Origin of the sequence: Streptomyces sp. NPDC046909 (assembly GCF_040644695.1) — a bacterium.
Lineage (GTDB): Bacteria > Actinomycetota > Actinomycetes > Streptomycetales > Streptomycetaceae > Streptomyces.
In genome coordinates this window covers 225,798-268,408 of the sequence record NZ_JBEYXC010000016.1, presented here as the reverse complement: position 1 = coordinate 268,408, position 42,611 = coordinate 225,798, and the positions used below count along the sequence as shown (strand labels likewise).

Here is a 42,611-nt window from a genome sequence, read left to right as displayed (position 1 = left end):
GCGGCATTGTTGAGGCGATAGCCCAGCTCCTCGGCCGCCGCGAGAACACGCCGCCGCGCCTCATCGGAAACATACGGCTCATTGTTCAGAACCCGCGAGACCGTCTTACGCGACACCCCCGCCACCCGGGCGACATCCACACCGCGCGGCGTCGGAGAGCCCAAGCGACGCTCAGCTCCAGATGTCATGAAATCTCCCAGATGAACGAATGTCTGCGTCGAGCGAGGTCATCGGTATGGCCGCGCTGTCTGATCGCGCGGTCATATCTACGCATCAGGCAGCGGTACGTCAAGAGTTCTCGCAAGGTCACCTCTGTCGCGCGGCGGAGGTCGCGGCGGTGTCGGCGGGTTGGTGCAGGCGGCTCCACGAGATTGACGGTGGCGTCCGTCGCCGGGTCAGTGCAGGTCAGATACTGGATTTCGGAAGTCGGGTGGTGTGTGCGGCAACTCCGTCGAGCGAGGTTGGGGGGCCTTGTGGTGGCATCCGAGAGGCTCCGGCCGCTAGAAGGTGCTGAACGCGAGCCCTTGACAGAGCGTCCCCTGAACGTTCACGCTTCCTCGCGTTCGCGGATCGGATTTGTTCGATCGCGTTGGTTTCTGGTCGCATAAGTGACCCGCCTTCTCTCATCCCTCGTCGGGTCGACGTGTCAGCCTGGATACGACGGCCCTCTCAGGAGCCGTTCATGCGTGATCTCTCGTCCTCCCTTCCTGCCCCCAGCCGTCGAGGTGTGCTCAAAGGCGTGGGTGGCGCCGCTCTCCTCAGTGCCGGGATCCCCCTGCTGAGCGCCTGCGGCAGCAGCGGCAGCTCGTCCGACCCGAAGACCGTCACCCTGGGTTCGAACCAGTCCGACGCCGTGCCGAAGAAGGCCTACGGCGAGATCTACACGGCGTTCACCAAGCAGTCCGGGATCACCGTCAAGGTCAACACGAAGGACCACAACACCTTCCAGGAGCAGATCAACTCGTATCTGCAGGGCACGCCGGACGACGTGTTCAACTGGTTCGCCGGGTACCGCATGCAGTTTTTCGCGCAGAAGGGCCTCGCGTCCCCGATCGACGACGTGTGGGAGAAGATCGGGGGCAACTTCCCCGACGCGATGAAGAAGCTCAGCAAGGGCGCGGACGGCAAGTACTACTTCGTGCCGCTGACCACGTACCCCTGGGCGGTCTTCTACCGCAAGAGCGTCTTCCAGCAGTACGGCTACGAAGTCCCTACCACCTGGGACGAGTTGGTCGCGCTGTGCAAGCAGATGAAGAAGGACGGCCTGGTCCCGATCGCCTTCGGCGACAAGGACGCCTGGCCCGCGATGGGCACCTTCGACCAGCTCAACTTCCGCCTCAACGGCTACGACTTCCACGTCGAGCTGATGGCCGGCAAGGCCGCCTGGACCGACGCCAAGGTCAAGGCCGTCTTCGACCACTGGGCCGAGCTGCTCCCCTACCACCAGGACGGCTTCATGGGCCGTACCTGGCAGGACGCCGCGCAGACCCTGGTCTCGAAGAAGGCCGGCATGTACCTCCTGGGCACCTTCGTGGCCCAGCAGTTCACCAACAAGGCCGACCTGGACGACCTCGACTTCTTCGCCTTCCCGGAGATCAACTCCGCGTACGGGCAGGACACGGTCGAGGCGCCCACCGACGGCTTCATGGTGAGCAAGTCGCCGAACAACAAGGACGGCGTCGCCAAGCTCATGGAGTACCTGGGCACCCCCGAGGCCGAGCAGATCTACCTCAAGGCCGACACCAGCGTGGTGGCCGCCTCCACCAAGGCCGACACCTCCTCGTACACCGTCCTGCAGAAGAAGGCGTACGAGATGATCTCGGGCGCCAAGAGCCTCACCCAGTTCATGGACCGCGACTCCCGCCCGGACTTCACCTCCACGGTGATGCAGCCCGGACTGCAGAAGTTCCTCCAGAACCCCAAGGACGTCGACAGTCTGCTGTCCTCGATCGAGCGCCAGAAGAAGACGATCTTCGCGTCCTCCTGAACTGAGCGGCTAAATGACTACCGAGACCCCCACGAAGAGCCCGGAGGCGGCCGCAGTGCCGCCTCCGGGCCCCGCGCCTGTCGTCAACCGGGTCCCGCAGGGCCACCAGCGCCTGCTGACCCGCCGTGACCGCGTCACGCTCGCCTTCATGGCGGGCGTGCCCACCATCCTGCACGTCGCCCTGGTCTGGCTCACCGCGATCGCCTCGATCGCGCTGGCCTTCACCACCTGGGACGGCATCGGCTTCGACTCCATCAAGTGGGTCGGCCTGGACAACTTCCGCCAGTTGTTCACCGACAACCCGCAGTTCTGGCCGGCCGTACAGCACAACATCATCTGGTTCGTCGTCCTGATCCTGATCCCCACGCCGATGGGCCTGTTCCTGGCCCTGCAGCTGGACAAGAACATCCGGTTCAGCCGCGTCTACCAGACCGCCTACTTCCTGCCGGTCGTGGTCTCCCTCGCGGTCACCGGCTTCGTCTGGCAGTTGGTCTACAACCCCGACACCGGCCTGATCAACAGCATCATCGGGGCCAACAAGCCCGGCCACTACATCGACTGGATCGGCGATCCCAAGCTCAACCTGTGGGCCGTGCTGATCGCCGCGTCCTGGCGGCACACCGGCTACATGATGATCCTCTACCTGGCCGGCCTGAAGGGCGTCGACCCGTCGCTGCGGGAGGCCTCCGCGCTGGACGGCGCGAACGAGTGGCAGACGTTCAAGAACGTCATCTTCCCCACCCTGCGCCCGACCAACACGGTCGTCCTGGTGGTCACCATCATCGAGGCGCTGCGCGCCTTCGACCTGGTCTTCGTCTTCAACAAGGGCGCCCAGGGCACCGAGTTGCTGTCGATCCTGATCACCAACAACATCATCGGCGAGTCCAGCCGGATCGGTTACGGCTCCGCGATCGCCGTCGTCCTTCTGGTGATCTCCCTCGCGGTCATCATCCCGTACCTGATCGCGACCTTCCGGAAGGAGCGGCGCGCATGAGCACCACCGTCGCCACCAGCGCGCCCGCGGGGCAGCGCACGCCCGTCCGTCCGGCCCGGATCCTGTTGCACGTGTTCCTGGTCGTCACCTCGCTGGCCTGGCTCGCCCCGCTGCTGTGGGCCATCTTCGCGGCGCTGCGGCCGTACTCGGAGACCAGCAACAAGGGTTACGTGTCCTGGCCGGACAAGCTGACCTTCGACAACTTCAAGAACGCGTTCGAGCAGTCGGACATGCTGCACTACTTTGGCAACACGCTGATCATCGCGGTGCCGGCCGTACTGCTGACCCTGTTCCTCTCGTCGATGGTTGCGTTCTACGTCAGCCGCTTCGACTTCCGGCTGAACATCGCCCTGCTGCTCGTCTTCACCGCGGGCAACCTGCTCCCGCAGCAGGTCATCATCACCCCGCTGTACCGCATGTACCTGCTCATCGACCTGCCCGGCATCACCGCCAGCGGCAAGCTGTACGGCTCCGCACTCGGCCTGGTCCTGATCCACGTGGCGTTCCAGTCCGGCTTCTGCGCCTTCGTACTGTCGAACTACATGCGGATGCTGCCGCACGAGCTGACCGAGGCCGCGCTGGTCGACGGCGCCTCGGTGTGGCGGATGTACTGGCAGATCGTGCTGCCGCTGTGCAAGCCGGCGATGGCCGCCCTGGCGACGTTGCTGTCCATCTGGATCTACAACGACTTCTTCTGGGCGATCGTGCTGATCTCGACCGGCGAGAACATGCCGATCACCTCGGCCCTGAACAACCTCTCCGGCCAGTACTTCACCGACCCCAACCTGGTCGCCGCGGGCGCGCTGCTGACCGCGATTCCGACGCTGATCGTGTACTTCGTGCTGCAACGGCAGTTCGTGAGCGGTCTGACGCTCGGCGCCAACAAGGGCTGACAGTCCATCAAGTCACCTGATTCCTGCTATGTCCCGGAGTAACCACCAGTGAGCACAGAACGCCGTCTTCGCCTGCCCGGCATCGCCTACGGCGGCGACTACAACCCCGAGCAGTGGCCCGAGGAGGTCTGGGCCGAGGACGTCCGCCTCATGCGCGAGGCCGGCGTCAACATGGTCAGCGTCAACATCTTCTCCTGGGCTCTACTGGAGCCGCGCGAGGGCGAGTTCGACTTCTCGCGCCTCGACCGGATCCTCGCCCTGCTCCACGACAACGGCATCGCCGCCGACCTCGCGACCCCGACGGCGGCTCCGCCGGCCTGGTTCTTCCGCGCGCACCCGGAGGCGCTGCCGGTCGGCAGGGACGGCAGGGGACTGTCGTACGGCAGCCGCCAGACGTTCTGCCCGTCCAGCCCGGCGTATCGCGAGGCGGCCCTGCGGATCGCGGGGGAGCTGGGTCGGCGCTACGCGGACCACCCGGCCGTCGTGATGTGGCACATCCACAACGAGTACGGCTGCCACAACGCGGAGTGCTTCTGCGACGTGAGCGCGTGTGCCTTCCGGCGCTGGCTGCGGTCGCGGTACGGCGACCTCGCGGCCCTCAACGACGCCTGGGGCACCACCTTCTGGAGCCAGTGGTACTACGACTGGGACGAGATCATCCCGCCCCGTACCACCGGCGCCGATCCCAACCCGACCCACCGGCTGGACTGGCGGCGCTTCTGCTCCGACGAACTGCGTTCCTTGTACAACGCCGAACGGGATGTGCTCCGTCATGCCGCGCCCGGCGTCCCGGCCACCACCAACTTCATGGTGAACTTCAGCATCGAGGCACTGGACTACTGGCGCTGGGCACCGGAGCTGGACATCGTCTCCAACGACCACTATCTGCGCTCGACCGACCCCGAGTCGCAGATCGACATCGCCCTCTGCGGTGATCTGGTGCGTTCGATGGCAGGTGCCCCCTGGTTGCTGATGGAGCACTCCACGGGTGCCGTCAACTGGCAGCCGGTCAACAGGGCGAAGAATCCTGGTGAGTTGCGCCGCAACGCCCTGGCGCACGTCGCCCGCGGCGCCGACGGCATTCTCTTCTTCCAGTGGCGAGCGGCGAAGGCCGGCGCCGAGCAGTGGCACTCAGCGATGCTGCCCCACGCAGGCACGGACAGCCGCATCTGGCAGGACGTTGTACAACTCGGCGCCGACCTGCGCGCATTGGCCGAGGTGCGTGGCAGCAGCAACCCCGCGAAGGTAGCCATCGTCTGGGACTGGGATGCCCGTTGGGCCTTGGAACTACCCTCCCAGCCCAGCGGTGAACTGCGCTTCCTGGACCTGGTGAGGGACTGGTACACGCCGTTGTGGAGGGCGGGCGTCGCGGTCGACTTCGTGCGCCCTGACACCCCCGGCCTGGACCGCTATCAGCTCGTTCTCGCCCCCAGCCTGTACCTGGTCGACGACGCGGGCGCGGCCAACCTCACCGCGTTCGTCGAGGGGGGCGGCACCCTGGCCGTGGGCTTCCACAGCGGCGCGGTCGACCAGAACTGCCATGTGCGCCTGGGTGGCTATCCCGGCGCCTTCCGAGAGATCCTCGGGGTGCACGCGGACGAGCTCTTCCCGCTGCTGCCCGGTCAGTCGGTCGGCCTGGTCGGCCAGGTCCCGCAGGGCGCGACCGCCGACCTGTGGACCGAACGCCTCCGGCTCACCGGGGCGCAGGCCGTCGCGACGTACGCCGACGGATCGCTGGTCGGAGTGCCGGCGATCACTCGGCACGCCTACGGGAGTGGAACCGCCTGGTACGTCGCCACCCATCCGGACTCCGACACGCTGGCCGCCGTCCTGGAGCGCATCGGCCAGGAGGCGGGCGTACGGCCGGAGCACGAGGTACCGGTCGGCGTCGAGGTGGTGAGGCGGCGCGGCTCCGATGGCGACTACCTCTTTTTCATCGATCATGCCGGTCACGGCGCCGAAGTCCCCGCCGAAGGAGTCGAACTCCTCACGGGCAAGCCGGTCGTCGGCTCCGTCACCGTCCCCCGAGGAGGCGTCGCCGTGGTTCGTGGAGCGCGGCTTGATTGAGTGAGCACGGAATCGAGCGTCGGCCGACTCGGGGAACCTTGGTCCAACTCCATGGCTCAACATCGGAGGGCACGACCAGCCCCCGGGCCGGCTCAGTTGTCCGGGCCCCGTGGTCGCTGACAGCGCACTCCACGGGGCCGTCGCCACACCGCCCTCGCGTACGGCGCCGATGGCACCCTCTTGGGCAGGGGCAGGGGCAGGGGCTTCGGGTCTGAGACCTTCAGGCAAACGCGTCGACACCGGTCAGTTCCGACGAGATCGTCCACAGGTGTGCCGCCTGCTCAGGGTCGATGGCCCACTTGTTGACACCGACCCGGTCGGTGATGTCGGTGGCCTCGTCGTAGGCGGGGGCAGGGTCGGCGATGCGGCAGTCCTCCAGGTAGATGCCGCCCAGCCCAGCCAGCTGGGGCGACGTCGCTGCCCACACCTGAGTGGCTGCACCCTCTTCCGGGGTCTTGAATCCGTCCTGCGGGATCGGGTTACCGTCCTCGTCGTACCATCCGTTCGCGACCACTTCCTCCTTGGGAATGTGACGCAGGAGGGGAGTGAGGATGCCGCCGGGGTGGAGTGCGAAAGCCCGCACGCCCTGTTCGCGGCCGAGTCGGTCCAGGTGGACCGCGAACAGGACGTTTGCGGTCTTCGCCTGACCGTACGCCTGCCACTTGTCGTAGCCGTGCTGCCAGTGGAGGTCGTCCCAGCGGATTCCGGAGAAGTGGTGGCCTCGCGAGGACACCGAGACTACGCGGGCGCCCTCGCTTGCGATCGCCGGCCACAGCCGGTTGACCAGCGCGAAGTGGCCGAGGTGGTTGGTGGCGAACTGAGCCTCCCAACCGGGGCCGACCCTGGTCTCGGGGCAGGCCATGATCCCGGCGTTGTCGATCATGAAGTCGATCGGGCGGTCAGAGGCGAGGAAGCGCCCGGCGAAGGAACGTACGCTGTCCAGATCGGCGAGGTCCAGCTCGTCGACCTCGACGCCCTCGACATCCGACAGTGCCTCCTGTGCGACGGCGGGCCGACGGGCCGGAACCACGACCCGCGCGCCCGCCTTCGTGAGGGCGCGCGTCGTCTCCAGCCCGAGTCCCGAGTAGCCGCCGGTGACGACAGCGAGCTTTCCGGTCAGGTCCAGGTCGGTGAGAACATCGTCGGCGGTGCTGTGGGCGTCGAAGTCCGATCCGATCTCGTTCTGTGCAGTGATCATGTCAAGAGGCTAGAACTTTGAGTTCTCTCGAAGTCAAGCGGAAGCCGGTTTCTCGGTAAGTCAGTCGGTCTCGCTGTGGCCAACCTAAGGGGGGAGTCTTTTCTCCTACGCAGCCCGTACCCAGGCAAAATCCTTCCCCTCCTGGCGCGTGTAATTTCCTGGCACTGTTATCACGAGGCCAACCGCGCGCTGCGCCCTCGTGCCCTGCTGAGTACCTATGTGCGGCAGGGAAATCTCTGACGCGAGCGAGAGGCGTTCCTCTTCAACGGTTCGGCTTCTGCCGGTTCCTCAGCGCCGAGGCGTCCGACCCGCCTGCTCATCCGTCAGGAAAGAGAACACCCCCCCATGTCCGTGACTCAGTTCCGTCCCGGGACGTCACCTCTCGTTGCCCCCGAACCGCGCTGGAGCGCCCGTCTCTGGGCCGTCCTCGCCGTTCTGTGCCTGGTGCTGTTCCTCGACGGTCTCGACGTCTCCATGGTCGGCGTCGCCCTGCCCTCCATCGGCCACGACCTCGGCATGGCCACCGGCTCGCTCCAGTGGATCATCAACGGCTACGTCCTCGGCTACGGCGGACTCATGCTGCTCGGCGGCCGCACCGCCGACCTGCTCGGCCGTCGCCGCGTGTTCCTCGCCGCGCTGGCCGTGTTCGCCGCCGCGTCGCTGCTCGGCGGCCTCGTCGACAGCGGTTCGCTGCTGATCGCCACCCGCTTCGTCAAGGGTGTCGCCGCAGCGTTCACTGCACCCGCCGGTTTGTCGATCCTCACGACGACGTTCCCGGAGGGACCGCAGCGCAACAGGGCCCTGTCGGTCTTCAGCCTCTTCGGCGCCCTCGGCTACTCCTCGGGCCTGATCCTCGGCGGCCTGCTCACCGGGTTCGGCTGGCGCTGGACCTTCCTGATGCCGGTGCCGCTCGCCCTTCTCGCGCTGGTCGTCGGCCTGATCCTGATCCCGCGCGACCGCCGCACCGAGACTGGCGGCCAGGACCCGGCCGGAGCGGTCACCCTCACCGCGGGCATGCTGCTCGCCGTCTACGCCGTGGTTACCGCCCCTCAGACGGGCTGGACCTCCGCGGCGACGCTCGCCGCCTTCGGCGTCGCCGTCCTGCTGCTGCTCGCCTTCGTCCTGATCGAGCAGCGGGTCCGCCACCCGCTGGTCCGCTTCGGTATCCTGCGCAAGGCCACCACGGTGCGGGCCAACCTCAGCATCGTCGCGCTGATGGGCTCCTACCTCAGTTTCCAGTTCATGATGACGCTGTTCCTGCAGGACGGCCTTGGCTGGTCACCCCTGCGCATGGCGTTCGCGCTGCTGCCCGTCGGCCTGATCGTCGCCGTCGGCTCGCCCCTGACCGGCCGACTCGTCAACCGCTTCGGTACCGCACCGCTGATCATCGCCTCGATGACGTCGTCGACACTTGGTTACGTCTGGATTCTGGCCACGGCCGGCTCGTCCCCCGACTACCTGTTCGCGATACTCCCGTCAGTGATCCTTCTGGGTGGCGGTTTCGCGTTCGGCTACAGCGCCATCATGGCCCAGGCCACCGAGGGCATCGACGACTCCGAGCAGGGTCTTGCCTCCGGCCTGGTACAGACCTCCGGGCAGGTCGGCGCGGCCCTCGTCCTCGCCGTGCTCACCGCGGTGCTGGCCGGAGCGGGCGACAGCGGCGCCGACTTCACCGTCTACCGGCCCGGCCTGAACCTCGTCACCGGCGTCGCCGCGATCGGACTGTTGCTGAACCTGGTCCCCGCGCTGCGCCTACGGCGACGCTGAAAACCAGTCGGTACGAACGGCGAGGGCCCGGCAGCAGAGCTGCCGGGCCCTTTGGGAATGCGCAATCAGATGGTGGCCGTGTCGATCACGAACCGGTAGCGGACGTCACTCGCCAGCACCCGTTCGTACGCCTCGTTGATCTCGGACGCGGCGATCAGCTCGATCTCTGCGCCGAGCCCGTGCTCCGCGCAGAAGTCGAGCATCTCCTGGGTCTCGGCGATGCCGCCGATAGCGGAGCCGGCGATCGACCGGCGGCCCATGATCAGGGAGAAGACGTTGACCGAGATGGGCTCCTCGGGGGCGCCGACGTTGACCAGAGCGCCTTCGATCTTCAGCAGGTTCACGTAGGCGCTGAAGTCGAGCGGGGCCGAGACCGTGGAGACGATGAGGTCGAAGGTGCCGGCCAGCTCCTCGAAGGTCTTCGGGTCGCTGGTGGCGTAGTAGTGGTCGGCGCCCAGCTTCAGGCCGTCGTCCTTCTTGCGCAGCGACTGGGAGAGGACCGTGACCTCTGCGCCGAGCGCGTGCGCGATCTTGACGCCCATGTGGCCGAGGCCGCCCAGACCGACGATCGCGACCTTCTTGCCGGGGCCGGCGCCCCAGTGCCTCAGCGGGGAGTACAGGGTGATGCCGGCGCAGAGCAGCGGCGCGGCCTCGTCGAGGGAGAGGCCGTCGGGGACACGGACGACGTAGTTCTCGTCGACGACGATCTTCTCGGAGTAGCCGCCGTAGGTGGGCTCGCCGTCCTTGTCGAGGTAGTTGTACGTCTGGATCATGCCGGTGCCGGTGCAGTACTGTTCCCGGCCCGCCTCGCAGTTCTTGCACTCGCGGCAGGAGTCGACGAAGCAGCCGACGCCCACACGGTCACCGACCTTGTACTTCGTGACACCGGAGCCGACCTCGGAGACCACTCCGGCGATCTCGTGGCCGGGGACCATCGGGAAGATGGCGGTGCCCCAGCCTTCGCGGACCTGATGGATGTCGGAGTGACAGATGCCGGCGAACTTGATGTCGATCAGGACGTCGTGCTCGCGGACCGCACGGCGCTCGATGGTGGTGCGCTCCAGCGGAGCCTTCGCCGTGGGAGCGGCGTACGCGGCGACAGTGGTCATGGGTGGATATCTCCTAGCAGCGTTCTTGTGCCCGGCTGCCTTCTGTCCGGGCACCATTTCGAGCATGCCTCGTCGCCGCGCACTTACCAGGGGAGGAAATATTCCTACGTTTGGCGTGCCTGTCATTGGCAGGGGCAAGCTCATGGGCATAGCGACCGCGGGTCCAAGAACAACTGCTTCTGGGTGATATGAATCACCTTCGATAGAGGGGGGTTAATTTCTCCTCTTTTCGCGTCCATGTCCACGTGTCAAGGTCGAGTTCTGACATTTCTCGCCCATGGGCCACGGATTGGGAATTCATGTCCGTGGCCATTGAACCGCTGACGGGACGCAAGGAATCGATGAGCAAGGTCATCTTCATCACCGGCGCCGACCAAGAGTCGGAGGAGCGCCCATGACGACGTCGACGCTGGACCGGCCGGAGGCTCCCGCAGTCGTTCCGGAGCGGCTGTCGCCCGTCGAGCGATCCGGGAAGCGGAGGGTCCGCAGCGCGTTGTGGTGGGTGGCCTGCCTGGTCTGCGGCGGTCTTCTGGGCCTTGCCCTCGCCGTCGTCGGCACTCTGCGCGGACGGGCGCCGTCCCGTTTCCGGGTGGGGGTGATCACGGTCGGAGCGGCGATACAACTGGTGCTGGCCGGTTCCTTCGCGGTGGCCGGAGCCGTCGGCGGCGGTCCGTGGGAGGCCGCCCGTGCGGTGGTCAACGCACCGGTCTCCGGGGCGGCCCTGCTCTACGGTGTCGGCAAGGGCGGCGAGTTGCACCAGAACGACAACGGGACCACGGCGGTGGTCCTGGATCACGGGGTCGTCCGCGCCGGCACCATGTTCGGAACCGTCTTCCTGACCGACCAACGCGTGGAGGCGAACACACCGCGGACAGACCGGCTGTCGGAACACGAGGCCCGGCATGCCGACCAGTGGGCGGCCTTCTCGATTGGCGCCGGTCCGGCCACCTTCCCCACGTTGTACGCCCTTGACGAGATGTTCTTCCCGGGCGCCTTCAACCACTTCGAACGTCAGGCCGGTCTGCAGGACGGCGGCTACGACACTCCGTCGGACTGCCCGTCCATCGCGGGCCGACTCGCCGTTGTCTCCGTCGGCCTGGTGGCAGGCTCCGTCCTGGTCATTCGGCGCCAGATCCGCCCTGCGACTTCGTCCCGGTCGTGAGGGCTATTCCTCCGGGGCGTGCCCGGCCAGGCGCACCTCTTCGTTGTCGAGGGCTGCCTGGAGTCGGCGCAGGACCGTGTCGTCGATTCGGCGGTCATCGCGTAGGCGGACAACGGTGGCACGTTTGTGCGCGACGAGTGCGAGACGGAGCGCGGTGTCGTCCTGGTCGTGGCGCAGAGCCGGGTGATCGTCCGTGGCTCCGCTGCCACGGGCGTGTACGGCGGCCAGGTGCACCTCGTACTCCTGGCGCAGCCGCTCGACGACCTGCGGATCGGTCCCCAGCTCGTCCGCGAGGTCCGGCATGGCCTTGAAGGCCTCCTCCGCGGCGGTGGTCTCCGCGAGGACCAGCTCCTCCTCGACCGACGTGTCACGCGGGAACCGGGCCCAGCGCACCGCGCCCGGCAGCAGCAGTCCCTGCCCGACCAGCGTCACCACGATGACGCCCGAGGTCACGAAGACGATGAAGTCACGGTCGGGGAAGGCTTCCCCCGAGTCAAGCGTCTGCGGTACGGACAGCGCCACGGCGAGCGAGATTGCGCCCCGGAAGCCGGCGAACCCGCTGACCACGCGGGCCCGGTGACTGATGCGCAGCTCCTGTTGCTGCGGGCGGCGGTCGATCATACGGATCAGATAGGCAGACGCAAAGAGAAACGCGAATCGGACGGCGACGACGACGCCGGAGACGACGGCCACCGCGATGAGCGCATCGTGGAGGTCGGAACGGCCGAGGGCGCGGACCGCGTACTGGAGCTCCACCCCGACGAGAACGAACAGGGCGCCGTTGATGATGAACGTGGCCAGCGGCCAGAACGCCAGCGCCTGGCGACGGTGCTCGGCGCGGATCAGGCTGGGGGCGACCTGCGCCATGATCAGTCCGCACACGACGACCGCGAGAACCCCCGACGCCTCGACGAACTCGGCGACCAGGTACGCGGTGAACGGTGCCAGGATCATGACCAGGTTGCCCAGCAGAGGGTCGTCCAGACGCCGCCTCAGGTTCATGTTCACCCACGCGATCGCGACGCCCACCGCCGCTCCGCCGCCGTAGGCGAGCAGGAACAGCCCACCGACGTGCGGCAGGGTCAGGTGCTCTTCACCGACCGTGATGCCCACCGCGAGCCCGTAGACCACCAGGGCGGTGCCGTCGTTGACCAAGCTCTCCGCGCGCAGCACGGTGACCGCGCGACGCGGCAGAGCACGTGCCAGGACGCCGACCGCGGTCGCGTCCGTGGGCGCCACGGCCGCACCGAGTACCCACGCCGGCCCCCACGGCAGCCCGAGGGCGTGCCCCGCGGCCGCGACGGCCCACGCCGTGAGGATCACGAGGACGGTGCTCATCAGCACGATGCCCCGCAGGTTGGTGCGGATCTCCCGCGAGGATGTGGTGAGGCTCTCCCAGTAGAGCAGCACCGGCAGGAAGAGGAGCAGCACCACATCCGGTGGCAACTGGGCTTCGCGTACCTGTGGGATGAGTCCCAGGAGGAGACCCGCCCCGAGCAGCAGGACGGGTGGAGCGACACCGAAGCGACGCCCCACTGCGTGGCACACCAGCACGGCCACGCCCAGCAGTACGACGAGTTCGAGACCGAGCAAGGTGCATCTCCTGGCGGAGCGAAGGACGGGAGCTCAGGAGCCGAGGGCGTCGACCACATGCCGGACTCCGCGGTGAGAGTCTCATTGCGGCGGGGTGCGTTCCAGGGGAGGAAAAATGTCCCCCTTCGAACCGCGAACGCTTCGCCTGAGCTGTCCCTTCCTGTCAGTGGATGTGGCTGTCGAACCAATTGACGGCGACTTCGGGGTGCTCGCTGAAGTAGTTGTAGCCGTCGAAGCGGCGACTTGTGCCGTAGATCCAGTGCATCTCCTTGTCCGCGACGGGGATGGCGTCGTGGACGGCCTGCACGGCTTCGGGTGTCGTCATCACATCGTCGTGCACCTGGCCCACCAGTGTCGGCACGGTGATCGCGGAGGCGTACTTCGCGGGCGATTGCTCGTCAAGGCGGAAGCCGGTGCGCTCGAGGACGGCCTGGTCGAGACGGTCGTAACCGCCTTCGAAGCCGATGACCTTCGAGAACTGCTCGCCGATGGAGCGACCCTCCAGCGGTTGGTGCAGAACCATGGCCTGGATCTCGGCGAACTCCTCGGGATGCTTCGCCCAGGCGACCGCAGTCGAGTTGCCGCCCAGGCACACCGAGAGCAGGGCCTTCTTCATGCCCGCCGTGTCCGGGCGCGCGACGGCGTAGCGGAGGGAGCCGATGACGTCGCGGTACTCGGTGAGGCCGATGGTGCAGATGCCGCCGTTGCCGTAGCCGCTCATGCCGTGGTTGCGCAGGTCGTAGGTGAGGACGTTGTAGCCGGCGTCGTGCAGCCCCTTGTAGGCGGGCAGGAAGTTGACCTCGAAGCCGCCGAAGCGGTCCCAGCCCGGCAGATGGCCGGGGTAGCCGTAACGGTTTCCGGGGGAGAAGTGGTTGTGGATGATCAGCCGGTCGGAGTCGGCCGGAATGAACCAGCCTTCGAGCGGGACGCCGTCCATCGACGCAAACGTCACGTCCTCGTAGGCCAGGCCCAGTTCGGAGGGGCGGCGCAGCAACGGCGCGCGTCGTCCGTCGGTGGTGCCTTCCGTCCATTGCCCGACGAATCCGTGGAATGCCAGCTCGGCCATGTCGACTTCGGCCATGATGTGCTCCTCTCGAGCTGGATGCTATGAGCAGGGATGTTCGTTTTGCTGGTCTTCTCGGCTGAGGTGGCGAGAGCCGTTTTGAGGTGTACCTGCCGTTATCGGGCGACGTAGCCGCCGTCGACGGGTAGGGCTACACCGACGACGAAACTCGCACCGGGGCTGCACAGCCACAGGACGGCCTGGGCGATCTCCTCGGCTGTACCGAGGCGGTTGATGGGTTGATTGGCCTCGGCTTCGGCACGGTCGAGATCACCCTTGGTGATCATGTCGCGGACCATGGGGGTGTCGATGGTGCCGGGGCAGACGGCGTTGACGCGGATGCCGCGCGGGGCGTACTCCAGGGCCGCGCTCGTGGTGAGGCCGATAACGCCGTGCTTGGAGGCGTGATAGGAGGCCCGGCCGGGCAGGCCGACCAGGCCGCCGAGGGAGGAGCAGTTGACGATGGCTCCGCTGCCCTGGGCGCGCATGTGGCGCAGTTCGTGTTTCATGCAGGCCCACACGCCGCGCAGGTTGATGGCGTTGACACGGTCGAAGCGTTCGGCGGGTTCGTCGGCGGCGTCGCTGGCAGGGATCTGTATGCCGGCGTTGTTGTAGGCCATGTCGAGGCCACCGAAGGTCCGGGCCGTGCGGTCGACCGCGGCGGCGACCTGCCTTTCGTCACTGACGTCGCAGGTGAGAGTGAGGACTTGGTGACCCGCGTCGGTCAGATCCTTCGAGGCCGCGTTCAGAGCGGCTTCGTCGATGTCGGTGAGGGTGACGGCGGCTCCGGCCTCGGCGAAGGCACGGGCGGTCGCCAGTCCCATGCCGGAGCCCGCCCCGGTGACGAAGGCGACCTGGCCGGTGAAGTCGTAGGCGGGGTTCATGTGGTGTCTCCCGTTGGGCGTGGGCTGCGTCAGGAGGCGGCTTCGATGGTGACCTCGGTGGCGATGGCGAGGTGCTCGGTGTCGCCACCGTTCAGGTGACCGAGGATGATCAGGCCCTTATCGCTGGAGCCGCTACCGCGGTAGAAGAGGGCCAGGTTGCCCCAGGGCGCGTAGTACGCCAGGTCGCCGGGCCTGGCTTCGGCGGCGTCCGGGGCGCCGGAGGTGGACAGCCGACGGGGCAGGTCGGCGATCCGCTCCGTCTGGTGGAAGTCGCTCAGATTCAGAGTGAGCGGAAGCAGAGCGGCGAAGTCACGGGCGGCGGCGCTGGCGTTGAGGGTCGCGTCGATCTGATGGCCGTCGATGGTGAGCCGGATGTTCATGGACGGGTTTCGGTCGGAGGGCGTCGGGGGCGCCGTGGCTGTCACAGCCCGGTGGGGTGCGGCTCCGGGCGCGGAGGCCGGAGAACTGGGTCGCACGTCCTCGCTGCAGCCGGTCACGGCCAGAAGAAGGGCGCCGGCCGGGAGGGTGCGGGTGGTGAGGGCGCGAAGGGTGGCCGGGGACATGGGCAACTCCCAATGGTCGATACGAGATGGGTTTCGCGCGGCGGCGAGGCCGTCCCGTTCGTGTTGGTGTCCCGCAGCCGGTGACTCGGGTGCCGGCGGTACTGACCAGGGCCGTAGCGAGGGGGGTCCTCGTTACGTGAGAGGGCTCGGCTGGGGACCGGACATCCGCCGTCCGGCCCCCAGCCTTGTGCGGCCGCGATGATCAGGGCTTCAGCAGTGCCTTGATGGCGCGGCGTTCGTCCATCGCCTTGTAGCCCTCGGCGACCTGGTCCAGGGGCAGGGTGAGGTCGAAGACCTTGCCGGGGTTGATGTGGCCACTCAGGACGCGGTCGATCAGGTCGGGCAGGTAACGGCGTACGGGCGCGGGGCCGCCCCGCAGGCCGACCTGGGAGAAGAAGAGTTCCTGACCGTCGACGGCCACCTCGTGGGGGACACCGACGAAGCCGACGTTGCCGCCGGGCCGGGCCGAGTGAAGGGCCTGCTGCATGGACTGCGCCGTGCCGACACATTCCAGCACGCTGTCGGCGCCGATGCCGCCTGTGAGTTCCTTGACGCGGGCGATGCCTTCCTCGCCGCGCTCGGTGACGATCTCGGTCGCGCCGAACTCCAGGGCGAGCTTCTGACGGGATTCGTGACGGCTCATGGCGATGATGCGCTCGGCGCCGAGCTCCTTGGCGGCGATGACCCCGCACAGGCCGACCGCGCCGTCCCCGACGACCACCGCGGTGGACCCGGGCTTCACCTCGGCGGCGAGGGCCGCGTACCAGCCGGTGCCCATGACGTCGGAGACGGCGAGCAGGCTAGGGATGAGACCGGCGTCCGGGTGCTCGTCGGTGGCGACCAGGGTGCCGTGGGCGTTGGGGATGCGCACGTAGTCGGCCTGGCAGGTGCTCATGAACTCGCGGTTCAGGCAGGAGGACTGCCAGCCCTTCTGGCAGTTGGCGCAGGTGTTGTCGGAGGTGGCGAAAGAGCCGACCACGAACTGGCCCGGCTTGACGTTGTTCACGTCGCTGCCGACTTCCTCGACGATGCCGACGTACTCGTGGCCCATCGGGTGCGGGTCGCCGATGGGCTCCGCGCCGCGGTACGGCCACAGGTCCGAGCCGCACACGCAGGTGGCCACCGTGCGGATGATCGCGTCGGTGGGCCGGAGGATCTTCGGGTCGTCCAGGTTCTCGAAGCGCACGTCGCCGGGGGCGTGGATGACTGTGCCGCGCATGGTGGTTGTTCCTTACTGCGAGAGACTCGTGTCGTAGCTTGGGCCGAAGACGGCTGCTCTCTACCGAGCCTCACACGGGTGGGCAAGCGCGAAAAGCGGAGAAATCCATCCGGGGAGCGAGACAAACGGGGGACGGATTCCTCCCCCCTTTGGCGGGTGGGATCGGTGTCATCCTGGGAAGCATGACCGGCAGCGTTCCCCTCAACGAACTGGGAGAGTTCCTCAAGAAGCGCCGTTCGGAGCTGAGCCCACGCACAGTCGGCCTGCCCGAGAGCGGCAGGCCCCGTCGGGTGACCGGGCTACGCCGTGAGGAGGTCGCCCAGCTCGCTCACATCAGCACCGACTACTACACGCGACTTGAGCAGGGCCGTATACAGGTGTCCTCCTCCGTCCTTGAGACGCTCGCGCGGGTTCTGCACCTCGACGACGACGAGCGGGGCTATCTCTTCCAGCTCTCGGGCAAGACCACGACCCGCACCCGGCGACGTGGACGGCAGAAGGTGCAGCCGCAGCTGCAGCGGGTACTGGACGATCTCACGGCTACCCCGGCCATTGTGCAGGGGCGGCGTGGAGACATCCTCGCGTGGAACGCGCTGGCTGCCGCGCTGGTCACCGATTTCTCCCGGATCCCGGAGAAGCACCGCAACTATCCGCGGATCGTCTTCACAGACCCCGCGATGCGCAGTTTGTACGCCCACTGGGAGACTTCCGCGCACATGGCTGTCGCTCAGTTGCGGATGGAAGCGGCGCAGTACCCGGAAGATCCTCGTCTGATCGAGCTTGTCGGTGAACTGTCCATGCGCGATGAGCAGTTCGCCCAGTGGTGGGGTGATCGTCGCGTCGCTGCACGGACAGTGGGCAGGAAGACCCTCAACCACCCTGTGGTGGGCGAACTGGTCCTGGACTGGGACACGTTGACCACCAACACGGATCCCGATCAGCATCTGACAGTCTGGACAGCGGCTCCGAACTCGCCTACACACGAGAGACTACGCATCCTCGCGTCCTGGGCCGCGGACCAGAGCCTGCCCCCGTCGCAACCGGCAGCCTGAGGCACTCCAGCCGCACGGGCTCGGCCGGCCGGTTGGCTGTCTTCACCTGCTCCTGGCTGACGCTGCTCCCGGTTGCCGGAGCCCGTCCGCCGTGCCGGTTTCAGGCCCGGACCGCCGTCTGCGTGTCCCATGTCGAGGACGCGGCCCTCTCATCCACCAATAGCCGCTGGTCGGGCATCCTGCCTACAGCTTCCGGTGCGGGGGCCGTACGGGGAAACCCGGACACAGGGCTGCTCTTCTACGTACGGGTACACCGGCACCGTAGACGTGCGCTGCCTCGCCTCGAAACCGCGCGGTCCACGCACCCTTGCTTGCCGAGCATGCCTTCGACCTTGCTGTCCGGCGCAGGAGCCGGTGAAAGCGACAGTGTGAGGGTGACAGGCTCCGACCTCTTCCCTCGGTCCGGGGCACATGCTTTCATCAAGTGATCCGATCAGTTGATCGGAATTCTCCTCGTCGATCGCCCCGCGAAGGTACCCGCGAAAGGGAGCACAATGCGCGCAGCCGTCATGCAGTCGGGAAGGATCTTCACTGCCGACTTGCCGGAACCGCACCCAGCTGCCGGTCAGCTCCTGGTGGAGCCCATCGCCGCGGGCGTCTGCGGCAGCGATCTCTCGGCCTGGCAGCACACGGACGCCTTCCTGGTCGCCCACGAGGAGACGGGCGCCCTGGGCGAGGTGTTCGACCCGGCCCGCCCCCTGGTGATGGGCCACGAGTTCACCGCACGAGTGGCCGGTCTCGGTGACGGGGTGGAGGGCTACGACCTGGGAGACGAGCTGGTCGTCCTGCCCGGCGTGATGGCCCCCGACGGGCGAGTCCACACCGTCGGCTACGCCAACGACTTCCCGGGCGGACTCGCCGAGCGCTCCGTCGTCTGGGCCTACGGACACCTCAAGATCCCCGAAGGCGTCTCGCCGGTCCTGGCGGCGGTGACCGAGCCCCTGGCCACTGGCGTCAACGGCGTGCTCAGGTCGGCGGTCGAGCCCGGCGACGGAGCGCTTGTGACCGGCACCGGCCCGGTGGGCCTCGGAGCCGTCATCGAACTGGCCGCCCGAGGGGTCGCACCGATCGTGGTGTCCGACCCCTCCGCCAGACGCCGGGAGATCGCCCTTGCTTACGGGGCCCACATCGCGATCGACCCGCTCCGCGAGGATCCGGTGGAAGCATGGCGGAAGAACGCCCCCGCCGGCCGACGGCTGCACATCATCGAGGCATCCGGGGCCACCGGTCTCCTCGCCTCCCTCATGGCGACCGCCCCGGCCTATACCAGGATCTCCGTGATCGGCTCCGGCATGCGCCCCGAGGAGATCCGCCCGGTCATCGGAGTCCTGAAGAACACCACCCTGGAGTTCGTCGGCGGCCCCGGATTCGGTGAGACCGAGTACGTCGCCTTCGCGCGGGCCTTCGCACACCTGCGGGAGGGGCGCTTCGACCCGGCCCTGATGGTCACCGGATACGCCGGTCTGGACGCCGCAGCGGAGGTGTTCGCCACGCTCCGGCCGAGCAGCCCGAGCATGATCGAGCACGTCAAGATCCTCATCCGGCCCGACCTACCCGGGTCCGCCGTCCTGAGCCCTCAGGAAGCCCCCGCCCCGTGAGGCCGGTCATCGGCACCACCGTGACCCGTGACAGCCACCCTCACCGGTTCTGATCTTCCACCAGGAGTCCCCATGACCTACGCCCTCGATCCCGAGCTCGTCGAATGGGCTGCTGCCCTTCCTGAATTCTCCTTCACCGACTACGCCGAGCTTCGTGCCGCCGAGGAGGCGGCGCTGAGTCAGGCTCCGCCTCGCCAGCCGGCCGTCCCGTTGGACGTGCGTGATCTCACCGTTCCGGGCCCCTCTGGCGCGCCGGACGTTCCTGTGCGGGTGTACGCACCCTCCGGGCGCGATGGCCTGCTGCCGGGGCTGCTTTACATCCACGGGGGAGGGTTCGTCATGGGCAGCGTCGGTGGCTTCGACTCCGAAGCCACTCGCATCTCGGCCGAGGTAGGCGCCGTCGTCGTCTCGGTCGAGTATCGGCTCGCACCCGAGAGCCCGTTTCCGGCGGGGCTGGAGGACTGCTACGCGGCGCTGACCTGGGTCGCTGCCCATGCTGACGAGCTGGGCATCGACACGGGCCGACTCGGCGTCGGAGGCGAGAGCGCCGGTGGGGGCCTGTCGGCTGCGATCGCCCTGCTGGCCAGAGACCGGGGAGGCCCGAGTCTGTGCTTCCAGTACTTGGGCATCCCCGAGCTGGACGACCGGCTCGACACCTCTTCGATGCTCGCCTTCCATGACACCCCGGTTATTTCCCGGGCATACGTCGAGCTCAGCTGGGACTACTACCTGGGCGAGGGGAAACGCGGGGGCCCGGACGTCTCGCCTTACGCCGCCCCGGCTCGGGTCGCTGACCTCTCGGGACTTCCTCCTGCTTATGTGGCGGCCTGTGAGTTCGACCCGTTGCGAGATGAGGGCATCGCCTACGCGCAGCGGCTGCAACAGGCAGGTGTCCCCACGGAACTGCACCTTTATCCGGGCACCTTCCATGGTTCGACGCCGTTCGTCCCGGACGCGACGGTGAGCCGCCGCATGGTGGCGGACCAACTCGACGCGATACGCAGGGGCTTGGGCGCCGAACGCTCGCGGTGAGGTGAGGCCGCCGTAATGAGCCCGTGCACTGGCTCTGACGTCGTTAAACGGGGTCTGGCACAAGTTCCGTGATCCGGTTACGCCTTGTAGTTGTTGATCTTCTTGTGCTGTGTGCGGAAGGCGCCTTGAAATCGTTCCTCGTGTGGGTGGCATGGCCGACATTCGGTGGCCATGAACGAGGTGTTGTCCCGGCTCCAAGAGCTGTTGTCCCTGTTGGTCCCCGGTGTCGCCGTAGATGCGCGTGGCGAGGCGATACGTGTCGAGGCCCGGTGCACAACCGCCGGGGCCGCCTGCCCCGGGTGCGCCCGCTGAACGTCGGGGACGAGGTCCTCGCGATCCTCGACCGGCTCCTGCACCACTGCGAAGTGATCGCCATCAATGGTCCAAGCTACCGGATGAAGAACCGCCTCAAGACCATCGAGTGGGAGGCCGAAGTGGCCTGACAGCTGGGGACGTTCGTCTGTACGCAACTGGCGAGAGAAGTCCGTACGCCGACAGAAGGCATGACGGCTTCGCAGTCACTCACGTTCCCGTGAGCAGGTCATGGCTCTGGTCCGACCGAGCAGCACGCATGAGCCGCAGCTGGCCGATCTCTGCTGCGTTCTTCATCAACTCGGCGTTCACCCAGGCCACCGTGTCAGCGACAGTGCGCGCCGGATCGTCCTGCCATGGGAAACGAGCCGTGGCATCAAGATCAGCATCGGTGAAGGTTTCCAGCACAACCAGCCACGCCGACCGAAGCTCCCGCAGCCATGCGACGGCGCTCTGAGGATCACCGCTCCACGTCACCTCGGCCCGCGGGCGTGGATTGCGGCCGCCCGCGTGCTCGACAGCAGCATCCCACCACCAGCCGATATGCCAGCTGAGCCAACCGATGGTCGGAACAGGCACCGGATCAGGCTCCTCTTCCGCCCAGTCCGGGACCCAACTCCCATCATGTGATTGACGCACGGTCCAGCAGCGCGTGGCCGGCGGTTCCCACAAGTTGGCTCTGACGTCGTTAAACGGCCCCGGCATGTTGGCTTCCAGCGGCCCCAGTTGGTGGGTCGCACGGGCGCATTGAGGGGTGGTGACGGGGCGAAGTGGCCCCACCTCAGCTCTTGCGGTGAGACGGTTCCTGTGGTTTCCGGCAGGGGCGGTGCTGCGGATGTCTTTGTCCAAGCAGGAACTGTTCGACCGGATCCGGCGGGACAGCTGGCAGCGGGAGCTGTCGATCCGCGCTCTGTCGAAGAAGTACGGCGTTCACCGCCGCCTCGTACGGGAGGCACTCTCCTCGCCGGTGCCCACCCCGCGCCGCCGGGCGGTGAGGACGTCACCTCGGATGGAGCCGTACAAGAAGACGGTCGACGCCTGGCTACGGGCCGATCTGGAGGCTCCGCGCAAGCAGCGGCACACCGTGCGGCGGATCGTTGCGCGGATCGAGGAGGAGTTCGGCGAGGCGATCCCGTATCCGACGGTCCGGGATTTCGTCGCGGCCCGGCGCAAGGAAATCGCGGCCCAGGCGGGGGCTCCTGTTGAGGCGTTCGTGACCCGGCACAACGCGCTCGGTGCGGACGCCGAGGTCGACTTCGGGGACGTCTATGTGGACGTTGCAGGCCAGCGCACCCGCTGCTACCTGTTCGCCTTCCGCCTGGCCTACTCGGGCAAGGCCGTGCACCGCATCTCACGCTCCTGCGGTCAGCAGGCGTTCTTCGAAGGACACGTCCACGCGCTGACCACGCTGGGCGGTTATGTGGGTGACACTCTTCCGCGATCTCATGTTCCCGGTCAGGATGGTCGCTCCCGTCGAGGTGCTCGGATGGCCGGGCAGCCGCCGTTGGTACGACGCGTCGATGCTGCAGGGAATCCTGCAGCATCGCTCGGACATGCCCTGGTCGACGACTACTTGGAGTTCGTGGCGGCTCGCTGTCGGCCGAACACCATGCCGGCCGCCCATCCACGGGTGGTTGGCCGCGGCGCGCGGATCGTGGATGAAGGGCACTGGGACGGGTTGCACACCAGAGCTGGACGTCGCGTCACCACCGGCGACGCCATGTGCCGGCGGCGGCTGAATTTCAGGCGCCGCCGACAGCCATGCCCCCGCCCCGCCGCAATCAGCCTTTCGGGCCCGCGGTCGGCCTGCTGCAAGCCCTGTGGAGAGCTCCGGCGCCTCTGGCGTCAAGCACTTGCCGGGGAGGCAGTCAGTTGAAAGCGTCGGTCATGCAGTCCACCCGGCAGTCGGCAGCCTCATAGCGCTGGCGGAGGGCGGCAGCTGCTTCTTCGCGCTCCACAAAGAGGTACCCGTAGTGCTGGCGCCCCACCCTGGTCACGTCTCCGACCGTGACGTTGGCCGGTTCGCCGTGTGCGGCCCGCCGACGCGCTCCGGCGATTGCCATGTCCGCAGAGCGCAGCAGGTTTCTGGAACGATCCCGGATCACGGCTGCCTGGGCGCGTTTCTCCGAGAGGGGACGCAGGACACGTCCTCTCCAGACGTAGACAGCGGCGACAAGGATGAGACTGAGCTCTACGAACAGGAGTCCGCCTGGGCGTGAGGTCGCATCTATCCAGTCTTCACCACTCGCGTGGTGATCGTCATGCCCGCGTCGGCGGCCGATTGTCGGAGCGACTTGATGTCATCGAGTCCTTGCGCAACGCACGAGGCTCCCGTGCCGTTGAGAGAGGTGTTCGAAGTCTCAACCCGCTGGCACAGGAGCCGCGTTGGTTCCGTATCCTGCCTGTGAGCATGGAGAGTGCCATCTGCGGTGCGGACTGGCCCATATTCTGCCTGGCTCCGTTTGGGATGCCCTGAGTGCGATCTGCCGTCCGTGCCGGGATGGTGCAGCCACCGGGTGGGCTTGCGTGTCCGCATAGGGGCCTTGCCTCGGCACCGTCACAGGTCTGACCGTCTTACCGCCGGGTGTGTGGCCGGGTCGGCGACAGCCGGGCCGACTACTCCCACAAGCACCGCCGACATGCGGTGAACGTGCAGGAGGTGACCGACCCCTCCGGGCGGCTGCTGTGGATCACGCCGACGATGCCCGGCTGCGCGCACGATGACTGCGACCCGCGCCCACCGGATCATCCGGATCTGTGAACGCCAGGGCGTCTCGATCCTCGCCGAACACGCCTACATGGGAGCCGACCCATGGGTGACAACACCCCTCAGACCCCCGCCGGGCCGTGACCTCACGCCGACCCAGCAAGCCATCAGCCGAGCACTGGCCACCGCACGGGCACCGGTCGAACGCGGCGTCGCACCACTCAAGTCCTGGCGGATCTTCCGCAAGTCCCGGTGCAGTCCGAATCGAATGTCGTCAATCTCCGCGGCCGTGCTCACTCCGGAGCGGCAACACTGAAAGACCTCACTGACCCTTGGCGAGTCGGGGCATGAAGCGGAAGCGGGCGATGTGGTACTGGATCGCCGCCTTGCCCTTGCCGGTCCTGCATGAGGAGCCTGCCGCGGCGGCGCAGGTGGACGTCGGGCAGTCGTGCGATTCCACGTGTCCTGTCTGTGAGGCAGGGCTTGATCAAGTTCCCGGGGTTGGGGAGCTGGTCGGGTTTTTGACCGGTTGGGGTGCATAGCAGCGCAGGCATGTGCTTCGTGATCATTGGAGTGTCGAAGCTCAACGATCATGAGGTGGCCCGTGCCTGCCACTGCATCTTCTTCCACCCCCGCCGTGCTGGTGAAACTGGGACCCCTGCCATTACCTGCACCATCAGCCCCACACCGTCCGTCAGGCGCCCTTCGTCAGACGCGCTCGTAGATCGCGCCGGAGTCGTTCCTGCGCAGCATGCCGTCGTCCACGAGGGCGCGGCGCAGGGTCACCCAGTCGTCGAACCACTCACCGCAGATCGCGTTGACCTTGGCCTCGGGATAGGGCACGCCGGGCTCGAACGAGTCCTTCACCACGTCCAGCACCCGGCTGCGCACGTCCTCGTTGCCCGGGATGGAGGTCAGTCGGCCGCGCCGGAAGTAGGAGCCCGTTCCTCCCCGCCGGCTCGCCCGGCGACCCTGACCTCCGCCTGAACGGCCAGCCGGAAGGTGTCGTCGAGCAGGGTGTACGTGTGTAGCTCACGGTCGAGGGAAGCGATTCTGACGTCCGCCAGCCTCTGCAGGGCCACGGCGGCGGCCGGTGAGCGCAGCCCGGCCCATTCGGCGACCTCGGCCACGGTCGTCGCCCCGAGAGCGAGGGCCGCGTAGGCGGCGCGACGGTCGTTCTGGGCGGGCGCGCCCACCAGATCGCGGCAGGAGGGCTGATGGGCGTCTGCGGGGGTGTGTTCACCGCGTGCGTTCTGGTTGTCGTTCGGGGTGGCTCTGAGGGCGTCATACGGCCCCGGCATGATGGCGATCGACGGCAGAGACAACTGCACTCCGTGCAGCTCGCCAGTGCTGCCTGGCCCCATGGGCAAGCCGGGCGGATTCCCGGTCGGGGTGTGGATGAGCGGCCGGGTCAGCTGCACGATCTCCACGATGCGCACCTTCCTGCCTCTGGTCGCTCTTTGGCTCGCCCTGGCGCGAGCCCGCAGACCGCCGACGACTCATCGGGGCCGATGATCAGTTCGTCGCTGACGGCGTACCCATCGGTACCCGCTGCCAGGGCGTCCCGGAGTGATGCTCAGGCCGGTGAGGCGGCCGGGCTGGTGTCCGTCCGGGGCTGTCCCAGTGCGCTTCTCAGCCCTCCGACGGCAAAGGCGAGGAGGGTGCGCCGCGTGGTGTACGCCGCGTCGCCCGGAGCGAACCAGCTCTCGGGGCCGCGAGCCATGAGGAGGATCAGGGCCTCGACTGTCAGACTCCATGCGTTCGTGAGATCGTCTGCGGGCGTATCGGGGAAGGCGCGGTGGATCAGTGTCTGCAGCCGGTCGGTCGCCGGGGCCGCCGACGGCATCATCTGATCGCTTCCGCTCAGCGTCAGCTGGCCGACGATGGACAGCCAGCGTGCCCCTCCCGCGCGGTCACGCTCCAGGAGGGCGGCGTAAGGAGCGATCAGCGCCTCGAGGATCTCCTCGGGGTCGGGGCGTCCCGCCTGAGCGAGCAGAGCATCGCATCGCGCGGAGATGTCGGCGACGACCTCGCGGCCCCGCCGGAGGAGGACCGCGTCCAGCAAGGCCTCCTTCGTGCCGAAGTGGTAGTGCACGGCGGCCGGTGCCAGTCCCGCCGCCGCGTTCACGGCGCGTACCGAGACTGCCTCCACTCCCTGTTCCGCGAAGAGGCGCTCGGCCGCGTCCATGAGAGTCGCGCGAGTCGCTTCTCCGTCGTGGGGGCCCTTGCGGCGCCTCTTCTGCTCTGCCACGCCCAGTTCCTTCGCTCTCGGTCCGCTGTCGGCCCGTGTCCAGGTGAGAGCCTAACCGGCGCTGCACGGAGGGAACCCCTCCTTGAAAGAATTTGATTGAAACAATTGATTCGATCAGTCGATCGGCATAGTGTCGGGCGACATCGAGTGAGTGGAGCCGCCGCTCGCCCTTCTTCCCCTTGCCCCTGCCGTGGGCAGGGTGGCCGAGCCTCGTTCGCAGGTCCCTTTCGGGACGCGCGCTCCAGACCACCTCGTATTTCGTACGCCCGTTTCGACGCGACCGGGCCCTGTTTTCCGGGCCCGTGTCGCGCTCCATCCCGCAAGGAGGCGGTATGGCGCCAAGGAAGCGACGGCCCACCGACGCCCCGGCCGATCCCGAACTGCTGCTGAGGCTCTTCACCACGGTCGCCCGGGCACGCGCCCTGGAAGACGCCCTCGCGGTCCACATCCGGGACCACGGATTCGCCGGCTTCTGGCATCCGGGCAAGGGCCAGGAGGGTGCGGTGGCCGGGGCCTGCGCCGCACTGCGCACCGACGACTACCTCTTCTACCAGGGCCGCGGGGCCACCTGGCCGTTGGCCAAGGGGATGGGACTCCAGCCGATCATCGGCGACCTGCTCGGCAGGGTGACCGGCTCCACCGGCGGCAAGGGCGCCGGCGTCCCGCACTGGGCTGACCCGGCGCTCGGCATCATGGGCGAGGGCGCCACCCTGGGCAGCGTGTACCCGATCGCAGCCGGAGCCGCCCTGTCGGCCAAGATGCGCGGTACCGACCAGATCGCGCTCGCCGACTTCGGAGACGGGACCTCGCACCGCGGGACCTTCCACGAAACCCTGATCCAGGCCGCCTCGTGGAAACTCCCGCTCATCTACTTCTGCGAGAACAACGGCGTCTCCGTCTCCACCCGCTTCGAGGACGTCAGCCCCACCCCGAACGTAGCCGACCGCGCGTCTGCCTACGGCATCCCCGGCGTCGTCGTCGACGGCCACGACGCAGTCGAGGTCCACCGGGTGACGCTCGAAGCCGTTGAGCGGGCCCGCGCCGGTGAGGGACCCACACTGATCGAGGCCAAGGTCACCCGTGTCGGCGGGCACTGGGAGGGCGACGCTCAGCAGTACCGGCCCGACGACTACCTCAAGGACTACCGGGACCCCATGGCGGTCCTTCGGGCCCGTCTTGGCGAGGACCAGGCTGAGGCCGCGGACAGGATTGTCGCGGATGCGGCGGCGGAAGTTGCGGAAGAACTGCAGCGTGCCGAGGAGGCGGACCTTCCCGACCCCGCGATCATCATGAAGGACGTGTTCGTATGACGACGCTGACCGACAGCCGCCCCGCCACCGAAGCGGCGGGCGAGGGCACTCATGTGACCACCTATCAGGCGGCCCAGGGAGAAGCCCTCGTCGAGGAGATGCGGCGCGACGAGACCGTTTTCTGCATGGGCCAGGACCTGCGAATGGGTGGGTTCTTCGGCGGTACGCGCGGCATGGTCCAGGAGTTCGGGTTCGAGCGGGTCGTGGACACCAGCATCACCGAGGCCTTCATGGTCGGCTGCGCGGCCGGCGCCGCGATGACCGGGATGCGTCCGGTCGTGCAGATGGGATTCGCCGACTTCTCCCTCATCGCGGGCGACGAGATCTTCCAGAAGCTCGGCAAGTGGCGGCACATGCACGGCGGCCAGTTCGAACTGCCCGCGGTCATCGTCATGCCGATCGGTCCGAGCGGCGGCGCGGGACCCGAGCACTCCGGCTCCATGGAGATGCTCGGCATGCACTTCCCCGGCCTGAAGGTGGTCGTCCCGTCCGACCCCTGGGACGCAAAGGCGCTGCTCAAGGCCGCCGTACGCGACCCTAACCCGGTTCTCTACTACCCGAGTAAGCAACTCGACTGGATTCGCGGCCCGGTCTCCACCGATCCTGACGAGATCATCCCGCTCGGCCAGGCCGCCGTACGGCGCACCGGCACCTCGGCGACCGTCATCACCTACGGCTGTATGACACGGCGTGCCCTGGAGGCCGCCGAGAAGCTGGCCGGTGAGGGGATCGAGCTGGAGATCGTCGATCTGCGCACCCTCGTCCCGCTCGACCTGGACACGGTCACCACCTCCGTACTACGCACGCACCGGGCGCTCATCGTGCACGAGGCCCCGCGCACCGCGGGCCCCGGAGCGGAGATCGCGGCCGCCATCCAAGAACGGTGCTTCTGGCACCTCGACGCGCCGATCATGCGGCTCGGCGCGGTCGACGCCCCGGTACCGGCCAGCCGGCACCTGGAACAGCACTGCTTCCCCAGCGTCGCCGACATCATCGAGGCGGCCCGACGGCTCGCCCGTATCTGACCCCGCCGAGCAGCCGGAGACCTGACATGACGACTCTGATCGATGTCCGCCTGCCCCACATGGGCTCGGTGGAACGCGCGGTGATCACCGCCTGGCACAAGAGCCCAGGCGACAAGGTGGCCGTCGATGAACCGCTCCTGGACGTGTCGACGGACAAGGTGGACACGGAGGTCGCCTCCCCGCAGGAGGGGACGCTGGTGCAGATCCTGGCGCATCCCGACCAGGAGGTGCCCGTCGGCGAGTTGATCGCCCGCTTCGCGCCCCTGGACGCCAGCGACTCCGACGTCGCCGCGGCGCTCGGCGGGGCTGAGGCGGCGACTACCGCGGCCACCCAGGCAGGGCAGGCGGACCCCGCGGTGCAGGAACCCCCCGGCGCCAGGACCGAGCCCGTCCCGCAGCAGCCCGCGACGCCCCCGAGCTCGGGGACCCCGGCGCGGCAGCAGATCGCCGTGGTGCACAGGGACCTGGACGGTCTGTCGCTCGTCCTCAACGGGGCCCTGCGACACCTCGCTGTCGAGCCGGCCGACACGGACCACTTCAGCGCGCACACCACCTCCCCGCTGGTTCGCCGCATGATCAAGGAAGCCGGAATCGACCTTCGTGCCGTGCGTGGCACCGGCCCGGGTGGCCGTGTCACCCGTGGCGACGTCCGCGCTCACATCGAGGCCGCCGCGGCTCCCCGGTCGCCGATGCAGCCGCTCACCCCCGAACCGGCGCCCGCAGCCACGCCCGCCCTCTCTGCGGCCACCGGCACGCGCCCGTCCGGATACGAGGACATCCCCTGCCAGGAGGTGCCCCACACGCCCGTCCGCAAGGCCACCGCCGCGCACATGGTGGCCTCGGTGAGCACGGCACCGCAGTTGACCGCACAGGTCGACGTCGATTTCACCCGCCTGGCCGCCGCCCGCGCCGAGATCAACACCGAGCGTGCCGGGCAGGGCAAGGACAAACTCAGCTATCTGCCCTTCATCGCACGGGCCCTGGTCGCGGTGATCGGTGAACACCCGGACATCAACGCCACGTTCACCGACACCCACCTGCTGCGCTGGCAGACGGTCAACCTGGGCGTGGCCGTCGACGTCGAGGCCGGGCTCTACGTACCCGTGGTGCACGGCGCACAGCGGCTGAGCCTGCACGGCATCGCGGAAGCGATCACCGACCTCGCCCAGCGCGCCAGGAACCGGCGTCTGAAGTCGGCCGACTTGGAAGGCGGGACGATCACGATCAGCAACTCCGGCAGCGTCGGCGGTGTGATCTCCACGCCTATCCTCACCCACCCGCAGGTGGCCTCGCTCGGCGTCCCGGCGGTCGTCCGCCAACCCGTGGCGGTGACCGGCGAGAACGGTGAGGAGTACGTCGCCGTCCGTCCCGTCGCCCGGCTCGGTCTCACCTTCGACCACCGCGCCATGGACGGCTCCGGAGCGCTGCGCGCGCTGCTCGCCCTCCAACGAGCCCTGCAGGAGTGGCCGGCCGACGCCTACCGCTGAGCACCCGCCCGACACCAGGCAAGTACCGCACAAGAGGAAGGCAGTCATGACGAAACTGGATGGCAAGGTCGCGCTGATCACGGGGGCCGGGCGGGGCATCGGCCGGGAGATCGCCCGCAAGCTCGGCTCCGAGGGTGCCCGGCTGCTAGTCAACGACCTCGACCGCGAACCCGCCGAGGAGACCGTCGCCCTGCTCGCCAAGGACGGCATCGAGGCCGTGGCCTTCCCAGGCAGCGTGACCGAACCCGACTTCGGCGACCGGTTCGTGGGGGCGGCGCAGGACACCTTCGGCCGGCTCGACATCATCGTCAACAACGCCGGCTACACCTGGGACTCCGTGGTGCACAAGACCACGGACGAGGCGTTCGACGCCATGCTCGACGTCCATCTGCGCGCGCCGTTCCGCATTCTGCGCGCCGCCACCGGGGCGTTCCGCGCGGCCGCCAAGCGTGATGCCGAGGCGGGGGAGCGCACCGTACGCAAGGTGGTGAACATCAGCTCGGTCGCGGGCCTCGGCGGCAACGTCGGACAGGCCGGCTACGCGTCCGGCAAGGCCGGCGTGGTGGGACTGACCAAGACGCTCGCCAAGGAGTGGGGCCGGTACCAGGTCACGGTCAACGCCGTCGCCTTCGGTCTGATCGCCACCCGGCTGACCGAGGCACCCGCGGGCACCGGCGCCACCATCGACGTCGGCGGCCGGGACATCAAGGTCGGGATCGGCGACGAACTGCGCAGCGCCATGGAGGCGGGCATCCCGCTGGGTCGCGCGGGTACGCCCGAGGACGCGGCCAACGCGGTCTATCTCTTCACCATTCCCGAGTCCGACTACATCACCGGCCAGGTCGTCGTGGCCGGTGGCGGCCTCGTCATCTGAGCAGGCCGACCCGCACACACAAAGGAGCGACAACACGATGCCGGGATCCGTCATCATCGGCGGGGCACGCACCCCGATCGGCAAACTGCTCGGCGCCCTGTCCGGCCTGCCGGCCCCCCGCCTCGGCGCCGCGGCCGTCGCGGCGGCCGTGGAACGCGCCGGAATCGAACCGGACCGGGTCGGCACGGTGGTCATGGGCACGGTCGTCCAGGCCGGCGTGGGCCCCAACCCGGCCCGCCAGGCCGCAGCCCTCGCCGGTCTGCCCATGGGCGTGCCCGCCACCACCGTCAACAAGCTGTGCCTGTCCGGACTGCACGCGGTTGCGCTTGCCGACCTCATGGTGTCCGCCGGACTCCACGACGTCGTCGTCTGCGGTGGTATGGAGTCGATGACCCGCGCACCGCACCTGCTGCCCGGCGCCCGTACCGGCTACCGCTTCGGACCTGCCACCGCACTGGACGCCCTTGACGCCGACGCGTTGGGGTGCGCCTTCGACAGCATCTCCATGGGTGCGGCCACCGAGGGCTACCAGGCACACCTCGGCATCTCTCGCGAGGAGCAGGACGCCTTCGCGGCCCGCTCCCACCAGCGCGCGGCCGAGGCGGCGCAGGCCGGGCGGTTCGCCGACGAGATCGTGCCGGTGCCTGTCCCGACCCGCGGTGCAGAGGTGACGGTCACAGACGACGAGGGGATTCGCGTGGGCATCACCGCCGAGTCCCTCGGGCGGCTGCGGCCGGCCTTCGCGCCGGACGGGACCATCACCGCTGGTTCCTCCTCGCAGCTCTCCGACGGTGCCTGCGCCCTCGTCGTCACCAGCCGGGACTTCGCCGAGCGGCACGGTCTGGCACCGCTCGCGGAGATCGGGGCGTACGGCACGGTGGCGGGTCCCGACCCGTCCCTGCTGTCGCAGCCGGCGAACGCCGTACGCGACGCGCTGGCCCGTGACGGGTCGCTGAAGGCTTCCGACCTCGACCTGCTGGAGATCAATGAGGCCTTCGCGGGAGTGGCGATCCAGTCCACCCGTGAACTCGACGTCGACCCGGACCGAGTCAACGTCAACGGCGGCGCCATCGCGCTGGGTCATCCCGTTGGTATGAGCGGCGCCCGCCTCGTGTTCTCCCTCGCCCTCGAACTGCGCCGCCGAGGCGGCGGGACAGGAATCGCCGCCCTGTGCGGAGGCGGCGGGCAGGGCGACGCACTGCTGCTGAGGAGCACCTCGTGAACACACCCACCGTGCCGTCGAGGGCACGGCTCATCGACCCGGCCGTGGTCGGCACCGGTACCGCGCCGCACACCGTCCTCGTCGAGGCGGGCCGATTGCGGCAGTTCGCCCACGCCATCGGTGAGCGCCGACCCGAACACGTCGACGAGGCGGCGGCCCGGCGCGCGGGCCACCCCGGCCTGCCCGTGCCGCCGACATTCCTGTTCTGCCTGGAGATGGAACGCCCCGACCCCTGGGCCTGGCTGGCTGACATCGGCGTGGACCTGGATACGGTTCTGCACGCCGAGCAGTCGTTCGTTCACCACCGCTCCACCTGGTCGGGTGAGCGCCTGACCTTCGCCTCGCGCATCACGGACGTGACCGCCAAGTCGGACGGCGCCCTGCAGTTCGTCGTACGGCAGACCCGGGTCACGGACGAACAGGGCGCCGAAGTAGCCGAGTTGAGCACGACGCTCGCCGTCGTACGGCGTGGTACCGGCCCGGACGACGAAGGGGACACGCAATGACCGGAACGACACCGCTCAGCCTGCCCCTCAGCCGCTCTCTGCCCCCGGTGACGCGCACGGACCTCGCCCTCTACGCCGGGGCGTCGGGTGACCACAACCCCGTCCATATCGACATCGACGCAGCCCGGCGGGCCGGTCTCGACGATGTCATCGCGCACGGCATGCTCTCCATGGCCTGGGCGGGGCGCGTGCTGGACGAAGTCGCCGGACCCGGATCCGTTCAGGCGTACCGGATGCGCTTCACCGCGCCGGTGCACATCGGCGACCGCCTGACCGTCACCGTGCGCGGCTCCGAAGAAGAGCCCACGACCGATGTCGAGGTGCAGGTGACCGACAGCGAGGGAGCCGTCAAGGCGCGGGGCACCGCGCGGCTGGCTCCGAGCGCACTGAGCACGGCAAGGAGCCGAAGCACATGACGCAGCCCGTCCCGAGCGCGAACGAGACCGTACGCGGCGTCGACCCCGAGCGGCTCGCACAGTTCCTGACCCGAGCCGCCGGTCCGTGGACGCCCCCGGCGGAGGCCATCCGCGTCTCGCTGCTGTCCGGTGGACGCTCCAACCTCACCTACCGCGTCGACTGGGGTCCTTTGCGCTGGGTGCTGCGCCGCCCGCCGCTCGGCCACGTCCTGCAGACCGCCCACGACATGCTGCGCGAGGCCCGCGTGCTCACCGCGCTCGCCCCCACCGACGTGCCGGTGCCGCCCGTCGTCGCCGTCTGCGAGGACGACAGCGTGCTCGGCGCGCCCTTCTATGTCATGGAACTCGTCGACGGGTTGGTGCTGCGCACCGAGGAGGACCTCTCCGCACTGGACCCGGACACCGCCCGCACACTCGCCCACGGTTTCGTCGACACACTCGCTGATTTGCACAACGTCGATCCGGCCGAGGTGGGACTCGCGGACTTCGGCCGTCCCGAAGGCTATCTGGAACGCCAAGTCGCCCGCTGGAAGAAGCAGTTGGCGGCCTCGACGTGCCGTAGCGTGGCCGGGCTCGGTGAACTGGGCGACGCCTTGGGCGCGGCGCTGCCCGTCACCCAACGGCACACCCTGGTCCACGGCGACTACCGGCTGGACAACGTCATCCTCGACCCAGCCGACCCGGCCTGGCCCCGCGCCGTACTGGACTGGGAGATGGCCACCCTGGGGGATCCGCTCGCCGATCTCGGGCTGTTCCACCTCTACTGGATCGGCTGGGCCGGCATCGACAACCCCATCGCGGGCACGCCCGGGCTGCACCCCGCCTTCCCCCGCTGGGAGGAACTGGCCGACCGCTATGCCGAGCGCAGCGGCCTGAAGCTGGACGACCTCAGCTGGTACATGGCCTTCGCCCACTACAAGCTGGCCGTGATCCTCGAAGGCATCCACTTCCGCCACCAGCAAGGACTGACCGTCGGCGACGGCTTCGAGTCGATAGGCGCGATGGTGCCCGAACTCGTCGAACGCGGCCGCACCCACCTCAACGGCTGACCCCGCCGGCGCCGACACGAACGGACACCGACATGGATTTCTCCTTCGACAAGCGCACCGAGGAACTCCGCGAGAACCTCACCGACTTCCTGCGCACCCACGTCATCCCCGCCGAACACCACTTCGCGGAGCCGCACTTCGCCCCGGGCGCCGCCGAGGTCCCCGGAGCCCCCACCACCGGCTGGGGCCGCCCGCCGGTCATGGCGGAACTCCGCGCGGAGGCGCGCGGCCGTGGACTGTGGAACCTCTTCCTGCCCCACTCGCCGCTGGGCGCCGGTCTGTCCAACCTGCAGTACGCGCCCCTCGCGGAGATCACCGGCTGGAGCCCTCAGATCGCCCCCGAGGCGCTCAACTGCTCGGCCCCGGACACCGGCAACATGGAACTACTGTCCATGTTCGCCACCGAGGCGCAGCGCGAGCGCTGGCTGGAGCCGCTGCTGGACGCGCGGATCCGCTCCGCGTACTGCATGACAGAGCCCGGCGTGGCCTCGTCCGACGCGTCCAACATGCGCTTGACCGCCCGGCGTGAGGGGGACGAGTACGTCCTGAACGGCCGCAAGTGGTGGGCCACCGGCGCCCTCGCCCCCGAGTGTGAACTGCTCGTCGTCCTGGCGGTCACCGACCCGGACGCCGGGCCGCGCGAGAGCCAGAGCATCCTGCTCGTCCCCGCGGATACCGAGGGCGTGCGCGTGGTGCGCGGCCTGGCGGTCTTCGGCTTCACCGACGCCGCCCACGGCGGCCACGGCGAAGTGGTCTTCGACGACGTACGGGTGCCCGCCACCAGTCTGCTGGGCAAGGAGGGAGAAGGCGCGCGACTGGCCCAGGCCCGCCTGGGACCCGGCCGCATCCACCACTGCATGCGACTGGTCGGCATGGCGGAGCGGGCGCTGGAGCTTATGTGCGCCCGCGCCGACGAGCGCACCGCCTTCGGCCGCCCGCTCGCCGAACACGGCGAGATCCTGGGCTGGATCGCCGAGGCCAGGGTCCGTGTCGACCAGCTGCGACTGCTGGTCCTGCAAGCGGCCTGGCTCATCGACGAGGTGGGCGCGCGTGAGGCCCGTACCGCGATATCCGCCATCAAGGTCGAGGCGCCGCGGACCGCCGAGTGGGTCGTCGACCGGGCCGTCCAGGTGCACGGCGCGGCCGGCATGACCCAGGATCTGCCCCTGGCCATGCTCTGGGCGCAGGCCCGCGGGCTGCGCTTCGCCGACGGCCCGGACGAGGTGCACCGGATGGTGCTGGGCCGCCGGGAACTCGCCCGGCAGCGGGAGCGAGGCCTGAGCAGGGGAGACGCGCGATGACGACCCGAACCTCGCCTCCCGGCACGCTCCTCACCGCGGCGGACGCGCCGGTGCGGGTGGAGCGGGACGGCGCCGTCGTCCACCTCGTCCTGGCACGCCCGGACACCGGTAACGGCTTCGACCTCGACTTCGTCACCGCGCTGCGAGCGGCCGTCGAGCAGATCGTCGCCTGGACGGGGGAGCCGGACAGGACCGGCGTCGGTGCGGTGCTGCTACGGGCAGAGGGCAGGAACTTCAGCGTCGGCGGCGACCTCCGAGCCTTCGTCGCTCAGGAGAGCGACATCGGCGGATACGTCAGGGCCGTCGCCGAGGCCGCGCACGCGGCGGTTTTCGGGCTGGCCGGCCTGTCCGTCCCCGTCGTCGCGGCGATCCAGGGAGCCGTCGCCGGGGGAGGCGTCGGCCTCTCGCTCGGCGCCGACCTCGTGGTGGCCGCGCGCTCGGCGAAGCTGCGCCTTGCCTACACGGCTCTCGGGCTCACCCCCGACTGTGGGGCGTCCTGGTTCCTGCCCCGACTGCTGGGCGAACGCCGGGCCCTGGACCTGGTGTTCACCAACCGGGTCCTCGGCGCTGCCGAGGCCGAACAGTGGGGGCTGTTCAACCGGGTCGTCGACGACGAGGACCTGACCTCCGTCGCCGGGGCACTGGCGAGCGCTCTGGCCGGCGTACATGTCCGTGCCCTCGGTCGGGCGAAGCTGTTGGTCCGGGCTGGGCAGCTCGACGAACTCCGCGATCACCTCGACTGCGAGGCCGACTTCATTGCCGAGGCCGCGTCGCGAACCGAGGTCGGGGCCGCCATGCGCCGGTTCCTGGAGGGCTCGCGCCGCAGACGCGACTGACGGCGTTCCGAGCCCCGACATCCCATCACCTGCGTCGGAGCAGGCCGCCCACGCATCGACTCCGGAGGCATCCTTGTCCAGCCCCGCCACGCCGACGCAGCCCACCCAGCTGTACCGGCCCCAGCACCCCGTCCGCTTCGTCACGGCGTCCAGTCTCTTCGACGGGCACGACGCCGCGATCAACATCATGCGGCGCATCCTGCAGGCCCAGGGCGCCGAGGTGATCCACCTGGGCCACAACCGCTCGGTCAGCGAGGTGGTGGACGCCGCGTTGGAGGAGGACGCCCAGGGAGTGGCCGTCAGCTCCTATCAGGGTGGCCACGTCGAGTACTTCGAGTACCTGGTCCAACTACTCGAGGAGCGCGGGGCCGGGCATGTGAAGGTCTTCGGGGGCGGCGGCGGAGTGATCGTCCCGGAGGAGATCGATCGTCTGGCGCGCTCCGGTGTCCGCATCTTCTCGCCGGAGGACGGGCTGCGCCTGGGGCTCGCCGGAATGATCAACTCGATGATCGAGGAATGCGACCGCGACCTCTGGAAGGAGGAACCGGCCGATGCCGAGTCCGTGCTGAACGGCGAGCGAACGGCACTGGCCCGTCTGCTCACCGGCCTGACCGGCAGCGGTGTGCCGGAGGCGACACTCCACGCCGTGCAGGCGGCCGCGGCCGTGCGCAAGGTGCCGGTACTCGGCATCACCGGCACCGGAGGTTCCGGAAAGTCCTCGCTCACCGACGAACTGGTGCGCAGGCTGCGCACCGACCAGCACGACGACCTGCGCATCGCGGTCCTGGCCGTGGACCCGACGCGACGGCGCGGCGGCGGAGCCCTGCTCGGCGACCGCATCAGGATGAACTCGCTGGACGGAGACAAGGTCTTCTTCCGCTCCCTCGCCACCCGGGGCAGTCACGAACTTCCCGACGGTCTCCACGAGGCCATCGCCGCCTGCGAGGCCGCCGGACACGACCTGGTGATCGTCGAGACACCCGGCATCGGGCAGGGCGACGCCGCGATCGTGCCGTTCGTGGACATCTCGCTGTACGTGATGACCCCCGAGTTCGGGGCGGCCTCCCAGCTGGAGAAGATCGACATGCTGGACTTCGCCGACGTGGTGGCCATCAACAAGTTCGAGCGGCGCGGCGCGCAGGACGCGCTGCGCGACGTGGGTCGCCAACTCATCCGTAACCGGGAGGAGTTCGGAAAGCAGCCGCAGGACATGCCGGTGTTCGGCACCAGCGCCGCCACCTTCAACGACGACGGCGTCACGGCCCTCTACCAGCACCTGCGCAGCCTCCTCGCCGACAAAGGCATGACGGTCCGTCCGGGCGCGCTGGCTGATGTCGCGGTACGGCATTCCAGCGGCGCGGCCCAGATCGTGCCGTCGGCCAGGGTCCGCTACCTCGCCGACATTGCCGAGGCCGTGCGCCGCTACCACGCGGACACCGCCGTACAGGCGAAGGCCGCGCGACGGGTACAGGTGCTGGCGGAGGTGCGCGAGGAACTGGCGACGTCGGGAAAGGCCACGGAGGCCGTCGACGAGCTGCTGACGGAGGCACACGGTCAGTTGGATCCGGCCGCGCGGAACCTGCTGGAGGACTGGCCCGAGACCGTACGGTCGTACTCCGGGGACGAGTTGCTGGTCACCGTCCGCGACCGGGAACTGCGCACAGCCCTCGTCCGTGAGTCGCTGTCCGGCAACCGGATTCCCCGCGTTGCCCTGCCCCGCTTCACCGACCACGGTGAACTGCTGCGATTCCTCCGTGCCGAGAACCTGCCCGGCCGCTTCCCCTTCACGGCAGGAGTCTTCCCCTTCAAGCGCGAGGGGGAGGATCCAGCCCGGATGTTCGCCGGCGAGGGCGACCCCTTCCGCACCAACCGCCGATTCCGGCTGCTGTCCGCCGACAGTGAGGCGACCCGCCTGTCCACGGCCTTCGACTCGGTCACCCTCTACGGCCGTGACCCCGGCGAACGCCCGGACATCTACGGCAAGATCGGAACCTCGGGTGTCTCGATCGCCACGCTCGACGACATGAAGGCGCTGTACGACGGTTTCGACCTGGTCTCCCCGACAACCTCCGTGTCCATGACCATCAACGGCCCGGCCCCCACCATCCTCGCGTTCTACCTGAACACGGCGATTGACCAGCAGCTGGACGTCTTCCGCGCCGAACAGGGCCGCGAACCGGACGCGGCAGAGACCGCCGAGGTGCGTGCCCGTACGCTCCGCTCCGTGCGCGGCACCGTGCAGGCCGACATCCTCAAGGAGGACCAGGGGCAGAACACCTGCCTGTTCTCCACCGAGTTCAGCCTGCGGATGATGGCCGACATCCAGGAGTGGTTCATCGCCCACCAGGTCCGCAACTTCTACTCGGTGTCCATCTCCGGCTACCACATCGCCGAAGCCGGCGCGAACCCCATCAGCCAGCTCGCCTTCACCCTCGCCAACGGGTTCACCTATGTTGAGGCCTATATGGCGCGGGGCATGGACATCGACGACTTCGCCCCGAACCTGTCCTTCTTCTTCTCCAACGGCATGGACCCCGAGTACTCGGTCCTGGGCCGGGTCGCCCGCCGCATCTGGGCCGTCGCGATGCGAGACCGGTACGGCGCGAACGAGCGCAGCCAGAAGCTGAAGTACCACGTCCAGACCTCAGGACGCTCCCTGCACGCCCAGGAGATGGACTTCAACGACATCCGCACCACCCTCCAGGCGCTCATCGCGATCTACGACAACTGCAACAGCCTGCACACCAACGCCTATGACGAGGCGGTCACCACCCCCACCGAGGACTCGGTACGCCGGGCGCTCGCCATCCAGCTGATCATCAACCGGGAGTGGGGCCTGGCGATGAACGAGAACCCGCTGCAGGGGTCGTTCGTCATCGACGAGCTGACCGACCTGGTCGAGGAGGCAGTGCTCCAGGAGTTCGAGCGGATCAGCGAGCGCGGTGGCGTGCTCGGCGCCATGGAGACCGGCTACCAACGCGGCCGTATCCAGGACGAGTCGATGCTCTACGAGCAGCGCAAGCACGACGGCACCCTGCCCATCGTCGGCGTCAACGCCTTCCGCAACCCGCGGGCGGACGCCGAGGAGGCCACGGCGGTCGAACTGGCCCGGGCGACCGAGGACGAGAAGCAGTCACAGCTGCGGCGCGTACGCACTTACCAGGAACACCGACGGGACGAGGCACAGTCCGCTCTCGCCGCCCTCAAGCAGGCCGCCACCCGTGGTGACAACGTGTTCGCCGTCCTGATGGACGCCGCCCGGGTGTGCTCTCTCCAGCAGGTCACCGAGGCCTTCTTCGAGGTGGGGGGCCAGTACCGGCGCAATGTCTGACCGGGGCCCGGCTCAGCGCGGCGGGGGAAGGAGCTGTTCGGTCCAGATGGTCTTGCCCGATCTCGTGTACCGGCTGCCCCAGCGGTCCGTGAGCTGGGCGACCAGGAAGAGGCCTCGTCCCCCTTCGTCCGCCGCCTGGGCCCGGCGCAGTCGTGGCTGGGTGTTGCTCGGGTCGGACACCTCGCAGACGAGCGCACGGTCGCGGATGAGGCGCACTCCGACAGGCCCGTCGGCGTAGCGGACCGCGTTGGTGACGAGCTCGCTGACCACCAGTTCGGTGGTGAAGGCCAGATCGTCGAGGTGCCAGTCGGCCAGCTGACGTACCGTCCGCTCCCGTGCCTCCGCCACGACGGACGGTTCGGCGGGGAACTGCCACACTGCCATGTCCTCGCCGGACACGCCTCGGGTGCGTACGAACAGCGCGGTGGCGTCGTCCTTGCCGGGTGTGGTGATCAGCTGGTCGACGACGTGGCGAGCCGTGTCGTACAGGCTCACGCCGGCTTGTGTCGTTTCGTCGAGCAGGTGCCGCAGCCGATCCATACCGACTCCGATGTCAGCCGACGGGAACCCGATCAGGCCGTCCGTGTAGAAGGCGAGCACGCTGCCCGGCTCCAGCTCGATCTCGCACGGCTCGAACGGCAGTCCGCCGACACCGAGTGGCGGGCCGGGCGCGACGTCCACCATCCGAGCCCTGCCTCCCTGCTCCACCAGGGCGGGCGGCGGGTGTCCCGCGCTCGCGAGCGTGCACCGTCGCTGGGCCGGATCGTATACGGCGTACAGGCACGTCGTTCCCAGTACCTCACCCCGTGGGCCCGATGCGTCCGTGTACTGTCCGGCCATTCTGCGCACGAGGTCGTCGAGACGGGTGAGCAGTTCGTCGGGCTCCAGCTCGAGGTCGGCCAGCGTCTGGACGGCGGTGCGCAGCCGGCCCATCGTCGCAGCGGCGTGAATACCGTGCCCGACGACGTCTCCGATGACGAATGCCGTGCGGAGGGACGGCAGGGGAACGACGTCGAACCAGTCCCCGCCGACCCCGCTGCCGGGGTCGGCCGACACGTACATCCCCACCGTCTCGGCCGTGGTGTCCTCGAACTGCGTAGGCGGCAGAAGACTGCTCTGTAGCGTGGCAGCGGCCTGCTCCTCGCGGACGGAGCGTCGGCTGTTGTCGAGGCTCAGTGCCGCCAGAGCGGCGATCTGCTCGATGAGGGTCGCGTCATCGGCGTCGAACCAGGTAGCCGTCGGCCCGAGCCGCCACACGGTGATGCCGCTGAGCAGCAGGCTCCGGGCGTACAGGGCGACACTCAAGCCGGAGCGTGCCCCTTCGGGAAGCACCGCTTGGACGAGGCCGGAATCGTCGTCGAGTGTTGCCTTGAGCAGGTCGAGATCATTGATCAGGACCGCGCGTCCACTGCGCAGCTCTTCCAGCGCGGGAGAGTCGGGAACGACCGGGGTGTCAGCTCCGGCTCCGGGCGGTCCGGATGGCCATTCACCGGCGTGCGCTGCGGCGCCGAGTCGGCGTAGGCCCAGTTGACCGAAGTAGGTGACGTCGGCGAGCTCGCCGCCCTCGGCCACGGCCTGGGCGACGTCCACCATCGCCATGTCCGCGAAGTCGGCCACGAGCAGAGTGGCGAGTGTTTGAGCGATCCGCGAGGCATCGGGGCAGGAACCGAGACCCGCCGACGCTCGCAGAAGGTCCATGTCGCGCCGCAGCCGGTACTCGACTGTGCCGTGATCCATTGCCTTCTTCGCTTCCGTCGGCGGGGAAGAGTAGAACACTTCGGTCAGGAGGACCCCTGGGGCTCATTATCGCGCAGCGGCGTCTGGAATAGCCGGTGCGCGGAAAGGGCCGAGGGACGGGAAGAGCCGCAGCGGCGGCTCGCCCCGCCCCTCGGGGCGCTTCTTGGAGAGTCAGGACTCGACGGTCTTCGGCGCGGGCCTTCCGTGGGGGATCAGCAGGCCGACCAGGGTTGCCACGAGCGCGAAGCCGGCGCAGGCGAGGTAGGCCACCGTGAAACCGGTCCCGGTGTAGATGGGGCTGCCCTGGACCAGCTGTCCGACGTTCTGCAACAGGATCACGTACACGACCTGGACAGCGGCGGTCGAGCCGAGGGTCTGCAGCAGACCCGCCATGCCTGCGGTGATGGCCTGCTGGTCGACCGGAGTCGCCTCGATGACCAGGTTCGGGATCGCCGCATAGGCGAGGCTGGCACCGGCCGCCAGGACGCTGAAGCCCACCAGCACCTGCCACTTCTCCTCGTGGTAAAAGGCGCTGAACGCCGCGGATGCGGCCATGACCAGGGACCCGACGACCGCCGGGAACCGTGCTCCGATCCGGCGCATGTACAGGCCCGCGATGAAACTCGGGACACAGGTGGTGATGCCGGCCGGGACGGTGAACAGCGTCAGCTGCATGGCCGTCGACCCGAAGCCGTAGTCCCCGCCCAGCGCACGGGGCGTCATGGCCATCATCGGCAGGATGGTCGAGTACGCGCCGACCGCGCCGTAGGCGAGACCGGCGACGACGATGGTGGTCAGGACGGGGCGGCGCGAGACCAGTCGCAGATCAACGAGCGGCTCCCGGATCCTGCGCTCCACCACCACCCACAGGAGCAGGAGGGCGACGCCACCGACGAGGCAGCCGAGCGTTTTCGCCGAGGACCAGCTCCAGGTCGCCGCTTCGCTCAGACCGAGCAGCACCAGCCCCACGCCGGCGCCCAGCAGCACGACTCCCGTCCAGTCCAGCCGGGACCGGGCGCGCACCTGCGACTCAGGGACCGCGAGCAGGCCCAGGAAGGCGATGACCGAGAGGACGGCGAGCAGCCAGAACACCGACCGGAAACCGTGGTGGTCGACGAAATAGCCGGCGATAAAAGGTGCGGTGATCGTGACGACACCCGTGCCGCCGACGGTGAGACTGGCCGCGAAGGCGAGCCAGCGCTTGGGCAGGATGTCACGCATCAGCGAGTACGAGAGCGTGGCCAGCGGCAGCATCAGCCCTTGCAGGGCACGGCCTGCCAGAAGGGTGGGGAAGTTCGGCGCGAGGGCGGCGACGAACCCGCCGACGACGGCGGCGAGAGCGCCGACCGCCATCACCTTCTTCTTGCCGTACAGGTCTCCGAACTTGCTCATGACCGGTCCGGCCACGCCACCGACCAGGGTTAGCGAAGTGAACACCCAGCCGACCTGATCCGTGCGGTAGTGGACCGCGATCTCGGTCACCGCGGGGGTCAGCAGGCTGTAGGAGAGGCTGAGCACCTCCAGCGGCCAGAGCAGCGCGACGAGAATGAGTACGAAAGCGGTGGTTGAGCGCACGGCCGGTGCGCCGCCGTCCTGCGCGGTGGTTCCGGTGGGGCCGTGGTCCGTTGTCGGCGGCTCTTGTGCCGCTCCCGAATGGGTCTGCGTCATCGCAGCGCTCCTCGTGGAGGAGTAGGGAAGGGGATGGTGCTTCTCGCTGACCCGGCCGGGGCGGTATGCATGAAATGCGTAGATGGCGACAGGGTGGCCGAAACGCTCCCCTGCGGTTGTGTGGACACAGTAGGAGCGCGACATCATCCGGTCAAGTGATTGAAACACTTGATTTATAGAGCGGTTATGCGCTGGAAAAGCAGTGGGGCCGCACCTCTTGTGTGCGGCCCCACCGTCGTCGGACGTCTGCTATCCCGCGCTGGACGCGGTCCGGGGTCGTCGTGGTCGGCGCCGTGGCGCCGTGATCCCGTCGAGGGTCATCGCCAGGTACTGCTCGGCCAGCTCCTGCGGTTTGAGCTGCCCGTTCGGCCGGTACCACCGGGCCGTCGTACCGATGG

The 42,611-nt window shown here is 68.5% G+C and carries 37 protein-coding genes and 3 pseudogenes (1 of these 40 only partly in view); 23 read left to right on the top strand and 17 right to left on the bottom strand.

Annotated elements, in window-relative coordinates; all coding sequences use genetic code 11:
- The coding region (locus tag ABZ928_RS40840) for a LacI family DNA-binding transcriptional regulator (protein WP_361530594.1) at positions 1 to 188 on the bottom strand (188 nt) is incomplete at its 3' end.
- A 494-nt stretch (positions 189 to 682) separates the two neighbouring features.
- Between ABZ928_RS40840 and ABZ928_RS40835 the strand changes: the two genes are divergently transcribed.
- Genes ABZ928_RS40835 through ABZ928_RS40820 form a run of 4 tightly spaced genes read left to right on the top strand, consistent with a single transcriptional unit; the run spans position 683 to position 5,941 of the window.
- Positions 683 to 1,987 carry an extracellular solute-binding protein gene (locus ABZ928_RS40835; RefSeq protein WP_361530591.1) on the top strand — a complete coding sequence of 435 codons (1,305 nt, stop codon included), beginning with the start codon at positions 683 to 685 and terminating at the stop codon, positions 1,985 to 1,987.
- Positions 1,988 to 2,000: 13 nt separating this feature from the next.
- A complete protein-coding gene (locus tag ABZ928_RS40830; protein ID WP_361530588.1) occupies positions 2,001 to 2,981 on the top strand; it encodes a sugar ABC transporter permease in 981 nt (326 codons plus the stop codon).
- A complete protein-coding gene (locus tag ABZ928_RS40825) occupies positions 2,978 to 3,874 on the top strand; it encodes a carbohydrate ABC transporter permease (RefSeq protein WP_361530585.1) in 897 nt (298 codons plus the stop codon). Before ABZ928_RS40830 ends, ABZ928_RS40825 begins: the two co-directional genes overlap by 4 nt.
- A 48-nt stretch (positions 3,875 to 3,922) precedes the next feature.
- Complete coding sequence (locus ABZ928_RS40820) at positions 3,923 to 5,941, top strand: beta-galactosidase (protein WP_361530582.1); 2,019 nt, start codon at positions 3,923 to 3,925, stop codon at positions 5,939 to 5,941.
- A 220-nt stretch (positions 5,942 to 6,161) separates the two neighbouring features.
- On the opposite strand, the gene ABZ928_RS40815 is transcribed toward ABZ928_RS40820, so the two are convergent.
- Positions 6,162 to 7,139 (bottom strand): SDR family NAD(P)-dependent oxidoreductase, encoded by a 978-nt coding sequence (locus ABZ928_RS40815; protein WP_361530579.1) that lies wholly within the window; start codon positions 7,137 to 7,139, stop codon positions 6,162 to 6,164.
- Between the two features lie 345 nt (positions 7,140 to 7,484).
- On the opposite strand from ABZ928_RS40815, the gene ABZ928_RS40810 reads away from it, so the two are divergent.
- On the top strand, positions 7,485 to 8,906 hold the full coding sequence (locus tag ABZ928_RS40810) for an MFS transporter (RefSeq protein ID WP_361530576.1): 1,422 nt from the start codon (positions 7,485 to 7,487) through the stop codon (positions 8,904 to 8,906).
- Positions 8,907 to 8,971: 65 nt separating this feature from the next.
- Here ABZ928_RS40810 and ABZ928_RS40805 read toward each other — a convergent pair whose 3' ends face one another.
- Positions 8,972 to 10,015 carry an NAD(P)-dependent alcohol dehydrogenase gene (locus ABZ928_RS40805; RefSeq protein WP_361530573.1) on the bottom strand — a complete coding sequence of 348 codons (1,044 nt, stop codon included), beginning with the start codon at positions 10,013 to 10,015 and terminating at the stop codon, positions 8,972 to 8,974.
- Between the two features lie 394 nt (positions 10,016 to 10,409).
- Between ABZ928_RS40805 and ABZ928_RS40800 the strand changes: the two genes are divergently transcribed.
- Positions 10,410 to 11,177: a hypothetical protein gene (locus ABZ928_RS40800; protein ID WP_361530570.1), complete on the top strand. Its 768-nt coding sequence runs from the start codon at positions 10,410 to 10,412 to the stop codon at positions 11,175 to 11,177.
- Positions 11,178 to 11,180: 3 nt separating this feature from the next.
- Here ABZ928_RS40800 and ABZ928_RS40795 read toward each other — a convergent pair whose 3' ends face one another.
- The 5 genes from ABZ928_RS40795 to ABZ928_RS40775 form a co-directional block, all read right to left on the bottom strand.
- Positions 11,181 to 12,770, bottom strand: coding sequence for a Na+/H+ antiporter (locus ABZ928_RS40795; protein ID WP_361530567.1), 1,590 nt, complete (start codon positions 12,768 to 12,770; stop codon positions 11,181 to 11,183).
- Between the two features lie 163 nt (positions 12,771 to 12,933).
- Positions 12,934 to 13,851, bottom strand: a complete 918-nt coding sequence (locus ABZ928_RS40790) for an alpha/beta hydrolase (protein WP_361530564.1) — start codon at positions 13,849 to 13,851, stop codon at positions 12,934 to 12,936.
- Between the two features lie 98 nt (positions 13,852 to 13,949).
- On the bottom strand, positions 13,950 to 14,717 hold the full coding sequence (locus tag ABZ928_RS40785; protein WP_361530561.1) for a glucose 1-dehydrogenase: 768 nt from the start codon (positions 14,715 to 14,717) through the stop codon (positions 13,950 to 13,952).
- A gap of 29 nt (positions 14,718 to 14,746) precedes the next feature.
- A complete protein-coding gene (locus tag ABZ928_RS40780) occupies positions 14,747 to 15,280 on the bottom strand; it encodes a cyclophilin-like fold protein (RefSeq protein WP_361530558.1) in 534 nt (177 codons plus the stop codon).
- 202 nt (positions 15,281 to 15,482) lie between these two features.
- Positions 15,483 to 16,499: a zinc-dependent alcohol dehydrogenase family protein gene (locus ABZ928_RS40775; RefSeq protein WP_361530555.1), complete on the bottom strand. Its 1,017-nt coding sequence runs from the start codon at positions 16,497 to 16,499 to the stop codon at positions 15,483 to 15,485.
- Between the two features lie 182 nt (positions 16,500 to 16,681).
- On the opposite strand from ABZ928_RS40775, the gene ABZ928_RS40770 reads away from it, so the two are divergent.
- The 4 genes and pseudogenes from ABZ928_RS40770 to ABZ928_RS40755 all read left to right on the top strand — a co-directional run.
- Entirely contained in the window at positions 16,682 to 17,551 is an 870-nt protein-coding gene (locus tag ABZ928_RS40770; protein WP_361530552.1) for a helix-turn-helix transcriptional regulator, read from the top strand.
- Between the two features lie 494 nt (positions 17,552 to 18,045).
- Positions 18,046 to 19,149 carry a zinc-binding dehydrogenase gene (locus tag ABZ928_RS40765; protein ID WP_361530549.1) on the top strand — a complete coding sequence of 368 codons (1,104 nt, stop codon included), beginning with the start codon at positions 18,046 to 18,048 and terminating at the stop codon, positions 19,147 to 19,149.
- A gap of 72 nt (positions 19,150 to 19,221) precedes the next feature.
- Entirely contained in the window at positions 19,222 to 20,181 is a 960-nt protein-coding gene (locus tag ABZ928_RS40760; RefSeq protein ID WP_361530546.1) for an alpha/beta hydrolase, read from the top strand.
- 317 nt (positions 20,182 to 20,498) lie between these two features.
- Positions 20,499 to 20,624, top strand: a pseudogene (locus ABZ928_RS40755) (ATP-binding protein); the annotation flags it as partial.
- 79 nt (positions 20,625 to 20,703) lie between these two features.
- Here the strand turns inward: ABZ928_RS40755 and ABZ928_RS40750 are convergent.
- A pseudogene (locus ABZ928_RS40750) lies at positions 20,704 to 21,165 on the bottom strand (DinB family protein); the annotation flags it as partial.
- A 121-nt stretch (positions 21,166 to 21,286) separates the two neighbouring features.
- Here ABZ928_RS40750 and ABZ928_RS40745 point away from each other — a divergent pair.
- A complete protein-coding gene (locus tag ABZ928_RS40745; protein WP_361530543.1) occupies positions 21,287 to 22,369 on the top strand; it encodes a hypothetical protein in 1,083 nt (360 codons plus the stop codon).
- On the opposite strand, the gene ABZ928_RS40740 is transcribed toward ABZ928_RS40745, so the two are convergent.
- Positions 22,362 to 22,556, bottom strand: a complete 195-nt coding sequence (locus ABZ928_RS40740) for a hypothetical protein (RefSeq protein WP_361530540.1) — start codon at positions 22,554 to 22,556, stop codon at positions 22,362 to 22,364. The genes ABZ928_RS40745 and ABZ928_RS40740 overlap by 8 nt on opposite strands.
- A 524-nt stretch (positions 22,557 to 23,080) precedes the next feature.
- On the opposite strand from ABZ928_RS40740, the pseudogene ABZ928_RS40735 reads away from it, so the two are divergent.
- Positions 23,081 to 23,516 (top strand): annotated as a pseudogene (locus ABZ928_RS40735) (transposase family protein); the annotation flags it as partial.
- Between the two features lie 6 nt (positions 23,517 to 23,522).
- On the opposite strand, the gene ABZ928_RS40730 reads toward ABZ928_RS40735, so the two are convergent.
- From ABZ928_RS40730 to ABZ928_RS40715, 4 genes are all read right to left on the bottom strand, one after another.
- A complete protein-coding gene (locus ABZ928_RS40730) occupies positions 23,523 to 23,660 on the bottom strand; it encodes a hypothetical protein (RefSeq protein WP_361530537.1) in 138 nt (45 codons plus the stop codon).
- A 248-nt stretch (positions 23,661 to 23,908) separates the two neighbouring features.
- Positions 23,909 to 24,091 (bottom strand): DUF2087 domain-containing protein, encoded by a 183-nt coding sequence (locus ABZ928_RS40725; protein WP_361530534.1) that lies wholly within the window; start codon positions 24,089 to 24,091, stop codon positions 23,909 to 23,911.
- Positions 24,092 to 24,114: 23 nt separating this feature from the next.
- A complete protein-coding gene (locus tag ABZ928_RS40720; RefSeq protein WP_361530531.1) occupies positions 24,115 to 24,630 on the bottom strand; it encodes a hypothetical protein in 516 nt (171 codons plus the stop codon).
- Positions 24,631 to 24,776: 146 nt separating this feature from the next.
- Positions 24,777 to 25,451 carry a TetR/AcrR family transcriptional regulator gene (locus ABZ928_RS40715; protein ID WP_361530528.1) on the bottom strand — a complete coding sequence of 225 codons (675 nt, stop codon included), beginning with the start codon at positions 25,449 to 25,451 and terminating at the stop codon, positions 24,777 to 24,779.
- Between the two features lie 332 nt (positions 25,452 to 25,783).
- Between ABZ928_RS40715 and ABZ928_RS40710 the strand changes: the two genes are divergently transcribed.
- From ABZ928_RS40710 to icmF, 11 genes are all read left to right on the top strand, one after another.
- The gene (locus ABZ928_RS40710) at positions 25,784 to 26,761 is read left to right on the top strand and encodes a thiamine pyrophosphate-dependent dehydrogenase E1 component subunit alpha (protein ID WP_361530525.1); all 978 of its coding nucleotides are present in this window, start codon (positions 25,784 to 25,786) and stop codon (positions 26,759 to 26,761) included.
- On the top strand, positions 26,758 to 27,786 hold the full coding sequence (locus tag ABZ928_RS40705; protein WP_361530522.1) for a transketolase C-terminal domain-containing protein: 1,029 nt from the start codon (positions 26,758 to 26,760) through the stop codon (positions 27,784 to 27,786). The genes ABZ928_RS40710 and ABZ928_RS40705 overlap by 4 nt, the downstream gene beginning before the upstream one ends.
- A gap of 26 nt (positions 27,787 to 27,812) precedes the next feature.
- Positions 27,813 to 29,273, top strand: coding sequence for a dihydrolipoamide acetyltransferase family protein (locus ABZ928_RS40700; protein ID WP_361530519.1), 1,461 nt, complete (start codon positions 27,813 to 27,815; stop codon positions 29,271 to 29,273).
- Between the two features lie 46 nt (positions 29,274 to 29,319).
- Complete coding sequence (locus ABZ928_RS40695) at positions 29,320 to 30,147, top strand: SDR family oxidoreductase (protein WP_361530517.1); 828 nt, start codon at positions 29,320 to 29,322, stop codon at positions 30,145 to 30,147.
- Positions 30,148 to 30,184: 37 nt separating this feature from the next.
- Positions 30,185 to 31,369: an acetyl-CoA C-acyltransferase gene (locus ABZ928_RS40690; protein WP_361530514.1), complete on the top strand. Its 1,185-nt coding sequence runs from the start codon at positions 30,185 to 30,187 to the stop codon at positions 31,367 to 31,369.
- Entirely contained in the window at positions 31,366 to 31,875 is a 510-nt protein-coding gene (locus ABZ928_RS40685; protein ID WP_361530511.1) for a MaoC family dehydratase N-terminal domain-containing protein, read from the top strand. The genes ABZ928_RS40690 and ABZ928_RS40685 overlap by 4 nt, the downstream gene beginning before the upstream one ends.
- On the top strand, positions 31,872 to 32,291 hold the full coding sequence (locus tag ABZ928_RS40680; RefSeq protein WP_361530508.1) for a MaoC/PaaZ C-terminal domain-containing protein: 420 nt from the start codon (positions 31,872 to 31,874) through the stop codon (positions 32,289 to 32,291). The genes ABZ928_RS40685 and ABZ928_RS40680 overlap by 4 nt, the downstream gene beginning before the upstream one ends.
- The gene (locus ABZ928_RS40675) at positions 32,288 to 33,340 is read left to right on the top strand and encodes a phosphotransferase family protein (protein WP_361530500.1); all 1,053 of its coding nucleotides are present in this window, start codon (positions 32,288 to 32,290) and stop codon (positions 33,338 to 33,340) included. The genes ABZ928_RS40680 and ABZ928_RS40675 overlap by 4 nt, the downstream gene beginning before the upstream one ends.
- A 32-nt stretch (positions 33,341 to 33,372) precedes the next feature.
- Complete coding sequence (locus ABZ928_RS40670) at positions 33,373 to 34,641, top strand: acyl-CoA dehydrogenase family protein (RefSeq protein ID WP_361530497.1); 1,269 nt, start codon at positions 33,373 to 33,375, stop codon at positions 34,639 to 34,641.
- Complete coding sequence (locus ABZ928_RS40665; RefSeq protein ID WP_361530494.1) at positions 34,638 to 35,477, top strand: enoyl-CoA hydratase/isomerase family protein; 840 nt, start codon at positions 34,638 to 34,640, stop codon at positions 35,475 to 35,477. The genes ABZ928_RS40670 and ABZ928_RS40665 overlap by 4 nt, the downstream gene beginning before the upstream one ends.
- A 73-nt stretch (positions 35,478 to 35,550) precedes the next feature.
- Positions 35,551 to 38,808: a fused isobutyryl-CoA mutase/GTPase IcmF gene (icmF, locus tag ABZ928_RS40660; protein WP_361530491.1), complete on the top strand. Its 3,258-nt coding sequence runs from the start codon at positions 35,551 to 35,553 to the stop codon at positions 38,806 to 38,808.
- A gap of 12 nt (positions 38,809 to 38,820) precedes the next feature.
- Here the strand turns inward: icmF and ABZ928_RS40655 are convergent, their stop codons facing one another.
- The 3 genes from ABZ928_RS40655 to ABZ928_RS40645 all read right to left on the bottom strand — a co-directional run.
- On the bottom strand, positions 38,821 to 40,545 hold the full coding sequence (locus ABZ928_RS40655; protein WP_361530488.1) for an ATP-binding SpoIIE family protein phosphatase: 1,725 nt from the start codon (positions 40,543 to 40,545) through the stop codon (positions 38,821 to 38,823).
- A gap of 171 nt (positions 40,546 to 40,716) precedes the next feature.
- Positions 40,717 to 42,213 (bottom strand): MFS transporter, encoded by a 1,497-nt coding sequence (locus tag ABZ928_RS40650; RefSeq protein ID WP_361530486.1) that lies wholly within the window; start codon positions 42,211 to 42,213, stop codon positions 40,717 to 40,719.
- 249 nt (positions 42,214 to 42,462) lie between these two features.
- On the bottom strand, positions 42,463 to 42,611 hold the 3' end of the coding sequence (locus ABZ928_RS40645; RefSeq protein WP_361530483.1) for a TetR/AcrR family transcriptional regulator. It continues 544 nt past the right edge of the window; only the last 149 of its 693 coding nucleotides appear in the window; its start codon lies off the right edge, out of view; its stop codon occupies positions 42,463 to 42,465.

Coding starts and splice junctions, on each gene's coding strand:
- ABZ928_RS40760 (WP_361530546.1), top strand. CDS start 19,222: ATGACCTACGCCCTCGATCCCGAGCTCGTCGAATGGGCTGCTGCCCTT.
- ABZ928_RS40690 (WP_361530514.1), top strand. CDS start 30,185: ATGCCGGGATCCGTCATCATCGGCGGGGCACGCACCCCGATCGGCAAA.
- ABZ928_RS40765 (WP_361530549.1), top strand. CDS start 18,046: ATGCGCGCAGCCGTCATGCAGTCGGGAAGGATCTTCACTGCCGACTTG.
- ABZ928_RS40650 (WP_361530486.1), bottom strand. CDS start 42,213: ATGACGCAGACCCATTCGGGAGCGGCACAAGAGCCGCCGACAACGGAC.
- ABZ928_RS40675 (WP_361530500.1), top strand. CDS start 32,288: ATGACGCAGCCCGTCCCGAGCGCGAACGAGACCGTACGCGGCGTCGAC.
- ABZ928_RS40770 (WP_361530552.1), top strand. CDS start 16,682: ATGACCGGCAGCGTTCCCCTCAACGAACTGGGAGAGTTCCTCAAGAAG.
- ABZ928_RS40780 (WP_361530558.1), bottom strand. CDS start 15,280: ATGTCCCCGGCCACCCTTCGCGCCCTCACCACCCGCACCCTCCCGGCC.
- ABZ928_RS40830 (WP_361530588.1), top strand. CDS start 2,001: ATGACTACCGAGACCCCCACGAAGAGCCCGGAGGCGGCCGCAGTGCCG.
- ABZ928_RS40805 (WP_361530573.1), bottom strand. CDS start 10,015: ATGACCACTGTCGCCGCGTACGCCGCTCCCACGGCGAAGGCTCCGCTG.
- ABZ928_RS40835 (WP_361530591.1), top strand. CDS start 683: ATGCGTGATCTCTCGTCCTCCCTTCCTGCCCCCAGCCGTCGAGGTGTG.
- ABZ928_RS40810 (WP_361530576.1), top strand. CDS start 7,485: ATGTCCGTGACTCAGTTCCGTCCCGGGACGTCACCTCTCGTTGCCCCC.
- ABZ928_RS40705 (WP_361530522.1), top strand. CDS start 26,758: ATGACGACGCTGACCGACAGCCGCCCCGCCACCGAAGCGGCGGGCGAG.
- ABZ928_RS40775 (WP_361530555.1), bottom strand. CDS start 16,499: ATGCGCGGCACAGTCATCCACGCCCCCGGCGACGTGCGCTTCGAGAAC.
- ABZ928_RS40815 (WP_361530579.1), bottom strand. CDS start 7,139: ATGATCACTGCACAGAACGAGATCGGATCGGACTTCGACGCCCACAGC.
- ABZ928_RS40825 (WP_361530585.1), top strand. CDS start 2,978: ATGAGCACCACCGTCGCCACCAGCGCGCCCGCGGGGCAGCGCACGCCC.
- ABZ928_RS40790 (WP_361530564.1), bottom strand. CDS start 13,851: ATGGCCGAAGTCGACATGGCCGAGCTGGCATTCCACGGATTCGTCGGG.
- ABZ928_RS40695 (WP_361530517.1), top strand. CDS start 29,320: ATGACGAAACTGGATGGCAAGGTCGCGCTGATCACGGGGGCCGGGCGG.
- ABZ928_RS40710 (WP_361530525.1), top strand. CDS start 25,784: ATGGCGCCAAGGAAGCGACGGCCCACCGACGCCCCGGCCGATCCCGAA.
- ABZ928_RS40665 (WP_361530494.1), top strand. CDS start 34,638: ATGACGACCCGAACCTCGCCTCCCGGCACGCTCCTCACCGCGGCGGAC.
- ABZ928_RS40670 (WP_361530497.1), top strand. CDS start 33,373: ATGGATTTCTCCTTCGACAAGCGCACCGAGGAACTCCGCGAGAACCTC.
- ABZ928_RS40800 (WP_361530570.1), top strand. CDS start 10,410: ATGACGACGTCGACGCTGGACCGGCCGGAGGCTCCCGCAGTCGTTCCG.
- ABZ928_RS40680 (WP_361530508.1), top strand. CDS start 31,872: ATGACCGGAACGACACCGCTCAGCCTGCCCCTCAGCCGCTCTCTGCCC.
- ABZ928_RS40700 (WP_361530519.1), top strand. CDS start 27,813: ATGACGACTCTGATCGATGTCCGCCTGCCCCACATGGGCTCGGTGGAA.
- ABZ928_RS40655 (WP_361530488.1), bottom strand. CDS start 40,545: ATGGATCACGGCACAGTCGAGTACCGGCTGCGGCGCGACATGGACCTT.
- ABZ928_RS40740 (WP_361530540.1), bottom strand. CDS start 22,556: ATGGCAATCGCCGGAGCGCGTCGGCGGGCCGCACACGGCGAACCGGCC.
- ABZ928_RS40785 (WP_361530561.1), bottom strand. CDS start 14,717: ATGAACCCCGCCTACGACTTCACCGGCCAGGTCGCCTTCGTCACCGGG.